The following is a 57,671-nucleotide window of genomic DNA, read 5'->3' as shown; positions in this document are numbered from 1 at the left end:
ACCGGTTATCCCTTCTATCCGTTTCACCCTGTAAAAAATTAGAGCTTAAACTCAGATACTAAATCATTCAATTCTTCTGCAAGCTGCGCAAGTTCTCCAGAGCTGCCGGCGATTTCTTCCATGGAACTGCTCGATTGCTGAGCTGAAGCACTTGTTTGCTCGACTCCCGCTGCTGCTTCTTCCGATACAGAAGCAATCTCCTCAATCGAAGCACTCATTTGCTGGCTATCCGATGCCATGGTAGAAAGGCTTGCCGTTACAGACTTGATTTTATCGACCATATTTTGAACTGCTGCATTGATTTCTGCGAAAGTCTCGCCAGTGGTTTCAATTTGGCTGGTACCTTTCTCGACTTCCTTGTAGCCGCCTTGCAACGATTCCGTAACCATACTGGACTCTGTCTGGATGTTGGTGACAATACCGGTAATGTCTGTTACCGAATCCCCTACTTGTTCCGCCAATTTCCTGACTTCATCAGCCACAACAGCGAATCCTTTTCCATGCTCACCTGCTCTTGCAGCCTCAATCGCAGCATTTAGTGCCAACAGGTTGGTCTGGTCGGCAATATCTTTTATGACGGATACTAACTTGGAAATTTTCTGTGACTGTTCATCCAATCCTTTTACTTTTAGGACAGCATCCTGAACGATTCGATCGATTGTTTCCATCTGGCTTACAGACTGTTCCATCAGTTTAGCACCATCTTCTGTCTTACCAAGAACTTCTGATGAAGAGTGGAAGATTTCTTCGCCATTGCCGTTTGCTTCCTGCATTTTTGCTGTGAAAGATTCCATTACAGACGACAACTCTCCGGCATTCGTTGCCTGTGATTCGGTGCCTGATGCTAGTTCCTGCATAGTGGATGCAATTTGTTCTGAACCTGTTCGTACTTCACTGGCCGATTGAGTCAACTCTTCACTTTGGCTGCTGACCGTTTCAGAAACAGTGTTGATTTGCAGCAATAGTTGACGCATAAAGTCATTCATCAAGTTAGTGGATGCCACAAGCTGACCTATTTCATCCTTTGAATTGGACTCAAGAGGCGGCTGGCTCAGGTCTCCCTCACTGATCGCATACATCCTGTCTTTGACTGCAATGATCGGGTTGGAAATCTTCCGAGCAGTAACCAATGCGATCACAACACCCAGAACAATGACAAGCAGAGCTACTCCAATTCCTATGAATAAGACAGTGCTTCCTATTTGAAGAATATCTTTCCCTTCTGCCTGGATATTGGCTTCCCTCAGTTCTGAGAACTCTTCGAAACCATCTATGATTTCACGCGATAATGGTTGCACAACGATCTCTAAGTTTTCCATGGCTATTTCCTCATTACCACGGTCATATTCTCCAAATACGTCTTCTACAACAATTTCTCTCCATTGATTGCTTTTTTCGATAAGTTCTTTGACTTTTTCCGAATCGGTCTCTCCCAGCACAAACTCATGATACTCTGCGCTTTCTTCCATATAACTGTCGAAACGTTCTTTGTATTCTTCGTCTCCATATAGCATGTAACCACGGACCAAAGAAACTCCCCGGGCCATGTTGAAAGCAATATTTTCATCGGCTATGAGCATTGGCAATTGCTCATCGACAATCTCGCTACTTCCGGAATTGATCCGATCCACTGCAAAGAAATTAAAAGCGCCTAACAATAGCACCATGAAAACGATCAATCCAAATCCAAACAGGATTCTCGTTTTCAGGGTTTTAAAATTGAACAATGATGATATCTTCTTCATCGTAATACCCCCTGATGTTTGGTTGTCTATAAAACTTTGTTTAGTGATTCTTCTATTCTTTCAGCAGAAAACGGCTTAACGATAAAGTCTTTTGCACCTGCCTGAATTGCTTCCACGACCATATCCTGTTGTCCCATCGCAGAACACATGATGACTTTAGCCGTGTTATCAATTTTTTTGATTTCTTTTAAAGCTTCGACACCGTTCATCTCTGGCATCGTGATATCCATCGTGACCAAATCGGGCTGAAGTTCCTGGTATTTTTCCACAGAAACCTGGCCATTCTCTGCTTCGCCAACAACCTCGTGACCTAAATTAGTTAAAATGTCTTTAAGCTGCATGCGCATGAACAAAGCGTCATCTGTCACCAATACTTTCGCCATCTTTATTCCTCCTACATTTATAATGGGGTTATTCCCTTCCCCTGTTATTACTACTAGCACCAACCGAATGCCGGCCTCCGTTCTCCCCATATTCGGAAGAAGGAACCGGGCAGCACTGTGGTCAGTCTTCGATAACCTCTTGCACTTCATTTATTTCTTCGAGGGTAAGTACTCGTTCCATATCAAGCAAAATCAATAATTTATCCTCTAGTTTTGCTACACCTCGGAGAAAATCGTCGGTTACTCCGCCGATAATTCTAGGCGGCGGATCTATGATCGATGAATCAATATCCACTACATCTGTCGCCGAATCGACGATAAGCCCGACTTGTATGGTGTCGATATTGATGATTAATATCCTGGTTTCATCCGTATATTCTGTTTCTCCGATTTGAAGTCGCTCTTTCAAATCGATGATAGGGGTTATGTCACCTCGAAGGTTGATTACCCCTTTTATGAATGCGGCAGTTCTTGGTACTTCCGTTACATTTTGCAGTCGTTCGATGGAACGTACTTGTTGAATGTCAACGCCATATTTTTCATCCTTTAATTCGAATACGATAACTTTTGACACTTCTTCCATGTTAATCGTCCCCCGTTCACATGATTAGTTCATTTGGATCTATAATTAAAGAAACACGACCATCCCCTAAAATGGTAGCACCGGAAATGGCAAATACATTCGGCAGAAAATCACCCAGTGATTTTAAAACGACTTCTTTCTGGCCAATAAAGGAGTCAACCACAAGTGCTGTCATCTTTTCGCCTTTCCTGACAATTACAACCGAAACATTGGATTGTTCTTCCTCTGTCTGTACTGCCGGCATTTTAAAGATTTCTTCCAGTGAAAGAATCGGTATGACTTTTCCTCTGAAATCCATCACAGGTTGGTTTTTCATATACATGATTTGAGACTTTTTCAACAGAACTGTTTCTTCAATCGAAGATAGTGGAATCGCATATGTTTCATTCGCTACTTTGACAAGCAGCGTCGAAAGGATTGATAATGTCAGCGGTAGTTGGATCGTAAACTTACTGCCTTGCTTAGGAGCAGATTCTACATTGATATGACCGCCAAGTGATTCAATTTTGTTTCTCACCACATCTAAACCAACACCACGACCGGAAATATCCGAAACCTGATCGGCAGTGCTGAAGCCAGGAGCGAAAATCAAATCATAGACTTCCTCGTTAGTCAATTTCTCTGAGCGCTCCTCTGTGATCAACCCGTTGCTGATCGCTTTTTCTACCACTTTCTCCCGATTGATTCCGCCGCCATCATCCCGGATTTCGATGAATACATGATTTCCACTGTGAAAAGCATTAAGCACCAGTGTTCCTGATTCTGATTTCCCGCGTTCTTTCCGCTTGGCAGGAGATTCAACTCCATGATCGATAGAATTTCGAATCAAATGAACTAACGGGTCGCCTATCTCATCGACAACAGTCCGATCTAACTCCGTGTCGGCGCCATAGACTTCCAGGTTTATCTCTTTGCCTAAGTCTTTGGCAAGACTGCGGACCATGCGTGGAAAACGGTTGAAAACCTGTTCTACCGGAACCATTCTCATCGTAAGGAGCATACTTTGCATATCCTGGGTGACCCGTGACATGTGTTCTACTGTTTCTATCAAATCATGGTTGCCAACTTGCTTGGATAAATCCTCCAACCGGCCTCGGTCAATGACCATTTCTTCGAACAAATTCATCAAATAATCAATCCGGTCAATGTTGACCCTGATTGTTTTGGAAGTACCTTGCTTGGCCTGTGGACTTTTTCCTTGTTCAGCCTTCTCCAGGTTTTCCTCCGGCTTATTCGCTTGGTTCTCTTCAGCCGTATCCAGCTTGTCAGGCAGAACACCTGCCTCCACACTTTCCACCTCAGAGACTTTGTTTATTCTGGCTTGTACTGTGTCTATGGTTTCTTTAGTCAACAAGAGTACTGTAAATTCCTGTTCAAATTTCTCTTCTTCCAGTTCCTCAACAGCCGGAACAGAAATTAACACTTCGCCCATCTCTTCCAACCCTTCAAAAACCATAAAAACGCGTGCTGCTTTTAACATACAATCTTCATTAAGACGGACTTTCACCTGCAAAGCCTCAAATCCTTGCTCTTTTGCCTGAAGAATAACGGTCGACTGATATTCATCAAGCTTCATTTCTACAGCTGCTGTTTCTACAGGTATCTCTCCTGCTTCACTTCCAGGAGAAGTCCCCTTTTCAATATGTACTAGCTGATTGACAAGATGGGAAACGTCCTTCTTCCCCATACCGCCTTCTGCAATATCACTGACCATTTCCTCTAGTGATTCTGTCGCTTCAAAGGTTACATCTATCACTTCTGTCGTCACTTCCAACTGGCTGTTCCTTATCAAATCCAGAACATTTTCCATTTGATGTGTCAAAGAAGCAATATCCTCAAACCCCATCGTCGCAGCCATCCCTTTCAGGGTGTGTGCAGACCTGAAAATTTCAGCAACCAATCCCAGCTCTCCGGGTTGTTTTTCCAACTTTAACAAATTGTCATTTACCGCTTGCAAATGATCCCGGCTTTCGTCCAGGAATATATCCGTGTATTCATTTGTATCCATCGAAATCCTCCTATGAATCTAGCAATAAATAAATATTCATCGATCCTGCTTCTTGGAACGTAACTGGCAGGCACAGGGCTTTTCCATAACCCGACAATGTTGTATTTCCTTCTAATATGGTCGGGGACGTAATATCCGTTTTAACACCTTCCGAGTTGATATTAGTGGATAGACCTCCGGCAATCATATTACCCAGCTCACCACTGAAAGAACTTAACATCTCCCCTTCCAACGGCATTCCGAACATCGAGTTGCCAATAAAGCCAAAAACGGACGGATCCCCTGCCAGAACCATCTTTCCTTTGATATCGCCTGTGATACCGATCAGAACTCCGAACTCCAATCTGAGCACCTGACCTGACAACTCTGGTTTATTAAGTGATAACTCCAGTGGAACCACATTTTTAATAGAATTAACTGTACCATTTAGTAAATTGGTGATACTCTGACTGTTTTTCTCTGAAACTTGCAACAATATTATCACTTCTCCCTTTTTTAAAATACGCCACAGATGAAAGACTGGCAGCTTGTTTCTTATAACGTAAACTCGATTTAAAAAGGGTAAAAAAACAGCTATCCACTAAGAAGAAGGGATAGCCAATAAGTTTAAGTTACCTCATAAACCTAGTTTGGTAGTCAGGCGATCATCATCCTGCTAATAGAACAGAACTTTAGACCCGTAACTTTGCGTCCTAACCTTTCGGATAGTTTGCCTTTTCATCCAATTTTATGTAATTCTGCAACCAAATAAGACTTTATACCTATTATTATAACTAATTTTATCGTAAAAAATACCTATTAACAACTAGATTCTACATAATTCTACAAATTTACACATAATTAGCAAATATATGTAAATCTAATTATTTTTATCATCAACTTCGATTTCATAGTTGGGAAGGATGAGTACCTCTACCCTTCTATTTTTGGCCCTGTTCTCTACACTATCATTTGGAGCGATCGGTTGATGTTCACCAAACCCTTTGGCGCTGAAACGTTGGGCCTCCAGTTTTTCGTTATCTAATAACAACCTCATAAAATTCACCGCCCGCATAACACTCAAATCCCAGTTGGAAGCAAATTCCCTGTTATGGATAGGGACATTATCGGTATGTCCGCTAACAACAATCTGGTGAGGTGGATCGGTATAAAGAAATTCAGATATTTCCTTTGCGATTTCCTTTCCGTCCCCTTTTACCGCAGCACTTCCAGGATCAAAAAAAACGTCGTCTTTAATTGACACCAAGAGACCTTCATCTGTCAGCTTTGTGCCAAGTTTTTCCGGAAGATCATTTCCTTCAATGTACTGATCGATATCCTGCTTAAGCTGATCAAGTTGGTGGAGTTCTTCCTCACTCTTATCCTCTGTTTCAGTTTCAGTATTACTTTCCTCTTCAGCTGTTTTCTTTTCTGCAACCTCGACAATGCTGTTACTGTGTTCGAGAACTCCCTCTCCATTACCCAGTTCATTATTGAATACTGTGGCCAGTTCCTGGTACTTTTCTGAATCCACTTCACTCATTGCAAATAAAACAATAAATAAAGCAAGAAGAAGCGTTAATATATCGGCATAAGGAATCAACCAGGATTCGTCTACATGTTCTTCATCCTCGCTTTTTCTTCTTTTACGCATCATCTTCCCCCGCTTGCTGCTTGTTCTCATTTAATTTTACTTGTTCAGAAGGGGACAAATAGGAACTCAGCTTGTCTTTGACAATCATAGGTGATTCACCGTTGGTAACTGACAGAATTCCTTCGATCATAATTTGTTTCACTTGAACTTCATTCTTGGATTTCTCTTTCAGTTTATTGGCAAATGGATGCCATAACACATATCCTGAGAATATCCCAAACATGGTTGCAATAAAAGCAGCCGAAATGGAAGCACCCAATGCATCGGTATCTTCCATGTGGCCCAAAGCGGCGACTAATCCGATCACAGCTCCCAAAACCCCTAATGTAGGTGCATATGTCCCTGCCTGTGTAAATACTCTTGCCCCTTTTTGATGCCTTTGTTCCATCGCTTCAATTTTCTCCTGCAGAACATCTCTGATGTAATCAGAGTCCTGGCCATCTATCGACAGTTCTATCCCGGATTTCAAAAAAGTATCCTCAATGTCATCCAAATGCGCTTCAAGTGACAGGATACCTTCTTTTCGCACGACATCAGCCCATTCAGTAAAACGTTCAATCACTTCATGGGTTTGATCGGTTTCCTCCTCTTTAAACAAAATCCGGAACAAAGCCGGAATTTTCTTTATTGTTTTCATCGGAAAGGCAATCAAGACAGCTGCAGCGGTTCCCAGAAATATGATCAAAATGGCTGCAGGGTTTATGAGGGCTGCTATGCTCACCCCTTTCATGACCATACCGACGCCAATTGCCACGAACCCTAGCAAAAGTCCAATTATTGTTGATTTATCCATTCACTAACACCTCAATTTCTAGTTGCTTTCAAACACAAATCTGTCGACGAATTTACCGCTTTTCTATAAAAGAATTGGTGGATGTTCCTTTTGAATTCGTTCTCCTATGTTTTTTATATCGGTAGAAAAATGAAAAATTATAGCCTATTTTGTAAAATTTATGTTTATTTTGACAGAAATGAGGGTAAGATTTTAAATTTACGGCCCTTTGGCATACTCTGCTGAAGGTCCAAGAAACCGCCAAAGGCCAGTGAATTTTTATGCTCTATAGTTGAGGGAAACTGCGAACTAGTGACAATTCATTTTTATGTGGCTTCTTCTTTTTCTAATTTTAGTTGAATGCTAACCCGGTGCTGCANCCTCGACAATGCTGTTACTGTGTTCGAGAACTCCCTCTCCATTACCCAGTTCATTATTGAATACTGTGGCCAGTTCCTGGTACTTTTCTGAATCCACTTCACTCATTGCAAATAAAACAATAAATAAAGCAAGAAGAAGCGTTAATATATCGGCATAAGGAATCAACCAGGATTCGTCTACATGTTCTTCATCCTCGCTTTTTCTTCTTTTACGCATCATCTTCCCCCGCTTGCTGCTTGTTCTCATTTAATTTTACTTGTTCAGAAGGGGACAAATAGGAACTCAGCTTGTCTTTGACAATCATAGGTGATTCACCGTTGGTAACTGACAGAATTCCTTCGATCATAATTTGTTTCACTTGAACTTCATTCTTGGATTTCTCTTTCAGTTTATTGGCAAATGGATGCCATAACACATATCCTGAGAATATCCCAAACATGGTTGCAATAAAAGCAGCCGAAATGGAAGCACCCAATGCATCGGTATCTTCCATGTGGCCCAAAGCGGCGACTAATCCGATCACAGCTCCCAAAACCCCTAATGTAGGTGCATATGTCCCTGCCTGTGTAAATACTCTTGCCCCTTTTTGATGCCTTTGTTCCATCGCTTCAATTTTCTCCTGCAGAACATCTCTGATGTAATCAGAGTCCTGGCCATCTATCGACAGTTCTATCCCGGATTTCAAAAAAGTATCCTCAATGTCATCCAAATGCGCTTCAAGTGACAGGATACCTTCTTTTCGCACGACATCAGCCCATTCAGTAAAACGTTCAATCACTTCATGGGTTTGATCGGTTTCCTCCTCTTTAAACAAAATCCGGAACAAAGCCGGAATTTTCTTTATTGTTTTCATCGGAAAGGCAATCAAGACAGCTGCAGCGGTTCCCAGAAATATGATCAAAATGGCTGCAGGGTTTATGAGGGCTGCTATGCTCACCCCTTTCATGACCATACCGACGCCAATTGCCACGAACCCTAGCAAAAGTCCAATTATTGTTGATTTATCCATTCACTAACACCTCAATTTCTAGTTGCTTTCAAACACAAATCTGTCGACGAATTTACCGCTTTTCTATAAAAGAATTGGTGGATGTTCCTTTTGAATTCGTTCTCCTATGTTTTTTATATCGGTAGAAAAATGAAAAATTATAGCCTATTTTGTAAAATTTATGTTTATTTTGACAGAAATGAGGGTAAGATTTTAAATTTACGGCCCTTTGGCATACTCTGCTGAAGGTCCAAGAAACCGCCAAAGGCCAGTGAATTTTTATGCTCTATAGTTGAGGGAAACTGCGAACTAGTGACAATTCATTTTTATGTGGCTTCTTCTTTTTCTAATTTTAGTTGAATGCTAACCCGGTGCTGCAGAAAAATACTCCCTTTCCGGGGGCAGCACCTCAGCCTCCTCTTGAGCAAAAAGCGCTCACTGCGGGGTCTTCGGAAGCTGCTCTTCCCCCAGGACTTTGAAAAGACATCCATGCATTTACACCGCACGCAGAAAATCGAACTTTATTTTCAAGGAGTGTCGCATTTTTCCTCCGCTTTGGATAGAATTCTGATTAAGTGAGAATTGGCCATAAAATATGTCTAAAATGGAATATTCCCAGTCAAATTTCAAAGAACTTCTACCAATGTAGGCAGAACACGCAGACTCCTGCAGGAATAGCGAAAGGTCTTCGATGGGACGAGTAATCGCAGTCCTACGAGTCCGAAGACCCCGCAAGAAGCGTTCTTTGCTGATGAGGAGGCTGAGGCCGTGCCCGCGGAAAGCGAAGTGTTCTGCCGTAGCGGTTGTATAGCACTCGACTTATTCAGGATGGGAGAAAACCATATGCCAGTTATGTCGTAGTTTATCTATAATGTGCAAAGGTTGTGGAATTTCATGTCAGTAAGGAGATGGGGATTTGTGGGAATAAAAAAAAGCTATACCAGTAGGTTTGGTATAGCCAAGTGATTCTCATGGATGGCAGTCAGGCGATCCTGGCTCTGGAGGCTTCCAGGCGTTAGACCCTTGACTTTGCGTCCTATTCTTTCAAATAGTTTGCCTTTTCATACATGTATAATTTCTATTTTCAACGTTTTGTAGATTTTGTAATCGAACAATATAATACTATCGGATTAAATCGTAATTGACAACAGTTTTTTTCAAATACCTGTTAAGTATAAAGTTTAATAGATGGCGGAGAAGGTGGGATTCGAACCCACGCGGCGGTAACCCGCCCTAATGCATTTCGAGTGCATCCCCTTCAGCCGGACTTGGGTACTTCTCCCAAAGCAAATCTATTGATTACCCATTAAGTATGGTAGTACATTTCGCAAAAATTTTCAACATACAAAAAACGGGCAGTAACTTGCACCGCCCGTCAACTTTACAATTTTCCCCGAAAGAGGTTTATCCCTGATATCACACTTCGAGAACTGCCACTGTAATTCCGGCTTTTACAGTAAAACTGCTATCCACTGTTCACCCTAAGTACCGGTGATAGAGAGATTTTGCTTCAGCTATATCTTTTGTTCCATGGATCAGCACTCTCCCGTCCCGGAAGACAACCAGTCTATGCGGTTCATGTTTATAAGATAAAAGATAAGGATTAAGCGAAACTTCCCCACCCTGACTGGAAAGTAGTCCTGCTAACTGTTCCAGATCCCTGTCCATCCGCTTCGGGGGACGGATTTGCACGGTGTCTCTTCCACAAAGGACAGCAGACTTCGTTTGATTCATATAACTAAGATTAGGATAAGTGCGTTCGGTACCGCATGATAAGCAGTTATCCTTTTTCAATTTATCTACTTTAATTACCGCCTGCTGGTTTTTCCAAAGATCAAAAGAGACAAGCTTGGTACGGACTGCATCCATATCTTCCACAAGAATCTTCAAAGCTTCGGAGACCTGATAAGCGACAACCATCTGTACTGCCGGACTGATGATTCCCACAGTGTCACAAGTCAATCCTCCGATTGGTACTGTTTTTAACAAACATTGCAAGCAAGGCGTCTTGCCAGGAATGATGGTATAACTTATTCCATAACTTCCGACACACGCTCCATAAATCCAGGGAACTTCATGTTTTTGTGAAATATCGTTAATAATCATCCTGATATCGAAATTATCCGTTGCATCCAGGATAAGATCCACATTGGAAACGAGGGCTTCCATCTCTTCTATCCCTACATCCATTACAAGAGATTCTATCTCTACTTCTGAATTGATTTGTTGCAGCCTTTGTTTTGCGGCCACCGCTTTGGGAAGTCTTTCATCTGCGTCTTGCTCGCTGTACAGTTGCTGGCGCTGCAGGTTGCTCCATTCTACATAATCACGGTCGACAATCGTCAGCCTGCCGACTCCAGCCCTGCACAACCCTTCCGCACTTCCGGTGCCGAGTGCTCCGGCTCCTACAATCAAGACATGCTTTTTGCTTATTTTCTCCTGCCCCACGACACCAACCGGGCTAAAAAGCTGTTGTCGTGAATAACGATCGTTCACCCGATACTCATTCCTTCCGTCGGACTACTCGCTGTCGCGTAGCGTTTTTTTGGAATACGGCCAGCTTTATATCCGAGTCTCCCTGACATAATAGCAAGCTTCATTGCTTCGGCCATCTTGACTGGGTCTTTCGCTGCAGAGACAGCAGTGTTAAGTAAAACACCATCTGCGCCCATTTCCATTGCTATCGTAGCATCAGAAGGGGTACCAATTCCAGCATCAACAATTACCGGCACCTCAGATTGTTCGATGATAAAACTCAGATTCAACGGATTGACAATTCCCTGGCCAGAACCAATCGGGGAGGCACCCGGCATGATCGCATGGCATCCCAGTTCTTCCAGCCGCTTTGCAAGCAAAACGTCATCCGATGTGTATGGTAGAACAATAAAGCCTTCTTTCAACAGCTCTTCAGAGGCTTTCAATGTTTCCACAGGGTCCGGGAGCAATGTTTTTTGGTCGCCGATCACTTCTACTTTGACCATATCGCAGAGGCCGGAAGCTTTGGCCAGTTTGGCCGTTCGAACTGCTTCTTCTGCCGTTTTCGCACCAGCCGTATTTGGCAGCAGTGTATATTTTTCCACATCAAGTTTTTCTAAAAAGTTAGGCTGGCTTTCCTCGAAAATGTTCATTCTTCGAACAGAAAACGTCAAAATCTCCGTTTCTGAAACATCTACTGCCTGCTTCTGTGTTTCAAAATCCGGGTACTTGCCGGTCCCCAGCAAAAGTCTCGATGAAAATTCATATGGTCCTATATTCAACATATCAACCGCCTCCTACAAAATGTACTAATTCCATTTTATCTCCACCCGAAATATGGTTTTCCCGATGGGTTTCTTTTTCCAATATCGTTCCATTCAACTCCACGATGACCACCTTCTGATCGACGTTATAATGCTCCAAGAGTTGACTGACATTTTCAATCGCGTCCGGCACTGTAACTTTGTCTCCGTTAATAATTAATTCCATGTCTGCCTCCATTCTTTAAACTAATGTCGGATTCCTTCTGTTCAACCGAAACGGTCCGAGGTTTATATTTAAGTCCTTTCGCTCTATCAAATCAGCCATCACAATCCCGGTTATCGGGGAAAGTAAAATCCCGTTTCGATAATGTCCGGCTGCCACGAAAAGACCTTTGCAGTTCGGATGCTCCCCGAGATATGGAAGCCCATCCTCTGTTTGCGGCCGGATTCCTGTCCAGGCCATCTCCCACTCAGCCTTCTTAATCGCCGGAAGCAGCTTCTCGGCTTTTTCCATCAATGAAGAGATTCCCCCGACAGTTATTTGTTGGTTAAACGTGCGGGGATGTACGGTGGCACCAACGACCAGCCGTCCTCCTTTTTTAGGTACGAGGTAACACCCATGCGAAAAGATGGTGGCAGTAAGTAGAGGGCGCGGAGAGATAACCGAAAAACATTCTCCTTTAACCGGATAGGTTTCAATGGACAGCTTTGCCTGTTCCAGCAGTTTGCCGCTCCAAGCTCCCGCCGCAACCACTACATTTTCACTCAAATACTTCCCTTCACTAGTCACCACTCCATCAACAGATTCTCTACCTAATAAAAACGATTGGACATCGGCAAACTCTTTCACTTCGACTCCATGGGCAACGGCTGCTTTCCAAAGACCTTCTGTAAGTTGGGGAGCGGAAACCTGTCCGTCTTTTTCTAAATACATGGCACCTAATACAGACTCAGAAAGCATGGGTTCCAAAACCCGCAGATTTTCTCCAGTAAGCCATTCGACATCTGCACCTGCCTTCTTTTGAAAATCCATAACTCGTGTGTATTCCTCCACCTCTTCCTCGGACCTTGCTACCTTGTACATTCCTTTGTTGACCAGTTCGATATCGATTCCAGTATCTTCCTTTATCTCATCTGCAAGTGGAAGAAACAGCTCCCTGCTCTTTCTCGCAAGCTGGAAGAGCGGGCCATCTTCTTCCAATTCTGCCTGTGCCCCCAGCATACCGGCTGCAGCTCTGGATGCCTTACTACCGATCCGGTCCTTTTCCAAAACCAGCACCTTCTGTCCCCTTTTCGCCAACCGGTAAGCAATGGAACAACCGATCACACCACCGCCGACAATAATTGTGTCATACCGCATACGTGCCCTCCTTTTATACAACTTTATTCAAATACTGCCCATAGCTCTGTACAGCTGCGACCGGGTCGGCTGCTTCAAGCACACCAGACATAACTGCCACCCCCTCCACGCCTGTTTCAAGGGTCTCCTTCATGTTTTCCGGTTTAACACCACCTATGGCTATAACAGGTGTTTCAACTGCCGATACTGCTCTTTCAAGCTGGCACAGCCCCTTTGGCGGTAAACCCGGCTTACTGCCGGTTGAAAACACATGTCCGAACAGCAAATAATCTACCCCTTGTCCCTGCGCAAAAAGTGCCTCATCCACCGAATGGACGGAAGCCCCGGCACAAAGGGACGGAAACCGCCGCTTCATCACTGCTGCCGGAAGGGATTGGTGTCCGAGGTGAACCCCGCTTACCTTCGTTGCCAGTGCTATATCAGCTCTGTCATTTATAATTATCTTGGATGAAGGCACTCCCTGATCCGTCAATCGGTTGACTATGTAATAGATTTCTCTTGAAGTTCTCTCCTTTTCCCGAACATGGATTGCATCAATATACGGATGAATGGCACCAAGTATCCGGGACAATTCACCGGCTGATTGTCTTCCCGTTGTAACGATGTGCAGTTTTTTGTCCATAAAAACATCCCCTCTTTTATTGACTGCCATAGCGGACATCACCGACAGGTAAATATGGAAAATTAGCAGTCATTGCATATGACAAGAGAATCAACACTAGAAAATAACAAACAAACCATATATCGTACTTGGAAAAGCCGATTTGATAGTAGAAGGTCCGCTTTTCCCCCGCTGTGAAACGTTTTGCTTCCATTGCGACTGCAATCCTGTGAGCTCTGCGAATACTCTGGGCGAGCAACGGTATTGCATAGGCTTTAAGCTTTTTATAAAAACCGGCCAAACCTTTTTCATTCTCTATCCCTCTGATTTTCAATGCGTATCGAAGTGTCTGCAGCTCACCGATTATAATGGGAACCAACCGGACTGCTGCCATAAAACTGTAAGCATATTTTGGTCTTAGCTTCAATTGCTGCATCAGCGAATAAAACAAGTAAACCGGTCTTGTTGTCAAAGCGAAAATAACGCCAAGCACAGCGAATACGAGCCCCCTGAAGCCTAAATGAATCCCTCTGAAAAAACTTTCCTCGCTAATATGGACAAGCCCCCATTGAAGCCACGTTGTTTCCCCTTTTCCGAAGAACACCATCGAAGTCGACGAAGTGATAAAAATAAGGAGAAACGGAATCCCGATCAATACCAACCGTTTCCCTGGGTGGCCTGTGAAAAACAAATATAAAAGGATTGTCCCCATGAAAAAGTTGATCAAATAGTTGATGTCATGGATGAATAAAATACCAACGAACAACAGGACAACAAGGAAAAATTTCAAGCTTGGATTGATTTTGTGAAGCCAAGTCTCTTGGTAACTAAGATTTAATTGCATTGTATCCTCCCCGATCAAACGGATCCCGCTGCTCGTCCATGGAAAAACTCAACAGTAGAAACATCTTTTGCCAACATTCCATTTTCAATTTCCCACACCCTTGTCGCAAAGTTTTTGACAATGTTCCGGTCATGGGTGACCATCATGATAGTCGTTCCTCTTCGCTGTAGTTCCTCTAATTGCTCCAGGATGGTAAACGTGTTTGCTGCATCCTGCCCGAAAGTGGGTTCATCCAACAGGAGGACCGGCTGCTCCTTAACTACTGCGGAAGCCACGCTAAGCCTGCGTTTCTGTCCCATGGAAAGCTGGTATGGATGATTGTCCCGCTCTGCAGTTAAACGATAACGATCAAGCAGTTCACCTACTTTATGGTCGATTGCTTCTCGGGACCAGTTTTCTCTTTCTAAGCTGTAAGCTACTTCACCCGCAGCTGAATTTGTCACGAACTGCAATTCGGGATTTTGGAATACAAATGAGATGTACTTTGCTATATCGGAAGTTTTCTTGTATTCCTTCTCAAATAAATAATAGTATCCCTTTGTTTTAACTAGTTTCATCAGGGCATGCAGCAGGGTGCTTTTTCCCGCTCCATTTTCTCCAATGATGGTAATCCACTCTCCCGGGAATACATCGGCCTTCTGTATCTTGATTGTTTCGGTACCACCTCTGTAACCGGTGAATCCCGATAAAGATATGAGAGGCTTTGCTTCTGCTAAAGAGGTTATAACGTTTTTCGGCTTGGTTTCCAGGTAGTCCTCCCAAACGGACGGATACCAAATACCTTGCTCCCTCAAGACTTGCTTATTGGCTTCAAACACACTGTTCGCAGAACCGTCTGCCCGGATTTCACCTTTTTCGTCCAAGAGTATTACCCTGTCAACGAATTCAATGATCTGGTCTATTTTGTGCTCCACAATAATACATGTCTTGTCATTCGCAATACCTTTTATGGTCTCCCAGACTTCTTTCGTGCCGGCAGGATCAAGCATAGCTGTCGGTTCGTCCAGAAAAAGGGTATCTGCCTCAAGTGCCAGTACAGAAGCTATTGCGAGCCGTTGTTTCATACCTCCGGATAATGTTTGGATACTTGTATGAAGATTGTCAAAACTCAAACCTACTTGCTCTAAATAATGTGACATGTAATTTCGCATTTCCGATGAAGGAACCCGGAGATTTTCCAGTACGAATGCCAGCTCTTCATCGACATAGGGCATGCAAAACTGACTATCCGGATCCTGGAACAAGTAGCCCCATGACAGCGGAATTTTAAGACCGTCTGCTTTCATCGGAACTTCGACAGAAGCAGGTATCAACCCAGTCATCACTTGCAACAATGTCGATTTTCCCGAGCCTGATGGTCCGATGATCAGCACTTTTTCTCCCTGTTCTATTGATAAGGTGAAATCTTTCATCAAAAGGGAATCTGTCCCCGGGTATTTCAGTCGCAAATTTTCTACTCCAGCTACAACGGTCATAGCATCACCTTGTTTCTAGTCCAAAGCATGGTAATCTTCCTTTGAAAGCGGACGTACCAGGTTGGTTACACCGGTCTTTTCCAAGGCTGTGACAATCAAATGAGCAAATAATCCAGCGATTAGAATCGCTCCCAGAATCCTTGCTCCAACCATCAAACCCAAATTCCAAAGTGCCAAGTCACCGATATAACCGTAATAATAATCAATACCGATAGAAGCTACAGCCGAGGCTACAGCTGCAAAGGATACAACCAAAACAGTAAACCGTTTATAGCCGAATGCTGCAAAAATCAACTCGGCAGCCAAGCCTTGCCCCAAACCAAAAATCAGTGTTGCTACACCCCACTCTCCCCCAAAAATAAACTCACCGTGGGCGGCAGCGACTTCTGCCAGTATGGCAACGCCCGGCTTCCGGATAATCAAGAAAGCCACAGTTGCAGCGATGAACCACATCCCATAAATCAATTGTTCGATATGTAGACCAAAGGTAGAAACCACACCGTATAAAGGCCCCCACAGTTTGTAGATCAGTCCAAAAATCAGGGCAATGATAATGGTTACCAAAATATCCGACAACTTCAGTCCTTTTTGCATAACTTTTCCTCCTTTTTATTTGAATGAGAAGGAACCACTATGGCAACAAAAAAACCACTTTCTTTACCGACGTAAAGAAAGTGGTTGTATTGGAAAAGGAAATATACTTACACATATTCCGCTACGCCACTTCCCTCCGCTGGTATAAACCAGATCAGGTTCCAAGGGTCTTAAAGTTATACTTTAATCTCAGCCTTTTAAAGGCACCCCTAGTGGTTCGAATTTTCATTCAATTTTCATAAACATCATAACACGATGAATGTATTTGTCAAATGCCATTTCAGAGAAGTTCGTGCAGATTACCCATTTCCTAGCGAACTCTGGTCGACGTTGAATTCAATCAGATTATGGTCTGGATCCATACAGAATATTTGGGCGAATCCACTTATGCTGTCAGGTTTCTCCAACACATCCACATTCTGCTTTTTGAGAAAGTTCAGTGTCTGATGATAATCTTTGACACGAATCGCAAAGTGACCGTCTTTCGTTTCCATTTCACCCTTTTCCCTGATTGTTTCAGAACCAGGGTAGGAGATTAAATGTAGCTGCTGGCTTCCAATTTGATACCAGGCACCAGGAAAGTCGAAACCTGGTCGGTCTATTTCTTTTAACCCGAGAATATTTCCATAAAAATCCTTAGCTCTATCAATATCTGTTACCGCCAGGCTGACATGATGAAGACTTTCGAATCCAATCAAACGAACCCCTCCTCTTTTAAGCCTTAAGTTACTTATTCACACTGAATTTGTACCTGGTTTTTGTTTGGTATTGCTCTCCTTGTTTCAGCACAATCGATGGGAAATCATCGTGGTGGACTGCATCAGGTAGTCCTTGTGTTTCCAGACATATACCTAAATGCTTTTTCGCTGTTATTCCGCCAATCTGAAACTCTCCGGTTAACTGGTTGCCCGAATATACGACAACTGATGGTGCATCTGTTTCGATTGCCAATTCTCTTGCGCTTTCGGGATCTGTTAAGACAATTTCCCTGTTATGGTTTTCTTTCAGCAGGAAGGGATGGTCATAACCATTCCCAACCTGGATATTTTGAGGGTGTGATGATGTTGTGCCGTCTTCGATTTTTCTTCCTTCCCGGAAGTCGAACGGAGTACCTTCTACATCCAACATTTCCCCTGTCGGCAGTGACTCTCTATCTAATTCGAGGAACCGGTCACTTTTCATCTGTAACTGATGATTGAGTATATCGTCTTTCAAATTTCCGGTTAAGTTAAAATAAGTATGGTTGGTAAGATTGACAATGGTATCCTGATCAGAACTGGCCGAATAGGAAATAGTCAGTTCGTTTTCATTGTTCAATAGATATTCAACTGTAACATCAAGATTTCCAGGGTAGCCTTGGTCACCGTTAGGACTCCGGTAGGAAAAAGACAAACCTATTTCTCCGTTACCGCTTCTATCGATCTCTTCAGCACTCCAAATGACTGTGTCAAAACCTTTACCGCCATGTAGATGGTTTCTCCCCTCATTTTGGGGCAATTGATAACTTACACCGTTAAGTTCAAACTTTCCTTCTTTAATTCGCCCTGCGACTCTTCCGATTATTGCGCCAAAGAAAGGGGAGTATTTCAGATAGTCATCCAAGTTATCGAAACCTAAGACGACGTTCTCCCGGTTTCCATCCGTATCACCGGCCATGATTCTACTTATGATACATCCATAATCTAAACAAGCTATTTCAAACCCATTCTCATTCCTTAAAATGTATTCATGAACAACTTCGCCATTTAATTCCCCAAATTCCTTCCGGGTTATCTCCATGTTTGCGACCCCATTTCTTGTAAGAATTACTTCTGCAGACTATCATTCTTTCCGTTATGTAGGAACTCAGAAAGCGGCATTTTGTGATTATTAACCGCTTTCATCCTTGTATTATATCAACCAATTTTTTATTAATCCAGTAAACTAACATTCTCCCCTTCGGTTATTCCAAAAGTGCGTTACCCCATGGGAAAACTACCTGTCTTCGACAACGATATAGGTTGCTTTGATCGGGCCGTGGACCCCTACCACCAAATTCATCTCAATATCGGCACTATTACTTGGACCAGTTATAAAATTCACACAAGAGGCCACTTGTTCCCCACTTTCGATTCTTTGATGTATTTCTCGAGTAGCCTGGGACATACGCGGCACCATGGTGCTTTTCGGTATGATAGCAATGTATGTTGCAGGAAGCAAACTCACAGATCTTCCCTTCCCTTTGTCACTGAAAAGGACGACCGTTCCAGACTCAGCCAGCGTGACATCGCTGAAAGTTATTCCTACATCTGCCTGTTCCGCCAAATGAATACTCTCTGAACCATTAGCGGCGTCCCATTTGTGGACGTCAATATGATGTGCGTCCTTCCAATTTTCAAAAGGGCTATTTAGCCCAAAACTTTCAAAACGAGGATCATCCCATGTAATTACTGATTTACCATTAAAGTCTTGAATGACTTTTAATAAGGTATCACTCAAATCAGTCTGGTTGGTGCGGACCAAATCCGTATGAATCAACGTACATTGTCTTTCCAGTACATCCACGAGCTGGTCTTCCGTATGATCAGCAAGCACCTTCCATTGCACTTGCTGATTCCATCTAGGCCGTACGACATCAGCGACTTTCCGTTCACGACCAAGATTGTCGGCTATATTGTTCAAAAATGCTTCCCTGTTTTTAATGTTTCCTTTCGCCATGTCTCTGGTCCCCTTTCTCCCTTTTCCTGAACCAATCTCTGAACCGTTCTTTTTGCGGGACAGGCAGATCACGAATATCCGTCCATGGTTTCAAAGGACCCGGCCCTTTCGGAATCGCTCCGTCTTTTACAAATGGAGTAACGAGAACCGGCGCCATTTTAGTCGCCATATTAAAAAGGGCAGATGATCCTGCCAATTTATTAAATCCCTGCATAGCAAGCCTTTCCGCAAGATCTGCCTTCTTCTCTTCCTGGACGATATGTCGCCGGTGTTCGATCAAATGCTCATGGAGCGGTATTTTGACAGGGCAAACGTCCGTGCATGCTCCGCATAAGGACGAAGCATAAGGGAGTTCTTTATAATCATCATACCCTCCAAGCAGCGGGGTCAGCACTGCACCGATCGGTCCCGGATAAATGGAACCATAAGCATGACCTCCGACATGGCGGTAGACAGGACATACATTGATACAAGCCGCACATCGAATGCAGTGGAGTGCTTCTTGAAATTCAGTGCCTAGGATTTTGGAACGGCCATTGTCCACGATAACTAAATGAAATTCTTCCGGACCATCTGCTTCTTCTATATCTTTCGGTCCAGTCAGAGCCGTGACATAACTGGTCAGCTTCTGTCCGACAGCCGCTCTCGTCAACAGGCTTACAAGAACATCCAGCTCCTCCCATGTCGGGACAATCCGCTCCATGCCCATGACGGTTATTTGCGTTTTTGGCAAGGTCGAAACCATGCGTGCATTCCCTTCGTTGGTAACCAGTGCGAACGAACCCGATTCAGCTATTGCGAAGTTGCAGCCGGTGATCCCGACATCAGCTGCCAAAAACTCTTTCCGTAATTGCTCTCTGGCAAACAGTGTCAATTCTTCCGGTTTCTCGGTATTGGTGTAGCCTAACTTTTCTTTGAACACATCCCTGATCTGCTCTTTATTTTTGTGCAATGCCGGAGCCACGATGTGGGAAGGCGGATCATGATCATCAATTTGCAAAATGTATTCGCCCAAATCTGTTTCTACCACTTCACAACCTTTTTCCTCCAAAATATCGTTCAGGGCAATTTCTTCGGTAACCATGGATTTGGACTTTGCTATTTTCCGGGCCTGCTTCTTTTCGATTACTTCGCTGACATAGTTGTTCGCATCTTCTGCCGTTTCGGCAAAGTAGACATGCCCGCCTCTTTCTGCAACTTTATCGCTCAATTGCTGCAAGTAGTAATCAAGATTTTCCACGGTGTGGTTTCGTATTTCCTGTCCAAGGCTGCGCCAGTCTTCCCAGTCTCCCAGCTCTTCGGCAGCGACAGAACGGTTTGTCTGCAGTCTTCCTTGCGCAGATCTGACCGCACCTCTCATAAAGCCGTCTCCAAGACCTTTTTCCACCCGGTTTGTAAATTTCTTATCCCCGATATGCATCGGCATCAGCGCTCACCCCTGCTGTTTAAGATTTCCGCTATGTGCATCACTTTTATCGGCTTCTTCTGGCGGTTTAGCCTGCCTCCAATATTCATGAGACACCCACCATCAGCACCGATAAGCACTTCTGCATCGGTTTCTTCAACATGCTCCACTTTTTCATCGACCATCTGCTCTGAAATGGCAGGCATCTTCACGGAAAATGTCCCTCCGAAACCGCAGCAGTCATGTCTATTAGGCAAATCTATCATCTCGAGGCCATCTACCTTGCTTAATAGTTTCAAAGGGGCCTCTGTCACACCTAACAGCCGTGTCATGTGGCAGGATGTGTGGTAGGTCGCTTTCGCGTGAAACTCAGAACCTGTATCTTCTATTTTCAATACATCTGTGATGAATTGAGTCAATTCGTATGTTTTTTCTTTTAGTTCCCTTGCTTTCTCCTGCCATTCCGGTTCATCCTTCAATAAAGATTCATATTCATGGAACATATAGGCGCAGGAACCGGATGGACTTACGACATATTCGGAATGGGCGAAGGTTTTGATCATATTTTTCGCAGCTGCTTTTGTCTTGTCATGATAGCCACTATTGTAAGCAGGCTGGCCGCAGCAGGTTTGTGTTTCCGGAAAATCAACCTCGCACCCGAAACGTTCCAGCAGTTCTACTGCCGCTTTCCCCGCATTTACATAAAACACATCCCCGAGACATGTGATAAATAAGGATACTTTCATTTTCTCCCCTCCCGCTCTTCATGTTAACGCATTCAAAAAGTCTTATCAGATTTGCTCTTCCAACTACCTTCACCTGGTTACACAGCCGCCATTACCAATACGGGCAGGCGGCCGCTTTCCATTCTTTTTATACTTTAATCGTTTTTAAAGACCTGTCAGCTAACTGTTGGACGATTGCAGGATCAACCTTACCATCTGTAATAATGTGGTCAATCGCTTCCAAGCCATCGAGCCATGAAAATGCCCGCACACCAAATTTGCTGTGATCAATCATAATGAAAACAGAATCCGCATTATCCATCATCTTTTTCTTGATTCGGGCTTGCTGTTCATCCGACTCACTGATGCCTTTTTCGAGATGAAGTCCTTTACAGGAGATAAATGCTTTATTGACATGGTAAGTTTCCAAAGATGATTCAGCTAGGGGGCCGACGTATGATAACGATTTGGAGAGTAATGTGCCTCCGGTGGAAATGACTGTCACTTCTTTTCTGCTGCTGAGTTCCATGGCCACTTTAATAGAATTTGTAAGCACGGTAATTGGAATATCCGGCAGAGCCTTAGCCATATACCATGCAGTCGTGCTGGCATCCAGCATGATTTTATCTCCTTCGATGACATGTTTTACCGCCTCGAGTGCAATCTCTTTCTTCTCTTTGACATTCGTTATCTCCCTTTCAGAAAAAGAAAGTTCGTTCGACTCGTCCGGAGTTAAACTTACGGCGCCTCCATGGCTTCTTGACAGCTTCTGCTCTGCCTCCAGTTTCTCCAAGTCTCTTCGGATGGTTTCCTCTGTGACCGAAAAAATACGGCTGAGCTCCGATACCCTGATACTTTTTCGTTCATTTACAAGCTCTACTATTTTTTGTTGTCTCTCTGCAACAAGCACACACTTTCCCTACCTTCATTGCCCTCTCTATTAAGACGGTTGATTTAATCCTTGATTTAATCCTTGATTTAATCCTTGATTTAATCCTCATTTTAGTCAGGAATTTACCATTTCGCAACAGGAGTGATGTTTCCCCTCCCGCATGGATTGTAAAATGAAGTTAACTCGCCGGGGACAGCCCAACGAGTTAACCAACCTTTATTACCTTGTGAAGGCAGCAGCGACACCGCCGTCTACTGTCACCATGCATCCAGTTGTCTTAGCCGATTTGGAAGACGCAAGGAAAGCAATCGATTCCGCAATGTCCTCCGGCAGAATATTCACATTCAATATAGTACGTTTGCGGTAGTGTTCTTCTAAGTCGTCTGTTCCGATTCCATAGGAAGATGCTCTTTCTTCTTTCCATTCAGAATCCCAGATTTTCGAACCACGGATAACCGCATCAGGCAGGACGGAATTAACCCGGATGCCATACTGGCCGCCATCTGCAGCCACAGTGCGTGCAAGATGGACTTCTGCAGCTTTGGCCGTGCTGTAGGCTGCAGCATTTTTACCTGCATAAATGGAATTTTTCGAGCCCACGAATACCATGTTTCCGCCGATTGCCTGGTCTTTCATCAGCTTGAACGCTTCTCTGGCAACGAGGAAATAGCCGGTAACCAGGACATTCATGTTAAGATTCCACTTATCCATCGTTGTTTCTTCAAAAGGGCTTGAACTGGCCAATCCAGCGTTATTGACGATGATGTCCAGTCCACCATACGTTAAGACAGAATCTTGAATTGCAGCAGATACTTCTTCTTCCTTGGTAACGTCCATTTTCACTGCTGTGGCACGATTTGAACCGAAACGATCATTGATCTGTCCTGCAAGTTCTTCTGCTCCCTCCAGATTGATGTCCGCTACTACGACATGTGCACCTTGAGAGACAAGTCGGTAACAAGTGGCGCTCCCGATTCCTCCGGCTCCGCCAGTTACAAATGCCACTTGACGGGAAAATTCCGCTTCTGGCGGTGCAAGGCTGAGTTTATAAAGCTCAAGCGGCCAGTATTCAATCGCAAATGACTCTTCTTCATTAAGAGATACGAAATTTCCAAGAATAGTAGATCCTCTCATCACAGAAACCGCACGATGATAAAGGGACTCGCTGACATTGGCTGCGGTCCAGTTCTTTCCGGTATTGATCATACCGAGCCCTGGAATCAATACAACACGAGGGGCTGTCTCTACCATTTGGTCGCCTTCAGATTTATTTCTTTCAAAATATGCTTCATATTCTTCCTGGAAAGACGCAATACCGGCTTTCACACTTTCTATCAAACCGTCAACATCCTTGCTGTTCGGATCCCATTCAATGAACAAAGGCGCACGTTTGGTATGCACAAGATGATCCGGACATGCGGCGCCGACTTGTGACAAGTCTCTTGCGTTTTCACTGTTTACAAAGTTCAAAACATCCTCACTATCGTCGTATGTAACCAGCATCTTTTTATTTCCGCTTACTTGGCCGCGAACAACGGGAAGTACTTTCGCAAAGATTTCTTTTCTTTCTTCAGCTGTCAAAGACTCGTATTTCTGTCCACCGAACAGTGTTTGTGCATTTGCTTTTGCTTCGATGTAGTCTTCCGCTTCCTGGATGACAGAGATTGTTTTGTCATAGCTTTCTTTTGAAGTTTCACCCCATGTCACCAACCCGTGTTTTTCCATGATTACCAATTCAGCGTTAGGATTGTTTTGAACTCCTTCAGCAATCATTTTAGATAACTTGAAACCTGGACGGATATACGGCACCCAGACGAAACGGTCACCATATATTTCTTCCGCGACAGATTTTCCATTGTCAGCACAGGCAATGCTTATTATTGCATCAGGATGTGTATGATCTACGTGTTTAAATGGTAAAAACGCATGTAGTAATGTTTCAATTGAAGATCGAGGATGCTTGGCATCGATCATACAGTGAGCTAAATAGCTGACCATATCCTCATCTGACATGTCGTCTTTTTCCAACAAGGGACGGATATCCTCCATTTTCAAACCAGTGAAGTTTTTCGCGCCCATTGACGCAAGGTCTGAACCGCTTCCCTTTACCCACATAACTTCTATTTCATTTCCCCTAAAGTCTGTTTCTATGGATTTTGTGGAAGTATTCCCGCCACCCCAGTTGGCAACAGAACGGTCTGATCCCAATAAATTGGAGCGATACACCAACTCCTCTAAACCGCTTTCATTGTTCGCTTTACTTTCATCCCATCGATTTTGTACCAAAGTTTTTTCCTCCTCTATTCTGCTTGCTTATTCTTCTGTTTCAAGCTTAACATATATTTGTTTATTTTTGAATATAAAATATATTTTTTGTTTGTTTTTGAATTTAAATAAAACAAAAAGCTCCCATCATTTAAGAGAGAGCTTTTTGTTTTAAATGAAAAAATCTGTCTGGCGGTCTTACATCAAATGCTTTCGCCAACTCGATCAGCTCCCCATCAGTGATGGTCTGTTGGATCCCGCCTTTGTGGGAGCATACCAGCATATAAATTTGCGCTGCTTTCTCTGCTGTCTCAATCAGACCAAATGCGTCATCGATGGAAGAACCTGCACCCAAAATGCCATGGTGTGGCCAAACGACCAGCTTATGTTCCTCCATTTTAGCTGCTGTTTGTTTTCCTATCAAATCAGTCCCTGGAACCATCCACGGCAGGATGGCCACTCCCTCCGGAAAGACTACCACACACTCTGTACACATTTTCCATAATGTTTTGGTAAAGCTGACCTCATCCAGAGCGTGAGTAAAGGTCATCGCAATAAGGTTTGTTGCATGGGTGTGCATGATGACCCGATGTTTGCTATCGGCATTCAAGCGGGCAATATGGCTCATGAAATGAGAAGCCAGCTCGCTTGTCGGCCTTCCGTCGCCGGCTAATCCCCATAATAGTTCTACGCTCTTTCCCTCTTCACTCACTCTTATAATACCTAAACAGTCTTCCGGATATTTACGAACATTTTTGAAATACTTTCCGGATCCAGTAACAATAAAGTATCTATTCGAAAGTTCTTGAACAGGAAATTCCAGCCCAATAGTACGAATGACGCGATCGGGATCCAAGTAAGCCAGGACTTCTTCTTCTTCCAATAATAAACTAATATTACCGCCATTGCGTTCATCCCATCCAAACCGCCACATATCATACGTTGCATCCATCATTTCCTGAACAAACGGAGCATTCAAAACTGAATGATCTCTTACCATATCCTGAAGTATCTTCATCTTATTCAACCCTCTCCCGGCTCCGGAAAGCACATTTGTAGAATTACTTTTTCCAAAAAGCCGAATGGTTTATCTTTATGTTTTGATTATACCACATAAATAATTAAAAACAACATAAACACAGATTATTATTTTTGTTTATTTTTGTTTTTAGTATAAAATTAAGATTTCGCATCATCTTGAATAGAATGCAGCAGTCCTCCCGATGCCTGCAATAAAAAAACGGACCAGCTTCTGCTGATCCGCAAATATATTATCTCTTCAATAAAACGTCTTTCTCATACTGTTTGATCTCTTCCAACCATGTTTCTTTCGCAGGCACTCCCATTTTTTCGCAATAATAATCCCAAATTGCACCGAATGGGTATGTCTTAAATTCTTCCATTAATGCCAAGCGGTCGGTGAAGTTCCCCTCTTCCTGCAACTGTTTTAAATGTTCGTTCGGTTGAAGCATCGCATATAACAACGCTTTAATCATGTTGCGTGTTCCGATGGTCCATGCAGCAACCCGGTTAATACTTGCATCAAAGAAATCTAACCCAATTCTAACTTTATCAAGGGCGCCATTCCGGACAATTTCCAAACCGATTTCTTTTAACTCATCGTCGAATATGACAACATGATCGCTATCCCAGCGTACAGGCCTCGATACATGGAGCGCCAGTTGATCGCTATACAAAAGCATTGCCGAAATTTTATTGGAGACAACTTCTGTTGGATGGTAGTGTCCTGTGTCAAGCAAGCATAATTTGTCATTCTTCAACGCGTATCCTAAGTAAAACTCATGGGAACCGACTACATATGCCTCAGAACCGATGCCGAACAGTTTGCTTTCTACAGCATCGACATTATATTTTTCATCTATTTCTACAGCAAATATCTCATCGAGTGATTCTTTCAGACGTTGTCTCGGAGTTAAACGATCACTAGGAATATCCTTGTAACCATCCGGTATCCAAATGTTTGTCAAAGCTGATGTTCCGAGTTCTTTGCCGAAATACTCCGCAATTTTCCGACTGGCAATGCAATGCCTTATCCAGTAATCACGAATGTCTTTGTCCGGATGGGCCAATGTCAAACCATCGGCCGCTTTTGGGTGAGAGAAAAGGGTCGGGTTGAAATCAAGACCCAGCCCATTCTCCTTCGCCCAGTTCACCCAGTTTTCAAAATGCTTTGGCTCCAGTTGATCTCTCTCAACTGCTTCTCCTTCTGTTTCCCCATAGATAGCATGAAGGTTTACCCGATGTTTTCCCGGTATAAGGGAAAGGGCCTTTTCTAAATCACCACGCAGTTGTTCAGGTGTTGTCGCTTTTCCTGGATAGTCTCCTGTTACGTCGATACCGCCTGATAATTCCTGCTGATCAGCCTCAAATCCGCCGATGTCATCTCCTTGCCAGCAATGAATAGAGATAGGGACGTTTTTCAATTGCTCCAAAACCTCGTCCACATTCACTCCCCATTTTTCATAATCTTGTTTGGCAGTTTCATAACGGTCTTTTATACTCATTTTACTTTTTCCTCCTTGTCAGCGGTATATATTTTCAAATCAAAAGATTGACTTACAATGTTTCTAGCCCTATGAATGTCATCAATTTTGCCTACCGAAATCAATTGAGAAATAAGATTTCCAATTGCTGTTGCCTCCACTGGCCCTGCAAATACTTTTTTATTGGTCTTGTCTGCAATCAACTGATTGAGCATCTCATTTTTGCAGCCGCCGCCAATGACATTGATTTTCGTGAATTGTTTTTCATAGATTTCTTCTATTTGGTTGATAGCATTTTGATAACTGTCTCCTAAACTATCGAAAACACACTTTGCGACTTCTCCCGGAGTTTCCGGAATCGGCTGATCAGTCTCTTGGCAGTAAAGTTGGATTGCTTCGATCATATTTTCCGGGTTCAAAAACCTGCCATCATCCACATTTACCTTGGACTTGAAATCTGAAGCTTTGTCCGCCAATTCAACAAGTTCGGGAAAACTGTATTGGTTATCGTAATTCCTCTTCACTTCCTGAATCATCCAGAGGCCCATAATGTTTTTCAGGAAACGATACCGATAATCGATTCCCCCTTCATTTGTGAAGTTATAATCAAGCGCTTTTGTCACACAGATAGGGAATCTGTTTTCAACACCGATTAACGACCAGGTCCCCGAACTAATATAAATAGTGTCGTCTACTTCGGGCACGGCTGCTACAGCAGAACCGGTATCATGTGTTGCAGGAAGCAACACCTTCATATCAAATCCGAATTCCTCTGCCAAATCTTGTTTAAGGGTGCCCAGCTCTGTGTTTGGCGGTTTTATTTCCAGAAACATATCTTTATTGATACCAAGCTGATCGAGGAGGTCTTTGTCCCATTTTTTGGTGAAAGCATTCACCAATTGTGTCGAAGTAGCATTCGTATATTCATTTACTTTTTCACCAGTCAGCAAATAATTGAAATAATCCGGCAGCATGAGGAAAGATTTTGCTTTTTCCAGTAATTCCGGATTATTCTTTTTAATAGAGTATAGTTGATAGATTGTATTGAATTTCTGGAACTGGATACCGGTTTCCAGATAGAGGCGTTCTTTACTGATAATGTTAAATACCTCTTCCATCATTCCATCGGTTCTTGGGTCCCGGTATGCAACAGCATTTGTGAGGAGTTGGTCATTTTCATCTAGTAATACAAAGTCTACAGCCCAAGTATCGATTCCGATGCTTTCCGGATCCAGCCCTTTTTCCCCGCACTTATGGATACCCATTTTTATTTCTTGAAACAAGGCATCGATATCCCAACAAAAGTGACCGTCTTTCTTGACCATTTTGTTCTCAAAACGGTGTACCTCCTCCAGCTTTAATAAGCCATCCTGCAAATATCCTGCAATCAACCTTCCGCTGGAAGCGCCAATATCTACAGCCAAACTGCATGTGCCCAATAACCCCACCCCTTCACTGAAAGCGTTTTAATAATTATATAATAAAGGAAAATAACAACGAGATAAATAACGCCATTCACCTTTTTATTGTCCTTATTTGCAAGGCCACTACTGCGAATTTACTTCCTTGCTGCCTTACGCCGAGGAACACGACTTCGAAGCTTCACTAGAAGACGCAGGCGCAACGCCCCTTTGAACCCAAACCCTCGTCCCACCGAAAACAAATTACGCCGACCCACTTTAGATGCATTGCTCAAATCCGGGTTCGCACACTATTTCTGTAAGTAAATTCAGCTTTTACGCAAAATCCATAAACTGCGACATTACTTAGTGTGGCTTCCTATCATCCTTTTCAGATTGAGTGGTGAGCCGTCGCTGCGGAAAAATACTCCCTTTCCGAGGGCAGCACCTCAGCCTCCTCTTGAGCAAAAAGCGCCCACTGCGAGGTCTTCGGAAGCTGCTCTTCCCCCAGGACTTTGAAATGACATCCATGCATTTACACCGCACGCAGAAAATCGAACTTTATTTTCAAGGAGTGTCGCATTTCTCCTCCGCTTTGGATAGATATCTGATCAAGTGATAACTAATCCTAAGTTATGTGGGGTAGAAAAATCTCTATAACTTCTCAACTGTTATCTCCTCTTACTATTACAGAATGCCGATACAAGCTGCGGTAAAATGCGAGACTCCTGCGGGAAAGGAACAGTCTGAAGACCCCACAGCTGATGGTTTTCCAGCGAGGAGGCTGAAGCGTTCCCCGCGGAAAGCGAGTATTTTACCGTAGCGCCGGGTTAGCACTCAACCTGTAAAGGATTAGAGAAAGTCTCTCTAAGGTGAATTTTCACTATGTCGCAGTTCCACTCAACTGTAAAAGTGGATGGTGGATGTAAGACCAGTTGGAATATATACTTTTTCATAAAAAAAAAGCCACCCGTATTGGGTGACTTTTATGCATTCATTCTATTTCACTTCAAATCCTTTGTTCAGTACCGCTGGCTCCTTGGCTGTTTTTTCATTATCCAGCAAGGCACCGCCATATCTTTCTGACTCAATTTGCTGCAATGTTTTACCTTGGGTATTCGGCGCAAGGGCAAGGCCGATTACAAGGTGGATTACCAGGAAGGCAATCATGACTATCCCCGCTACAGTGAAGCCAAGAGTATCCATCACAATCGGCAAGGCGAAAGACCAAACAGCTATACCCGAACGGACTATAAAGTACATGAGACCTTGAGCACTGGCGCGATAACGGGTCGGGAACAATTCACTTGTCCACAATGCATAAAATGCCTGGGCACCAATACCTGCTGCTGCCCCCCAAAGAACTACAAAGGTGATCAATGTCGGCCATGTCATTGGCATGAACGTCAAGACGATCCATGCTACAACCCCCATTACTGCACCGATTCCGAAGAGCGACCTTCTACTGACTTTATCCCCTAGTTTCATAAATAGGAAGTATGTTGTCACAACGGTAAGGAACCATAAGAAAGCTTGCAGCATGTTGGCCTGAGCCGTGCTAAGTCCACCTACATTTTCGTATATGTAAGGCATAAAATAACCCATTGCCCCGGCCGTCAAGTTCCAGAACAAGTATATCCCCAGCAACAAGATTAAAGCTTGACGGTTTGCTTTTAACGTGAATAATTCTTTTATTATATTGGGTTTGATTTTTCCTTCCGCGGCATCCTGCTTATCTTGTTGCTGCTGTTCTTCCCAAATTTTGGATTCATCAAGCCCTCTTCTGATATACCATGCAACAAAAGCAATAACCAACAGGTGGAAAAAGATCAACCTAGATCCGAACAGGCCAAGCGGTGCAACAAGAACAGCGAGCATGAAGGTGATTGCTGGACCGATAGACCAGGCTAGTTGCGCTGTTCCCACATGGGCCGCACGTTTGTGTTTTGGAGATTCTTCTGCAATGTATGTCCAGGATACAGGTACGCCGGCCCCGACGGCAAGACCTGTAATGATTGTACCAATCAAAAGCATCGGAAAGTTGACAGATGTGGCAATTAAGGCAACACCAATCATATAAACCAACAAATCATAGCTGAAGATAAATTTCCTTCCAAACTTATCCGTTAACGGACCGCCAATTAAGGCACCGATTGCTGCACCTAATGCATTAGCACTTAACGCACTCAATAAACCCACACCCATGCTGTCAATGTTCAAGTATGCCTGCCAAAGAGTCAGACTGCTTGCAGCTGCGATAATCGATCCGGCTTCGATATAATTGGCCATTGCTACCGCGACAGTTGCCTTCCAACCGGTTACGTTTTTGGCGGCAAATCTTCTTTTACCCATTCCCCTCATCCTTTCTTCTACATTGGTTTTGGTTTCTAATCCATATGAAAAACTTCTGTTAAAGTTTTTGTAACTGGACTGTTGTCTGAATGCGTTTCCATTACAGGACGCATATATTCCCACCACTTCTGGTTAACTTCTGTGGCTGCGACTTTCTCCCAAGTTTCTTCATCTTCAATCTCTACATATCCAAATAATTTACTTGATTCCTTATCTAAGAAGATTGAATAATTACTTGCCCCGTACTGGTGCAACGTCTCCACCATTTCCGGCCATATTTCCTTGTGTCTTTTTTCATACTCTTTGTGTTTATCTGGATATACAGACATGACAAACGCTTTCCTTATCACTCAAGTCCCTCCTTATCAGGCTTGTTTTCACAGTTAGATAACGCTTTCTTAATAATAAGAAAAGCGGTTTAGCGACTTGCTCTATATTGATAATGTTAAGACATTCGGAAAAAGGTTAGTAGGAGACAAACATAAGATAGGGGGGATATTATTAAGGGAATGAAAGGGATTACAAAAATAGCGGTGCCTATCCAGCACCGCCATTCGTTATATATGCTGGTGGCTTTCCCTGTACTGAGAGGGAGACTGTCCCTGCCATTGTTTAAACAAGCGACTGAAATACTTTGTGTCTTGATAGCCCAACTGACTCGCAATATCATATACTTTGTGATCTGTTGATACAAGAAGCTCTCTCGCTTTTCTCAGCCTGCATTTTGTTACATAATCCAGCACCGTTTCTCCTGTCTGTGCTTTAAAAAAGTTACTGAAGTAGGTCGGACTCATGTACACATGATCAGCGATTTTTTTGATCGTAATATTGTCGCCCAGGTGGTTGTTGATCCATTGTTTGGCACGCTGAACAGGGTCTGAATCAAGCTGCTTGAAATTGGCGATCCCCTTCTTCACTTTTAAAACCCAAAGTTTTATCCCATCTTTGAGCTGTGAAAAGTTGCCTGCATGTCTGGTAAGCTGAAGCGCTTCAGTTAGAAGTTTAGGTCCTTCCGTAAATCCTTCGAACTCCATCCAGCGGTCAATGATCCGGATATATAAGAAACTGACCATCTCTTCTATCAATGCCGGAGAATCAGCTATTTCGAGTTCATGAAAGAGCTCATTCAAAACCTGTTTCGTTTTCTCATCACTCTCTGTTTCCATAGTGGAAAGAATCTTCTGGACATATTTATAAATTCTGGGATGGATACTTTTAGTTTGAGAAACAGGGTAGTTATTTTCCTTGTCAGCGTAAAATACGTGATTGCCGCCTTGGATAATACGATGTTGTAAAACGGACATCAATCGATCTCTTATTTCTGGTATTCGCTCCACCTTATCGAATTCGGGACCAACTGCCAGTGACGCTGTGAACGGTGTTTTACGCTGAATCGTATCTTTTAATGCGGAAGCAAACACCTCCAGACCATTACCTGTGGTGATATAGTCATTGTTCTGCTTATATAAAAGCAGCCAGAAGTTTAATTTTCCGGTTCTCCACCACCAGATCTTCTCATAATTATCCACCAGCATACCTTCATACAACTGTCTGCTGTAGGTTTCCATCTTACGTTGCCAGTGTCCCCATTCCTCTGTCGGGAAATCGTTTGTCATCGTCAAAAATTGATCTATCCCTATACAAATCAATGAATAGTAGCCGTCCGGGAAATGAGCATCCCAGTCTATTGCGGGTACATCGACTTCCATGCTCCAAGTCGCTTCACTCAACAGTTGGATCTGCCTGGTATAAATCAACTGTTCAGATTTATCCTTGAGTTGTTTCTTCTCTGCCTTTTTCGATAAAATTTTCTCCTTTACCTCTTCCAGTTGTCCCCGAAACTGAACTCTGTCGACCGGTTTTAAAATATAATTAAGAGAACCTGCACGCATCGCCGTCTGCAAATAGGAGAAATCGTCATATCCGCTGATGATAATCGAAGAAAAATCGTGTGATTTCTTTAGTTGACTGATCAGGGTCAGTCCGTCCATTTCAGGCATTCGTACATCTGTAACCAGAAGGTCAAACGGCATGTCCTCTTCAGTAATTGCTCGCAGTGCTTCTTTGCCATCTGAAAAAGAACCAATTATCTCCCACTCTTCTCCGCATGCCCGGACCTGTCGTTCGATTGCCCTCCGAATCCGATTTTCATCATCGACGATAATCGTTTTAATCCTTGTCATGCTTATCTCCACGCTCCTCCAAAAAAGTAAGTTTTCTCGCTTGGTCTTTATTTATCTCCGGAATTCGGATAGTCACTTCTGTGCCTTCTCCTTCTTTACTGAAAATGCTGAGGCCATAACCGCTTCCAAACATCATCTCCAATCTGGAATGAACATTTATCAGCCCAAACCCGGAGTCACGCTTCATCATAGGATCTGCTTGTAGTTTCTTTTTAACTTTGTTTAACTCTTCTTGTTTCATTCCGGGACCATTATCCCTGACGGTAAATATTACCTGCTGTTCACCTGATTCGATTATTTGTCTGGTGACATCCACCGAAACGGAAAGGGCCTGCCGTCGCTCCATTCCATACTTGACTGCATTTTCTACCACAGGCTGCAAAATGAATTTAGGCGTAAACAGAGACTGATGTTCGACTTCATTGGTGATCTCGAAGCTAATTCTGTCTTCAAACCGGAACTGTTGCAGGGTCAGGAAGTTTTGGACGTGACGAACTTCTTCTGAAATCATCACCAATTTATCTTTATTACTTAAGGAAAAACGAAGCATTCTGCCAAGAATAGCGATCATATCTACGACTACTTCTTTATCCTCTTCCTCGATTGCTGCTCCGATCGTCTCCAGCGTATTGTACATAAAATGAGGGTTTATTTGAGATTGCAATGCGTATAACTCAGCGTTTTTCTGCCGGAGCTCGACTTGATAATTCTTCCTGATCAATTCTCGTATTTCATCAATCATCGATTGAAAACTATCGGCCAGCTCACCTACTTCATCCTTGGTTTGAATGGGGATATCCACTTCCAATTCTCCTTTCTCCACCTTTTTCATCAACCTGCTTAACAAATTGATTGGTTTGGTTACAGATCCTGCCAGGTAAATGGATATCAATGTAGTCATGAAAACAAGTATGACAAAGATAGCAAGTGTCCAATTCTTTACTACATCTGTCCTTTCCGTTAAAAACTTTAGTGGAATGCTATGGACAGTAACCCAGCCATGCTGCTCGGACTGATTGGTGCTGATCAGAGTCTCTTCCCCATTTACAACTGTCCTGAAGCTGCCATTTAAAATAGGGTATTCCTGAATTTCTTCAAAGCTGGTGCCAATCTTCTCATGGGTAGTGTGATAGATGATTTGGCCGCTTTCATCCATGACCCACATGGATGCATTCTCTTGCTCATCCAGGGTCTTGAGAATATTTTCGATAAAGGTCACCCTTACGGCTAAAATCAACGTCCCTAAACTGTCCCTGTTATCAAGGTCCTGAAGCTCTTTGACGAGTAGCAGATAAGGTGGATTTCCTTCAAACTGTAAGTCTATCTGATCAGGCAAAAACACTTCCATACTGTCGCCGAATTCATGCGCCTCTCCGTATGGAAGGGTCTGGTTGTTCAACTCGAAGCCTTCATAAGGGACCTTTGCGCTGACATATGCCCTGTTCTTCGAAAGCAGGAAAGCTCCCAAGATCGATGTATCATGTTGACCTAAATAAGTATTAGATAAAAAGTTCTCAACCGTAAACCGGTCCTCCAAAAGTTCGGATTGCTCTTTATATGGATTGGATCTTAATACACCGATTACGTCACTTGCGTTGTATATCAAGTTCGGAAGACTCTCGAGGTCGTTGATTTCGCTTTCTATATTTTGATTTGCCTGATTAAGAAGCCGGGGGATATATTCGCCGACCTCTTCCTGGATCGATTTAGTATTTTGATAATAGATAAACAATCCAATCAACGCCATGGGAATAACTGTCAGCATCATATAAGTAATAACCAGTTTCGTTCTTAACCGCAGATTCTTGAATTTCATCCAACCGCGTTTATCAGAAATCATACTCATCGATATTCTCCCTAGTAAAATCGATCGGCCTTCCCATAATGACTGTATCTCCTTCCACACGAATCACACCGATATTGGGAAAATACTGATTATCAGCCGGTTGATTACCTTCCAGCACACTCTTCGCAATACTTACAGTCAAGTACCCGAGCCGCTTAGGGCTCCAAAGTGTGACAATTTCGGTCTGGCCATCTTGAATAAAAGCACGCATAAGATTGGGGGTAGATAGTCCCACCACCTCGATGTCATCCTGCTTATCAGCATCCAGAACAGCTTGTACAGCAGCCGGCGGTCCCACAGATGACGCACCGATGATTCCATCGAGATCTTCCCTTTCATTTAATAATTCGGTGGCAGCATCATACGCTTTAGTCGGACTGTCATCTGTTTCCCTAATATCGACTAATTCCATGGCTGGATAATACTCGGCATGTTGCACTTTCATCCAGTGAATCCATTCATTTGTATTGGCAGCTTGCTTTGAATCTGTCAATATAGCAAATTCCCCTTTTTCCTCCAGCCTTGATGCAAGCGTATCCATAACATGCCTGCCAAGTACCTCGGGATCAACCATATTTATATATAGTGATCGATATACTGGAGATGTATCGGAATCCCATGTCATTACTTTTATACCTTGATTCATTGCCTCTGTTAACACAGAACCCAATTTATCAGGATCATTTGCTGATACGGCAATGGCGTCTACGTCCTTTTCTATGAAACTTTCGATAATTTCACTTTGGTGCCTCCAATCAGCTATCAACGGCCCTTTATATAGGACATTGACCCCTAAATCACTTCCAGCTTCCAGTGCCCCTTCTTCTGCAGCATTGAAATAAGGGATTCCACTCACTTTAGGTATCACGGCGATAGTATAGCTATTGGCTTGGTCCGGCTGCCGGCTCTCCGCCTCTCCTGTTTCTGCATTATAAATCACTTCATATTCAGAACGTGAACAACCTATTAAACTCAATAACAAGAAAGCGCAAACAAAAATTCGATTTCTCAACTTCATCCCCCCGAGAAAAGGCATTCCACTCTATTACTTGGTAAACTGCTCTCTGTATTTCTTCGGTGTCAGTCCATATTTATCTTTAAAAATCCGGTAAAAATAACTGACATTGTCATATCCGACCTGTTCTACAACCGTACCGATCGGAATCAGCGTGTTTTTCAACAATTCCCGAGCTTCCCGCAGGCGCTTTTCCTGTAATAAATCTTTGAACGTCTGGTTGGTCACTTTTTTGATGTTCTTACTGAGCCTGTAATGAGGCTGGTTCAACCTTTCAGCCAGTTCATATAAAGAGGCATCCTTGAAGTTTTCCTCAATATAATTCAACGACTCCACAATCAATTGATGATCGATCAGGTTATCATTCCGCTTGGCTATTTTATCCGAATGCTTGATCAACTCAATCATCAGCAGACCCATATACAGCTTGATCGTAGACTCTGATAACAAGGAAGGCGCCATGATTTCACGGATGATTTTATGGATAAGTTCCTGGATCGACTTGACATCCGCAACCGCAAAATACAAGTATTGCCCACTCTGCGAATGGTTGAACAAGCTGCTTATCAAAAAATCACCGATGTTTTTGTCCATGTTATCAGCAGTCAAATACGAAAAAATATAATCAAAAAATTGTGGCTGGATAATGAAGTTAATAACAATGTCCTCTTGTTGACAGGCTTCTATTTCATGCTCAATGTACTGATTCAGCAGCAACAACTCCCCTTGTTTCAGAGTGATGTTATCGCTTCCAACCTTTTGCGAAAGAAATCCGTTGTACACATAATTGATTTCAATGTAATCATGTTTATGCTTTGGAAAGTCTACGAATCTCGTATGCTTTCTTATATTAATCAGTTTCTCTTTGTCTAGAAACTTTTCGCTTTCAATAATGAAGTCTGCTTTATCGGTATAGATATCTTTTTTTACCTGATAATTTCTTTCCAGAATGGACTTTTCTTCTTCGGTTTCACATAGTAATTGATCAAATAAGTCCTCAGTCATGGATTACTCCCCCCATCATACCAGCAGAATCTTTCTTTTTTATTATATCATGGACATATTTCGACATGGTCTGTTGGAGAAAAATTCCTAAAAAAAGAACCTTCCCTAACAGAAGGTCCTAAACACTCCAAATAATTTCACTACTTGGTGCTCAACTTTTGAAGTTCATTAATATATGAAGCAATTGTCGGTTTTTCCGGCATAAGATCGACTTGGAAACCTTTTGATTCCAAAGTCTTTCTCGTCTTTTCACCTAAACAGGAAGTCCATTTGTCCTCCAGGAACTTTTCTGGATTCACTGTAGAATTTTCCAGTCCCTTGATTAATGTATCGACAGAAGCGCTGCTTGGAAAAAGTACGGTATCAAAAATGGTAGTATCCAAAGTCTGTAAAAAGATGGACGAATAATCTTCATCCATTTGCTTGTAGTTTGTAATAAACACATCGTAATCTTCGGAAATGCTTTTCTCACCTTTGACTACTTCTTTTACAACAAGTAGTCCTCTAACTGGTAACTCCTCTAAGCTGGAAATTGTCGCTTTGATTCCTTTATCCTCAAGAAGTTTTAGAGATTTTTCAGACTGGACGTGTATATTTGCCTGGATGCTGCGAATATCAAGTTCGCTTTGAACCAAAACTCGAAAGAAGCAGGCGGTGCTTTCCGGAGAGGAAAAGAAAACCGAGTCATAAGAGGAAAGCTTATGTAGCAGATCGGAATCGATAGAAGCCGGTGTACTTTTCCACTTTGGATAGGAAATCACCTCAGCCCCGTGCTCGATCAGCTTTTCTGCCAACTTGCTTTCTCCATTGGCGGTCCTGGCCAACAGGATTTGCCTTCCAAACAAAGGTTTCCTCTCAAACCAGTTGATTTTGCTCCGTAAATCAACTATGTCCCCTACCAAAATAATTGCTGGATTTTTAAACTCTTCGGCGGCTGCTCTTTCTGCAATTGTTGACAACGTACCTTGCAGACTTTTCTGCCGGGTATAGGTTCCCCATTGAATTAAGATAACCGGTGTATCAGGGGATTTTCCCTGATCGATTAAATTCTTGCAAATATGGGGCAAATTGGCTATCCCCATGTAAAAAGCAATCGTATCTATCCCTTTCAAACTCTCCCAATCCACAGCCGGTTGATCGCGCCCATTGTTGCCATGAGCGGACACCATCGCAAATGAATTGCCGAATTCCCTATGGGTTACAGGAATGCCAGCATAAGCAGGAGCTGCAATACCAGAAGTGATACCCGGAACAATTTCATAGTCAATACCAGCTGTTTGCAATTTTTCCGCTTCCTCACCGACACGCCCAAACACCCCGGGATCTCCACCTTTCAACCGGACAACAACCTTTCCCTCACAAGCTTTGGCCACAAGTAGGTCATTCAATTGCTCCTGCTTCATTACAGGATGTTTCGGCAGCTTGCCTCCATAAATAATTTCACAATCTTGGCGGGCATACTCCAGAAGTTTCGGATTTACCAGCCTGTCATAAACGATAACATCCGCTTTTTCGATCGCTTCTCTGCCCTTTACTGTTATCAATTTTGCATCGCCCGGACCGCCGCCAACCAAATAAACTATGCCTGTTTGCATTATGTGCCACCTTCCTACCTGTCCGAATAATCATATGATTTATCTTGGCCTTTTGCTTGTACTTTAACATTAAAGTAGAAAGTTTTCATTTCAAATCTCTCTGCCGTATTAAATTAAACCATGCAGCAATCGCCGCATGGTTTAATTCGCCTTAATCAAATCGGTCGGGGTACATCCTGTTCTCTTTTTAAAAATCTGGCTGAAATACTGCGGGTTGTTGCCGAAACCGAGCCTCTCAGCAAGTTCGAAAACTTTGACATCAACTTCCTGCTCAATTATTTCGACTGCTTTATCGATTCTTCTATTTGTGACATAACTGGAGAACTTTGTACCAACTTCTTTTTTAAACAATTTACCGAGATAATCGGTATTCATGTATAAAGCCTCTTTTGCGACCCATTGCAGAGACAAATCGGGATTTTCTAAGTTTTCATGAATGACGTCGATCATCCTGGCAACAACCGCTGAGTATTTTAATTGTTGTGCAGCTGCTTCCAAAGAATTGCCTTTGACTAAAGCTTCTTCTAAAACCGTATGAAAAGAAGATAAAGTCTCCAATCCTTCCAGTTTGCGAATTTCTTTGACATGCTCTTCTCCAATCGAAGGGGAATTCACTTTGGCAATCATTATATATAACTGAATCAAATAAGACTTGGCAAGTGCAGGTTTTAATTGAAGCTTTCTGATTTTCTCGATGGTTTTCTTCAGTTCCTGCCGCGCTTCCGATTGATGGCCTGCTCTCAATTGAAGAATAATGCGCTCCATATCATATTCATACAGCTCACTGTCATTACTTCCCAGATAAGCAAGCTCCCCTGCTGAAATGACACTTCCCTTTCCCTTATAGAAGCGGGCCACCAGGCTGTCTGTCATATTCAAAAAATGGAAGTGCAGCTGCTTCACGTCCACCTTTCCACTAATAACAGCAGTCAACATAGATTGATAGCGTTCTCCAAACGTATCTTGGACCGTATTTATCAAAGCAATCAAGTCATGGTATGTAATATCTTTTACACTTACTAGAATAATCAAGTCTGCACCTAAAATAGTCGACGCCAACACGGTTTTACTGCCTAGTCTGTCGGCCGTCAGATCTTTTGCTAATTCTAGATTCGCCATTTGTTCCTTATTTTCCAGACGGAACAACAACAACCGCAAGGAGCTATTAGCAAAAGAATCACCTGAGATTCTTTCAAAGAAGTATTCCCGTTTCTCCTCTGGAAGAGTGCTGTTTGTCAGCACTTCTTTGAACAACATTTCCTTTTCCCCATCGACCGCCATGCTTGCCCTTGTCTCAATATCTTTCAAATAAAGACTTTCTTCCTGTTGACTGTCAAGGTCATCTACGAGCTCTTTCAGCGCTTCGGTTATGACTTCTTCATTGCAAGGTTTCAATAAGTAGTGTTTCACTCCGTAACGCATTGCCTTTTGAGCGTATTCGAACTCGTTGTAGCCAGACAAAAAAATCCATTTAATCTCCGGAAATTCCTCACTGCTTTTCTCGATCAGCTCCATACCGTCCAGCCCGGGCATGGTTATGTCACTGATAACTATATCGGGCTGATTTTCTTTGATGAAATCCAGTGCTTCAATGCCATTTCTGGCTTTTCCCGACAAAGCGGTGCCTTGTGACTCCCAATCTACTATGGAGGAGATTCCTTCTAAAATCATTCGTTCGTCATCTACCAGCAGCACTTTGTACATAATCCGTACCTCCCTCATTCGGAATAACTATATCCACCTTCGTACCTCTATTTTTCTCGCTTTGTACCTCTACTCCATACGGCGGGCCAAATAATATCTTCAGGCGTTCATCAATGTTCTTCAGTCCGATGCCTGTTCCTTGTGATTCATAATGTCCGCTGGCAATCTTTTCTACTAATTCCCCTTCCATGCCGGGACCATTATCTTCGACGGAAATAACAACATACTGACCAACCGTTTTGGCTTCGATTGTAATTGTGCAAGTACCGACCATTTGTTGTAGTCCATAACGGATAGCGTTCTCTACCAAAGGCTGGAGACTGAATCTCGGCACCCTGCATAACAAAAGGCTGTCAGGGACAGTTTCACGAAACGCCAGCCTCTCTTCAAATCTGTATGATTGGATTGTAATGTAATGATTAATAATCTTCAGCTCTTCTTTAAGGGTGATTAAGGAATTGTTCGTATCAAGCGAGGACCGGAGGATATAACCGAGCGACTCAGCCATCTTGGAAATTTCTTTGTTACCACCCATTTTTGCAGCCCAGTTGATGGATTCCAGCGTATTATACAGGAAGTGAGGATTGATTTGGGCCTGGAGCGTTTTATATTCTGAATCCTTGATCACAATCTGTTTTTTGTAGTTTTCTTCTATCAGATAATTGATCTGATTCATCATTTTATGGAAGTTTTCGTGCATATGACCTGCTTCATCGTTGGAAAGTCTCAAGTCATTCTCTTCACTATAATATTGGTTGATTTCGCCTGTTTGAACTCGCTTCATTTTCCTGTTGAGACTTTCAATCGGACCTGTCACTCCGCCAATAAATTGCATACCAGCAATCATCAAAAGGATAAACAATAACGCATAGGTTGTGAGCACGGCTTTTCTTACAGAAGAGACAGCCTCAAATAAGTTGCTGTACGGAGAAACAATCATATAAGTCCAATTGGAGTAAGCAGCCGGGGTAAATGTAGCGAAAAAGCTGTCCCCTTTATAATCAAGCAGATTATAGCCGTCCCGACCTTCAATATTGTCGACCATATACTGATCAACTGCTGTTGTCTCTTGTGGATAAATGATTTCCTTGTCGGAATTGAAGACAAGTAATTTCGCACCTTTGTCGTTCAGACTGCTGGAAAAGGAAGATATAATTTCGTCCATGTTGAACCGGACCGCAATCATTCCCAACCTTTCAAAGGTAAGATTCAGGTAAGATCTTATCTCCCTTGCCGCTATAAACGAATCATCTGTCTCACCGGGGAAAAACCATTCCACCCCGCCTTGGGCCTCATTTGTTTGCTGCTTTAACATCGCCAGACGTTTATCTTCTATTGTAATGACCCGATTCCCTGCGCCATAGTCTTTATCATGCACATCATAAAGTTGAAGAGAGTCGACATATTTGTTCAATGCCCCTATTTCTAGTAATCTACTTCTTAATTCATCACTGATGATATAAGATTCGTAGTCATTTTCGCTTTTTTTCATGCTGTATAAGTAGGACTGGATGTACTGATCTGTAGAAACTTGATAGGATAGCCTTTCCATTTTTTCCAACTCATTTTCAATGGATGTGGAAGAGACTCTGAGGGATTGGGCTGACTGTTGATGAATTTCTTCATTATATACATGAAAAGCGTATTGCAAGATAGACAGGCCGCCGATACTGAATAGCAATAGGATCAGTGAAATCAACAAAAACATTTTATATTTGATACGAAGATTCGAATAAAACATTTTCATCTTCTTCAAGTTAACCCCTCCAAGGGTGCATTCCTATACCTTTTCAGGAAATCAATTATGTAATGAATAAATTTGAACATCCGCTTTGAAAGCGTTTTATTATGTTGATTATAGTCTTTAGCTGTTTCCTAGTCAAACATCCTTCCTGGTCAACGGAACAGGCAGAACCCCCCTCTTGCCTCAGAGGGGGGGTTCTGCCTGTATGAATTGAGTGTTAGTTGAAGGTAGACTCGTCGATATAGCTTCCAGTTTCCCGCAGGACATTCAGCGCTTTCTCATAGTCTTCTTCTTCTACTTCGAAATGAATCAGATGGGTCAAGGACTTGGGGTCTGCTTCTTTTTTCTTGTTATCCATTTGAGTGGGTGCGACCGGTGGGACGCCTGTCGTGGTGCTCGCTGCCATATCTCCTGAACCCATAAAAGGTACGAGCAGCTTTGTATCTGTTCCGTCCGGTATCTCTTCGATTAGTATTTGATTGGTGTTCAAAGTATTCAGTTTAGCACGCGCAGACTCTGCATCATTTTCGCTTTTGTAATACGCTTCCACATGTTCTGCCATTGCTTCTCAACCTTTCCTTGTTCGTTTACTTATATGTTCCCCCATTCGGAAAAAACAAACAACTTACAGCTTACTTTTTTCCTCCTGCAATACGGTTTGCAATGCTTCCCTCATGCCATTTCTTAGGATGGAATGAAGATGAATCGAGGTTCTTTTCTTTATACCGTTTAAATCAGCAAGATTTCTTCCCCAAATTTCTTTATCCGATAATATGTCTGCGACTAACTGTTCGCTCGCTTCAGCAGTTCCGTCATGATGTTTCCAAGCCTCTTCAAGCCGTTCCATTGTCTGTTCTCTGTCTCTGATTGGATAATGTTTCCCCATACGCTCACCAGCCCCTGTACCGTTTTCTACGTGGACTGGCTGAAAATAGGAAAGGAGCGATGCAAGGGAAAAAGTCATGAACATCGGTGCCCCGTTTCCTTTTTCCTGCCAATCAAGCATAAATGGCAGTACACGGGATTTAAATTTCGAAATTCCATTCAATCCGATATCTGTCAGTTTATGGGCAATAAAAGGGTTGCGAAAGCGATCCATGACTGTTTCTGCAAATTCGTTTTTTTCTGACTCAGGAAATGATAGCAGTGGATTTATTTCCTCATAAATCGCCTTCCGCACGAATTGGCTCAGCTGTTCGTCTTCCATCAATTCACGAACCGTGTCGACACCGGCCAAATAGCCTGTGGAGAAGATCATGGTATGCGGTGCATTCAAGAGACTGACTTTCAGTTTCCTGTAAGTTGCTGGATCAGCCCACTCTACATTTAGACCAGCCTCTTTAAATGGAAGCAGTTCCTTCTTGTCAGTTCCCGGATCGATGACAAACAAATGATATAATTCCCCCACAACAAGCAGTTTATCTTCATATCCCAAGATTTGCTCGTAATCTTTACTCTTATCCGCTGGATAGCCTGGGACGATCCGATCGACCAATGTATTGCAGAATCGATTGGCTTCATCGACCCACTCCTTGAATTCTTCCGGGAGCTTCCAGTCATCGGCTTTTCTAAGGACGAGCTCTTTCAATAAGTCACCGTTATCCTCAACAAGCTCACAAGGGATGATTGTCAGGCCCTTTTTCAAGTCGCCGGCGAAATGCTGAAAACGTTCGTATAAAAATGCTGCCAGTTTTCCTGGAAAAGAAACAGGAGAAACATCACGCTCGTATTCTTCCTTTTCATAAACCAATCCAGCTTCTGTTGTATTGGAAAATACAAATTCCACATCCTGCGCTGTCGCCAGTTCGAGGACCTGTTCCCAGTTTTCATATGGATTGATTCCCCTGCTTATCGAAGAAATCAGCTCATATTTTTCCACTTGTTCTCCTTGGTCAATTCCTTGTTGGATCAAAGTATAAAGTCCGTCCTGTTCATTTAACTTCGGAACTACCTTTCCATGGGGGGTCGGCTGAATCGCAACTACCCGGCCCTGAAAGATGCCCCGCTTATTCATTTCATGGATCATCCAGTCAACAAATCCACGTAAAAAGTTTCCCTCACCAAATTGGACGACTCGTTCAGGGTAAGCTCCCTGATCATAATAGACGACCTTATCGGGAGAAGTTTCGGTTTGCGAAAAAAGTTGCTTGTTTAATGTTTTCATGACATCCTCCCTCCTTTCTGATTAAAGAATGACTCCGTCCTTGAAAATAGCGATTTCTTTAAAGCCGAATTCTTCATTCTTTGTTTCTATTTCACCAGACGCCAGTTTCAATACGTAATCAAAAAGTTCATCTGTCAGTACCTGTTTGTCCTTTCCAGTAACCAGTTCCCCTGCATTGAAGTCAATCCAGTTTTTCTTTTTCTCGTATAACGCTGTATTCGTGGATATTTTCACGGTCGGAACCGGTCCGCCAAACGGTGTTCCCCTGCCTGTAGTGAACAAGACGATATGGGCACCGGAAGCTGCTAATGATGTTACGGAGACTAAATCGTTTCCTGGTCCCTGTAGTAAATTCAGCCCTTGTTCTGTTACCACACCGCCATATGGAAGGACATCGACCACTTCTGCAAATCCGCCTTTCTGCACACAGCCGAGTGATTTTTCTTCGAGCGTGGATATGCCGCCGTCTTTGTTTCCGGGAGAAGGATTTTCATACACTACTTGATCGTGCTTGATAAAATAGTTTTTGAAATCATTGATAAGCTGTTCAATTTTTGTAAAAACTTGAACATCCTTGGCACGCTCCATCAATAGTTGTTCTGCCCCGAACATTTCAGGTACCTCTGTCAGAATAGTCGTTCCTCCACTCGCAATGACTTTGTCAGAAAAAGAACCGACGAGTGGATTCGCCGTTATTCCAGATAAACCGTCAGATCCGCCGCATTTCAAACCGACCTTCAATTTAGACACCGGAACAGGCTGTCGTGTAAAAGTAGTTGCGTAATCAATCAAATCACCAATCAGATCCACACCGGCTTCCAGTTCATCGCTCACCTCCTGTGAGGCCAGGAATTTGATTCTGTCGTCATCGTAATCACCCAATACTTGTTTAAAAGACTTGATATGGTTATTTTCACAACCGAGCCCCAATACAAGCACTCCTCCGGCATTCGGGTGGTTAGCGAGATTGCGGAGAACCTTCTGGGTATTGGCCAGATCGTCGCCAAGCTGTGAACAACCGAATGGGTGTGGATAATGGTGGATACCGTCAATTTCAGCACCAGCATATGTTTTTTCTGCTAACTTCACAATCTGCTCAGCAACTTTGTTTATGCATCCCACTGTATTGATTACCCATATTTCGTTACGGATTCCAACTTCCCCATTTTTCCTGACGTATCCTTGGAAGGTTCTTTGTCGATCTTCAACAGGCAGCGCTTCTTTCTTGGGCTTATAATCGTAAGTCATTGTTCCTTCCAGTTTCGTCCTGACATTATGCGTATGAACCCATTCGCCGACATTAATCTTTCTTCTCGCTTTTCCGATCGGATGTCCGTATTTGACTACGTCTTCTCCATCTTCGATTGTCCGCAAAGCGACCTTGTGCCCTGATGGTATATCCGCTTCCAAAGTGAACTCTACCTCTTCGTGGGAGAGCACCTCCCCTTTTTGGAAGTCTTTCAGTACAACCAATACGTTATCTTTTTGATTGATTTGCATAACATTTCTCGTCTTCAGCATAATACGTCTCTCCCTTTAAACAAATTCCCCTTCGGCAAGACAGCGCTTTCAATTAGTTGCAAAAATAACAACGTTGTTATTTAATATACTATACTATAACTCTAAGCAAAGCAATTATATATCTCGTACTATTTTCACAGAATTGGACGTTTGTCCATGGCCGGGACAGTCGTCCTATTTTATGATACATTTAAAAGAAAAATCAGTGGTGATTGAGATGAATGTAACAATTAAAGATATTGCCGCAGCAGCGGGTGTAAGTTATTCTACCGTTTCCAAAGCACTGAACGACAGCCCGCTTGTTAAGCCGGACACTAAAAATAAAATAGTAAAACTAGCAAAAGAATTAGGTTACAGGCCAAATTTCGCCGCCCAGCGCCTTGTTTCCAAACAGACAAAAACAATCGGTCTTGTCTGGCCATCGATCGACCGTGTTGCTTTATCCATGCTGGTGTCAAAGATCAATGAAAAAATCTCCCATACTACGTACTCTATCTTACTATCAATCAATGATGTTAAGTCTGCGTTGGAAATGTTCCAACGGTTTCAAGTAGACGGGCTTATCGTGTTTGAGGAAGACGATGCATCTTCACAGGAAATTGGAGGCACTCATCTTCCGGTGGTTTCCTACGGCACATCGACTGAATCTTATCCAGTCATAACTCCCGGCTATAAAGAATCCATGGAGCTTGCTGTTAACTACTTGAACAAAATGGGACATAGACAGATTGCTTTAATTGGAGATTTCACTCATGACAACAGGCAAATGCAAAAACGCGAGGGATTCAGAGCAGCAATGGAGAAAGCTGGATTAAAAGTCACCCCTGATCAACTTATCCATACAAACGGCCTCCATTGGTATGATGGATACAGTGCTGCTGTACAGCTGCTTGACTTCCCGGAACGGCCCACTGCATTGATTGGTAGCAGTTATGAAATCAGCAGCGGTGTCGTCAGGGCTGTCCGCGAGAAAAATTTATCTATTCCAAAAGATCTTTCTGTCATAAGCTATGATCATATTCCACAAATGGCCAATCTGGAAGTGCCGTTGACCAGTGTCGGGATTCCTATCGATACGCTTGCAAAAGCGATCGTTGACACTGTGATTGTTCTGATAGAAAAAGGTGAAACAGATACAGTCGAATTTCAACCAGCACCGGAGATTATGGAAAGAGCCTCATGTTCTTATCCCCGGTACTCTATTCCCGAATAATAGTTACATTGCTTTTCAATGATCCAGGAGGAGTTCTTATGACAAGGATTATATTGTATTCCATGCTTATTATTAGTTATTACACGAGCTTGTTCCTGGATTCCAGAGAACTAACTTATTTCAGCGGAATATTAGCTGTTATCGCCCTCTGTTATTCTTTTCCGAAAGCACAGAAAATCTATAAAGTAATGGGGATCTTTTTCAGTTTGACCGGCTTGTTCTTATACATCGGCCAAGGGAAGAGTATCCTGAAACTGCCGGAGTTCACCACCTCCACTGTGACACTCTTATCTGTCATGTTCGTGCTTCCGTTTATCAGCAGCGCAGTGATTGTCGGCAGATATGATCGCAATGTAAACAAGCTCCTTAAAGAAAAAGCTGCCAACCTCGGCCAGTTGTACACCAGAACCTCTGTCGTCAGTTTCTTGTTGGGGTCTTTTTTGAACATCGCCACCTTGCCTCTGGTGCAATCGGTAGCCGCCAAGAATCTTCGAGACAAATCGAAAGACTTGAAAGATAAATTTATCAGCCAATCTTTATTAAGAGGGTATGCGTTCAGTCTTTCTTGCAGTCCTATTGAACTTTTAATCGTGTTAAGTGTCGACATCACAAGTACCAGTTACATATCGATATTGCCATTGCTCCTATTGTTCGTGGGTGTCATGTTTGGGATAAATCTCCTTTTTGCCAGGAATTATCAAACTTTCGAGTTAGACACAGCAGCCGAAACAAATCAATCCCCACTCACAAAACGAGTGGTCTCCAAAATTGTTGCGCTGATTGTCTACCTGATTTTGTTCATCTCTGTCATAGTCACCGTCAATCACTTTGCAGATTTGGGATTTCTGGAAATCGTAACGATCGTCATTGTCCCGTATTCCTTTTTATGGGCATTATCGATCAGAAGAATCAAATCTTTCCTGCTATACAGCGTACCTCGCTGGAAAGCAAACACCATTTCACTGAGTAATTTTATGGCATTGTTCTTGTCGGTAGGATTCTTCCTTAGCGTCATAAACGATTCCTTCTTAATCGAGTATATCCACTATCCGTTTGAAGTCCTGACTTCGAGTCCTTTTCTTTTGTTTGTTTTTATCCAGATCCTTTTCCTGGGGCTTGCTATGGTTGGATTCCATCCACTCGTGACGATCAGCATTCTCGGCGGGGTGCTTACCCCTTTTCTTGGGACCATCAATCCGATTAGCATCGCACTTGTGTTAATTACCTCTGGGTTGTCGACTGTAATGGCCGGCCCCTTTAATATTTCTGTATCGTTAACCGGCAGTCTGCTGGCCAGAAACCCATATCGCATCTCTTACTGGAACCTTTTATTTGCCTTTATATTCAGCAGTGCCGGAACTCTGTTAGCGACGATTGTACAAGTCATTCGGTTATAGTTTTACATTCAGTTTATAAAAGTGGATGGCATTTCCGCTATATAGTGCGGTTTTTTCTACGGAAGTGAGCCTGTCCGCAATCAATTCTTCCACTAGATCGATAACTTCCTGATGAGTCGCAGAACGCAGACAGACCGGCCAATCACTTCCGAACATCACACGCTCTTTTCCAAACACTTCGATCACAACATCTGCAAACGGCTGGATTTCTGGAGCAGACCATGGGGCGTCAGTAACTTCCGGTACCATGCCGGAAAGTTTGCACCTCATATTAGGATATGAGGCGATTATTTTCATTTCAGCTGCCCATGGTTCCAGCAATCCTTCTTTTATCGGCGGCTTTGCGAGGTGGTCAATCACTGCGCGTAAATGCGGAACTTCCTGCAACAGTTGGATTACGAATTTCAGGTGCCGAGGATTTGCCTGCAGATCCAAGGGAAATTGTTTATCTGCTAAAAGCTTCATATTACGGATAACCTTTTCCCCCACAATCCATTCTGAGGGCAGGTCCTGAATCATCGGACGAACCCCTACAAATTTGGGATGCTGACGAAAATACTCCAGTCGTTCCGCAAAATTTTCCGCTGCCATATCAAGCCAGCCGACAACCCCTGCAATCGTATCTTCTTTTTCAGTCAGATTGAGGAGGAACTCGTTGTCCTGCTCGGAAGGAGAAGCTTGTACAGCAATCGTCTTTTCAATCCCTGCTGACTCTAACAATGGTTTTAATTGTTTGGGCAGATATTCTATACTCCTGCTTCCTTTTACCGGTTCTTTACTTTTCTCCGCAGTCCAATAATGCTGATGGGAATCTACTTTCATTCTCTCTACCATCCCTTCTAACTACTTCAGATTTATAGAATTTCATTAGTCAATATTATTATGACATGATAGCGCTTTCCGATTAAATTATAAACTCTTCTTTTTTTATATAGGTCCATCACCCTTTTTACGACACCCAGCCTAATACTATATAATTAGTAATTCGACAAGAAGATAACTGGAATAATTAGTGCATTTTAACCCTTTTCCCGAATATAATTGACAGTTGTCAAAAATCCTTATATTATGAAAACGATTACAATAACAACGTTGTTATTGTAGTAATTCAGCCTCATCAAGACATCACTCTTCTTTTTTCCTTCATCAGGAACAACATTCTTTTTTGAATAAGAACACAAGAAACATTCTCCGTTGTAATTTTATATGCCAATTGTTGAAAAAGCAGTAGAATCAGCTTCTCTGTTTTTTTCATAAAAAATTGTAAAAGGATGGTGATCTTTTTGATAAAACCCTCGATCGCTAAAAAAGGTACAATCGCATTTTTAGCTTTGTCTTTGGTTTTTTCAGGTATGGGAACGACGGCTTATGCTAAAGGCAAAGAACAGGGTAGTCAACACGACATTCAACTTGAATACTTGGACAGAGGATTGATTGCCGCCCCTACCTCTGATGGGAACTTTCTAAGCTGGCGGCTGCTTGCCAGTGAAGTAACTGGTTATTCAGAAACGGGTATGACCGGGGTCGACTTTCATGTCTACAGAGATGGTGAAAAAATCGCGACTGTATCAGACAGCACAAATTATTTGGATACGTTTGGAACTGCCAATTCTACATATCATGTCGGTGTAGTGAAAGACGGTAAGGAAGTTGACCAAAGTTATACCGTGAGTGCCTGGAAGGACGACCATTATGATATTCCCTTGCAAAAACCGGAAGATGGCGTCACACCAGCCGGAGAGTCCTATTCTTACACAGCCAATGATATGAGTGTCGGGGATGTGGATGGCGACGGTGAATATGAATATATCGTCCAATGGGAGCCTACGAATTCCAAAGACGTCTCACAGGTCGGTTATACAGGAAATACGTATATTGATACTTACGAACTTGATGGCACCCTTTTGCATCGAATCGATTTAGGTGTCAATATACGGGCAGGAGCGCATTACACTCAATTTCAAGTCTATGATTTTGATGGTGACGGCAAAGCAGAAATAATGTTCAAAACAGCACCGGGCACGAAAACAATTAAGTATGATGAGAAAGGAAATGTCGTTACAGAAGAGTACATCACCATGCCTAAACAGGACATCAAGGCTGGATACAGTAATGAAGATGACTACCGTATGAGCAGTAAGGATTATTATAACCACCTTGTCGAAATGTTTATGAATTGGCATGAGCATGAAGAGGTTGTTAATGGTGACTGGCCATCTACATTAGAAGAAAGTTTCGGTATCGAACCCCGCTATGACTATCCATTGTCGAGAGAGGATGCCCAAAGCCTCGCTGACTATTTTATCGATGAATACGCTCCAAGTAGAAGCAGCCGAAACGACTTGCGCAATTTTGAAGGATTTATTTTAGAAGGTCCCGAATATCTATCCATCTTTAACGGCGAAACTGGAGAAGAATTGGACACAATTCCCTTTGACCCGGCTCGTCATGATGATGGTTTAATGTGGGGGGATTATGCCATGTCGCGTATCGAACCTGGCAATCGTGTTGATCGTTTTCTTGCCGGTGTTGCATACCTTGACGGTAAAAATCCTTATGCAGTCTTCTCTCGCGGGTATTATACAAGAGCTGTGATTTCGACATACAGCTGGGACGGCGAAAATCTAAAGGAGTATTGGAAAGCGGACAGCGGTTGGACACCGATGGATAATCCTTTCAATGACGGACCTCATGGAACACCAGGGGACAATGAGGAATATGCATCGTTGACGACCCAAGGCGCCCACTCTTTGGCCTCAGCCGATGTGGACGGCGACGGAAAACATGAGATCGTTTACGGTTCCTCCACACTTGACCATGACGGTTCCCTGCTTTATAGTTCTGCTGATGTTATGCCAGAAGAAAGTGCTGCTCCTGGAACAACAGCCGGTCTGGGACACGGGGATGCCATGCATGTTACCGATATCGATCCAAACAGACCTGGTCAGGAAATTTTCATGGTCCATGAAGGCGGCGCTTGGGCACCATATGGCTATGCTCTTCGCGATGCAGCTACAGGAGAAGTCATTTATGGAGATTATACTGGAAGAGATACTGGCCGCGGTATGGTAGGAGACATTGATCCCGACCATGATGGCCTGGAAACATGGGCTACGGGTTTATTTACAGCAGACGGCGAAAAAATCAGTAACGCCCGTCCCGGAACAAATATGAATATAAAGTGGGCAGCCGATATGACTACGCAAATCATCGACGGTTCTGGGAATAATACCCCTGTCATAAACGATTGGCAGGATGGCCGAGTATTAACCGCCGAAGGAACAAGAACAAATAACGGTACCAAAGGTAATCCAAGCCTTGTCGCAGATATCTTCGGTGACTGGAGGGAGGAATTGCTGCTTAGAACTGCCGATAATTCAGCTATCAGAATCTATCTCAGTACCGAGGTCACTGATCGGAAACTTTACACTTTAATGCACGATACCCAGTATCGGACCGGGATAGCCTGGCAGAATACAGCCTATAACCAGCCTGCATACACCAGCTTCTATCTTGGCTCTGATATTGACTGGTCGAATGTGCCGATTCCTGATGTTTCTATGCCAGCCCTTTTACCTGTCCTGCAGGAGAAAGTGAAAGCGTATAATGCAAGTGGTGATTTGACAGGTCCACTGGCCAAACAGTTATCAAACACGATAAAGCAGGCTGTCCATCATGCCAACAAAGAATCCAAAAAACAAACGGATAAGTTCCTGAACAAATTCTTTTCACAACTAAATAAAAACGATAAAAACTCCCATATAAGTACAGAAGCAAAGCAAGATTTGACATACCATGTGGAAATGGTGGCGAATCCATAGAAAAATTGAATATTATTGAGGAGGGTTCCTGCTGGCTTAACGGGCGTTAAACATGATGTTTGGACTTGGCCGGAAGAATGCCGGTTATCGCGAGCAGGAACCCGGCCCCTTACTAAGCATGGAACTGTTGTGGAAAACGGACAGTTCTTTTCTTTTAACTCTTTTCGCACACTTTTTGTGGCACGTACTCTCTTTATAGATGGTTTTGTTGGAACTAATAATAGCGGTCCCAGGTGTTTTCAATTGGACAACTATTGTCCTAACAATCAATTAAAAAGAATCTTTCTATGAAAAAAACACTTTTCTCTGTTTGTATATCTTGAATGTTTCTGAATCTTCCCATAACATAAGAATATATAACATCTATCAAAAGATTGTCATAGCTTCACTACTAGAATCAAAATACCAAAATACAGAGGAGTATAATCATGAAGGAAAAAGTATCCATTGTTTTAATAGGCATTAACGGGTATGGAAAAGTCTACCTCAATGAATTGCTCGCCGGAAATGAAAACGCGTACATAAAAGGAGTTATAGAAATAGCTCCGGAGAAGTCTTCCCATTACGATCAACTAAAAGAATTGGACATTCCCATTTATAAAGATTTAGAGGGCTTTTACCAAGATTACAAAGCAGACTTGGCCATTATTTCGACTCCTATCCATCTGCATAAACAACAAGCAATCTATTCAATGCTGCACGGCAGTCATGTGCTATGCGAAAAACCAGCTACAGGCAACCCAAAAGATGTTCAGGAAATGATGGATGTCCGAGATAAAACCGGAAAATTCCTTGCTGTCGGTTTCAACTGGTCGTTCACTTCCTCTGTACAGGAATTGAAACAGGATATCATAAAAGGGGTGTTCGGCGAACCCAATCGGTTCAAAACGCTTGTATTATGGCCGCGCAATCAGGATTATTATCAGAGATCCGGATGGGCGGGGAAGAGATTCAGCCCGGATGGGGAGATGATTTTCGACAGTGTAGCCAACAATGCCACAGCCCACTTTTTGCATCATCTTTTTTATCTACTCGGAGAAACGGCAGACAAAAGTGCCGGTATCAGCGAAGTCACCGCTGAATTATACCGGATAAATGATATTGAAACATTTGATACTTGCGCTGTTCGCGCGCTCACTGACTCAGGCACAGAAATATTATATTATTCCTCCCATGCAGTCCGGGAGGAAGTTCTGCCGAGATTTGAGCTGGAATTCGATCAAGCAGTCCTCTCTTATCAATCGGGAGGAAATGACGGTGAGGCTGTTGTGGCCCGCTTCAAAGACGGAACAACTAAAAAGTACGGCGATTTGCAACATAATTCACTTGCTAAGCTTAAGGTCTGCATTGAAGCAGCGGCCAGTAACAGCACCGATATATTATGTGGTATAGAAGCGGCATCTACCCACGTTCACTGCATTGGTGCCATGCATCAGTCTGTCCCGGATGCTGTTGCTTTCCCGCAAGAACTTGTCCATTATGAGGAAAAGGAAAAGCTTTATTGGATCGAGGGGCTTAGCGAAAACTTACTAGATTGCTATGACAAAGCAATTTTGCCAAGTGAAAATGACATCGATTGGAGCCGCATAGGAAAAACAATCAAATTATAGAGGACCGCTCCAATGGTCCCACAAACGGAGAAACAAAAAAAACAGACTTCCTGATGAAGTCTGTTTTTTTTGCTGTGATGAATTACTCCTTATTTCCCCATCGGATAGGCCATTGTCGACAATAGAGCTAATTCTGCCTGGGTAGAATCCAGCCGGCTGTACTGAATGATTACGGGCAAGTCGCTTTCTATCTCGACAGCATATGGCACGCCATGGGGGATTTTTTGACCACCGCTTTCCAGGCTGCTTGTCCGGACATGATTGGTGCGCCTGGCTTGAACTGATACCTGGATGTTCTCGATAGGGTCCCTATCTTCAAAATAAACAGTCATAAGCAAATTTACATCTTCTTGGTTACAATTCAATACACAAATGGATTCGTGGCTTGTTAAATCACCTGAACTATCCGGCGGTATGTAACCGTCCGGTATAAACCACTGGACGTGCCCCTTTTCTTTCGCCAATTCAACCACCCTTTCTGTTATTAAAAGCGAAGGATTTTCACATCCAGCGCACCTGCTCGTACGGTATTCTCTATTTGTTCATCAGCTAGTAAGTCCGTATAGACGACACCTTTGTTCAACTTTAATTCCACTTCGTGATCATTATGGTTAACAATAATTAAGTGTTTGTGCTGATCTGTATCCCGCTGTAACACCTCGACATCAGGCGGTGCGTCCAATGGCGAATCAATTTGTTTCTCCTTCAACAATCCGCCAAGTAGATTTTCTAAGAAAGCTGCTTCCGGGTTTGTACCGATATATACCGATTTTCCCGAACCATATCTGTAACAAGTCGCCGCAGGCTTTCCTTTGTACCACTCGTTTTCATAGTAGGCAATCGCTGCCGCTCCTTCCAGCTCGATGATATCTGCCCATGTGGAGTTTTTTACTTTCCGGCCATTGTAGACAATCGTGTTTGCATGTTCGTCGGCATATGGTACAAACTCTTCCACACGCAATCCGAGCACCTTCCTTAACGGTGCTGGATATCCTCCTAAATGAATACGATCGTTTTCATCAGCGATGCCGCTAAAGAACGATATTACCAGGGTGCCGCCATTATCAGTAAACTGTTCGAAGTTTTCTGCATCTCCCGGTTTGATCATGTAAAGCATCGGAGCTATCACCATCTCGTATGGAGACAAGTCATCCTGTGCCCGGACAAAATCGACTGCGATGTTACGATCATAAAAAACTTTATAATAGCGTTTTATTTGTTCCATGTAATCGAGCTTGTTATGTGGTTTTCCCTCCATTTCAACGGCCCACCAGTTTTCCCAGTCAAACACAATCGCCACTTTTGCAGGCGTCCTTGCCCCGACAAGAGAATCAAGTTTTTTCAGCTCTGACCCGAGTTGTTTCACTTCACGGTACGCTCTGCTTTCTTCGCTGTTCGAGTGGGGAATCATGGCACCATGGAATTTTTCTGCACCAGCTCTTGCCTGTCTCCACTGGAAAAACATGATGCCGTCTCCCCCATGGCCAATGGTCGAATAGCTCCACAAGCGCATAATGCCTGGTTTTTTCGTCAGATTGATATCACGCCAATTCACATGCGATGTAACCTGCTCCATCAAGATAAACGGCTGTCCCTGTTTCAAGCTCCTCATCAAATCATGTTGTAGGGCAAATGAATACGGGATTCCATCTCTTGGGTCCGGGTATGCATCCCAAGTCACGACATCCAGCTCTCTTGCCCAATCGAAGTAATCGAGAGGCTTGAATTCATACATGAAGTTGGTAAACACAGGAACGTCCGGTGTTACTTCTCTCAAAATCTCTTTTTCTATTTTGTAAAGATTGAAAAGCGAGTCATTCATGAACCGTTTATAATCAAGCATTTGACCCGGATTATAGAATGTCGCCAGATTGACAGGAAGATCGATTTCTTCCCAATCATTATAGCGCTGGCTCCAAAAGTTCGTTCCCCAGCGGTCGTTCAAATTTCCGATTGTTTCGTATCTGTCTTTCAGCCAGTCTCTGAAGGCAGCTTTGGAATAACTGCTGTAACACTCCGCTACGTGACAGGCGTACTCATTATTAATATGCCACATTTTTAGTGCCGGATGGTCGCGATATCTCTCGGCCAGCTTCCGTACCAATTTTTTTACTGCTTTTTGATATGTAGGGCTGTTCGGGGAATAGTGCTGTCTGGAACCGAACCGATAGGGCTGACCGTTCGGATCGATAGCTGCGACATCCTCGTACTTGGCCGAAAGCCAGGCAGGAGTGGACGCAGTCGCCGTTGCTAGACACACGCCTATCCCATGATCATGTAGAATGTCCAGAACTTTGTCCAGCCAAGAAAAGTCGAAGACGCCTTCTTCTCTCTCGAGGACCCCCCAACTGAAAATAGCTACCGAGACCAGGTTAACACCGGCTTTCTGCATTTTTTCAGCATCATCTATCCACACTTCTTCCGACCACTGTTCCGGATTATAGTCCCCGCCAAAGGCAATAAAAGGGACAGCTTCAGTAACTTGCTTCATTGGAAACATCTCCTTTACACATTTCTTATCAACGGGGAACGAAAAGATGACAAAAGCTGCCTTCTCGTTCCCCTGAACTGGAAAACTATAATTCTGTTAAATGTTCTTCACGAGCATCTATGCCGAAATAATGCGCCGCATTATAAAAACTCACATCTTCCACAATACTTCCCAGCAGGTCGTAATCCTCCGGAAGCTCCCCTTGCTCGACCCAAGAACCGAGCATGTTACATAAGATTCGTCGGAAATACTCATGGCGCGTGAACGAGAGAAAACTTCTTGAGTCTGTCAACATACCGACAAAGCTGCTCAACATCCCGATGTTTCCGAGATCCGTCATTTGGCGGATCATCCCATCTTTTTGATCGTTGTACCACCAACCTGAGCCAAGCTGCAATTTGCCTTTCACACCGGCCGATTGGAAGTTACCGATTGCAGAAGCGATGATTTTGTTGTGAACAGGATTCAGACTGTAAATAATCATTTTCGGCAGTTCATCGTTTTTATCAAGCGCATTCATAAACCGGTTCAAAGGTTTTGCCAATTCGAATTCATGAATCGAGTCAAAACCAGTATCCGGTCCGAGCCTTTCGAACATCCGCTCATTATTGTTCCGTAATGCTCCGACATGTATTTGCATCACCCAATTGAGCGAGGCATACAACCTGCCCAAATATAAAAGTGTAAATGTCTTATATTTCCTTTCTTCTTCCGGTGTAATGGAACCATTCCGAATTGCCTTCTCGAAAATCTCCGAAGCTTCTTCCTTTGTACATTCTTCAAATGGAATTACCTCGATACCATGATCGGAAATTCTGCATCCTTGTTCGTGAAAATAGACAGCCCTTTGATTCAATGCTTCCAAAAGCTGATCATAGCTATCAATTTTAAATCCAGAAGCAGTTCCGAGTCTCCTTATATAGTCAGTAAATTCCGCCCTTGTAAGCTCCAGTGCTTTATCAGGGCGAAATGCAGGAAGCACTTTCGTCTCCATTTCTTTGTCTTCTTTGATCATTTTGTGGTAACGAAGGTCATCTGCCGGATCATCGGTCGTACAAATAACTTTTACATTGGACTGTTTAAGGATACCGCGGACAGATAATTCCTCCTTCTGAAGCTGGCTGTTCACTTCCTTCCAGATTTCTTCACTCGTGTTCTCATTCAGTAATGTATCGATTCCGAAATATCGCTTCAGCTCTAAATGTGTCCAATGGTACAGGGGGTTACCGACAGTATGCGGGACTGTTTTTGCCCAAGCCTCGAATTTGCTCTTATCATCTGCTTCACCGGTAATGTACTCTTCGTCGATTCCTAAAGTCCGCATCATTCTCCATTTATAGTGATCTCCATGCAGCCAGACTTCCGATATGTTGTCGTAGCGTTTATTTTCTGCGATTTCTTTCGGACTCAGGTGGCAGTGAAAATCAAAAATAGGCTGTTGTTCCGCATACTCCTTGTAAAGCTTTTTTGCTACTTCATTAGTCAACATAAAGTCTTCGTTAATAAAAGGTTTTGC

46 protein-coding genes, 1 tRNA gene, 1 pseudogene and 3 riboswitches (1 of these 51 only partly in view) are annotated in these 57,671 nt (G+C 43.1%); of the genes and pseudogenes, 4 read left to right on the top strand and 44 right to left on the bottom strand.

The annotated features are described in order from the left end of the window. Positions 1-38 precede the first annotated feature (38 nt). From CZ434_RS19225 to CZ434_RS19030, 40 genes and pseudogenes are all read right to left on the bottom strand, one after another. Positions 39-1,745: a methyl-accepting chemotaxis protein gene (locus CZ434_RS19225; RefSeq protein WP_077624599.1), complete on the bottom strand. Its 1,707-nt coding sequence runs from the start codon at positions 1,743-1,745 to the stop codon at positions 39-41. Positions 1,746-1,771: 26 nt separating this feature from the next. After that, positions 1,772-2,128 carry a response regulator gene (locus CZ434_RS19220; protein ID WP_077624598.1) on the bottom strand — a complete coding sequence of 119 codons (357 nt, stop codon included), beginning with the start codon at positions 2,126-2,128 and terminating at the stop codon, positions 1,772-1,774. Positions 2,129-2,249: 121 nt separating this feature from the next. Next, a complete protein-coding gene (locus CZ434_RS19215; protein WP_077624597.1) occupies positions 2,250-2,711 on the bottom strand; it encodes a chemotaxis protein CheW in 462 nt (153 codons plus the stop codon). 16 nt (positions 2,712-2,727) lie between these two features. Beyond that, complete coding sequence (locus CZ434_RS19210) at positions 2,728-4,719, bottom strand: chemotaxis protein CheA (RefSeq protein WP_077624596.1); 1,992 nt, start codon at positions 4,717-4,719, stop codon at positions 2,728-2,730. 10 nt (positions 4,720-4,729) lie between these two features. Then, entirely contained in the window at positions 4,730-5,194 is a 465-nt protein-coding gene (locus tag CZ434_RS19205) for a chemotaxis protein CheX (RefSeq protein WP_425442080.1), read from the bottom strand. A 153-nt stretch (positions 5,195-5,347) separates the two neighbouring features. Beyond that, a riboswitch (cyclic di-GMP riboswitch) is annotated at positions 5,348-5,443 on the bottom strand. Positions 5,444-5,578: 135 nt separating this feature from the next. After that, positions 5,579-6,355 (bottom strand): flagellar motor protein MotB, encoded by a 777-nt coding sequence (motB, locus tag CZ434_RS19200; RefSeq protein WP_077624595.1) that lies wholly within the window; start codon positions 6,353-6,355, stop codon positions 5,579-5,581. Continuing rightward, positions 6,345-7,145, bottom strand: a complete 801-nt coding sequence (motA, locus tag CZ434_RS19195; protein WP_077624593.1) for a flagellar motor stator protein MotA — start codon at positions 7,143-7,145, stop codon at positions 6,345-6,347. Before motA (CZ434_RS19195) ends, motB begins: the two co-directional genes overlap by 11 nt. Positions 7,146-7,517: 372 nt before the next feature. Beyond that, positions 7,518-7,724: pseudogene (locus tag CZ434_RS19190) on the bottom strand (flagellar motor protein MotB); the annotation flags it as partial. After that, positions 7,714-8,514, bottom strand: a complete 801-nt coding sequence (gene motA, locus CZ434_RS19185; protein WP_077624593.1) for a flagellar motor stator protein MotA — start codon at positions 8,512-8,514, stop codon at positions 7,714-7,716. The gene motA (CZ434_RS19185) and the pseudogene CZ434_RS19190, both read right to left, overlap by 11 nt. A 953-nt stretch (positions 8,515-9,467) precedes the next feature. Further along, a riboswitch (cyclic di-GMP riboswitch) is annotated at positions 9,468-9,561 on the bottom strand. Positions 9,562-9,682: 121 nt separating this feature from the next. Continuing rightward, a tRNA-Ser gene (locus CZ434_RS19180) sits at positions 9,683-9,775 on the bottom strand. Positions 9,776-9,969: 194 nt separating this feature from the next. Beyond that, positions 9,970-10,989, bottom strand: a complete 1,020-nt coding sequence (locus tag CZ434_RS19175) for a thiazole biosynthesis adenylyltransferase ThiF (RefSeq protein WP_077624592.1) — start codon at positions 10,987-10,989, stop codon at positions 9,970-9,972. Further along, the gene (locus CZ434_RS19170) at positions 10,986-11,753 is read right to left on the bottom strand and encodes a thiazole synthase (RefSeq protein ID WP_077624591.1); all 768 of its coding nucleotides are present in this window, start codon (positions 11,751-11,753) and stop codon (positions 10,986-10,988) included. The genes CZ434_RS19175 and CZ434_RS19170 overlap by 4 nt, the downstream gene beginning before the upstream one ends. A gap of 1 nt (position 11,754) precedes the next feature. After that, the gene (gene thiS / locus CZ434_RS19165; protein WP_077624590.1) at positions 11,755-11,958 is read right to left on the bottom strand and encodes a sulfur carrier protein ThiS; all 204 of its coding nucleotides are present in this window, start codon (positions 11,956-11,958) and stop codon (positions 11,755-11,757) included. Positions 11,959-11,973: 15 nt separating this feature from the next. Then, positions 11,974-13,092, bottom strand: a complete 1,119-nt coding sequence (gene thiO / locus CZ434_RS19160) for a glycine oxidase ThiO (RefSeq protein ID WP_077624589.1) — start codon at positions 13,090-13,092, stop codon at positions 11,974-11,976. Positions 13,093-13,105: 13 nt separating this feature from the next. After that, a complete protein-coding gene (locus CZ434_RS19155; protein WP_077625266.1) occupies positions 13,106-13,714 on the bottom strand; it encodes a thiamine phosphate synthase in 609 nt (202 codons plus the stop codon). Between the two features lie 16 nt (positions 13,715-13,730). After that, positions 13,731-14,537, bottom strand: coding sequence for an energy-coupling factor transporter transmembrane component T family protein (locus tag CZ434_RS19150; protein ID WP_077624588.1), 807 nt, complete (start codon positions 14,535-14,537; stop codon positions 13,731-13,733). 14 nt (positions 14,538-14,551) lie between these two features. Continuing rightward, positions 14,552-16,012 carry an ABC transporter ATP-binding protein gene (locus CZ434_RS19145; RefSeq protein ID WP_077624587.1) on the bottom strand — a complete coding sequence of 487 codons (1,461 nt, stop codon included), beginning with the start codon at positions 16,010-16,012 and terminating at the stop codon, positions 14,552-14,554. 15 nt (positions 16,013-16,027) lie between these two features. Continuing rightward, on the bottom strand, positions 16,028-16,606 hold the full coding sequence (locus tag CZ434_RS19140; RefSeq protein ID WP_077624586.1) for an ECF transporter S component: 579 nt from the start codon (positions 16,604-16,606) through the stop codon (positions 16,028-16,030). Between the two features lie 114 nt (positions 16,607-16,720). After that, positions 16,721-16,827, bottom strand: a riboswitch (TPP riboswitch). A 78-nt stretch (positions 16,828-16,905) separates the two neighbouring features. Continuing rightward, on the bottom strand, positions 16,906-17,304 hold the full coding sequence (locus CZ434_RS19135; protein WP_077624585.1) for a VOC family protein: 399 nt from the start codon (positions 17,302-17,304) through the stop codon (positions 16,906-16,908). Between the two features lie 28 nt (positions 17,305-17,332). Beyond that, positions 17,333-18,385 (bottom strand): aldose epimerase family protein, encoded by a 1,053-nt coding sequence (locus tag CZ434_RS19130; protein ID WP_077624584.1) that lies wholly within the window; start codon positions 18,383-18,385, stop codon positions 17,333-17,335. A 195-nt stretch (positions 18,386-18,580) separates the two neighbouring features. After that, positions 18,581-19,303 (bottom strand): LutC/YkgG family protein, encoded by a 723-nt coding sequence (locus tag CZ434_RS19125; protein WP_077624583.1) that lies wholly within the window; start codon positions 19,301-19,303, stop codon positions 18,581-18,583. Further along, complete coding sequence (locus tag CZ434_RS19120) at positions 19,284-20,729, bottom strand: LutB/LldF family L-lactate oxidation iron-sulfur protein (protein ID WP_077624582.1); 1,446 nt, start codon at positions 20,727-20,729, stop codon at positions 19,284-19,286. Before CZ434_RS19120 ends, CZ434_RS19125 begins: the two co-directional genes overlap by 20 nt. Further along, the gene (locus tag CZ434_RS19115) at positions 20,729-21,454 is read right to left on the bottom strand and encodes a (Fe-S)-binding protein (protein ID WP_077624581.1); all 726 of its coding nucleotides are present in this window, start codon (positions 21,452-21,454) and stop codon (positions 20,729-20,731) included. The genes CZ434_RS19120 and CZ434_RS19115 overlap by 1 nt, the downstream gene beginning before the upstream one ends. A 127-nt stretch (positions 21,455-21,581) precedes the next feature. Continuing rightward, complete coding sequence (locus tag CZ434_RS19110) at positions 21,582-22,343, bottom strand: DeoR/GlpR family DNA-binding transcription regulator (protein ID WP_077624580.1); 762 nt, start codon at positions 22,341-22,343, stop codon at positions 21,582-21,584. Between the two features lie 201 nt (positions 22,344-22,544). Further along, a complete protein-coding gene (locus CZ434_RS19105) occupies positions 22,545-24,611 on the bottom strand; it encodes a bifunctional aldolase/short-chain dehydrogenase (RefSeq protein ID WP_077624579.1) in 2,067 nt (688 codons plus the stop codon). A 130-nt stretch (positions 24,612-24,741) separates the two neighbouring features. After that, positions 24,742-25,608 carry a rhamnulose-1-phosphate aldolase gene (gene rhaD, locus CZ434_RS19100; protein WP_218668315.1) on the bottom strand — a complete coding sequence of 289 codons (867 nt, stop codon included), beginning with the start codon at positions 25,606-25,608 and terminating at the stop codon, positions 24,742-24,744. A gap of 253 nt (positions 25,609-25,861) precedes the next feature. After that, positions 25,862-27,115 (bottom strand): L-rhamnose isomerase, encoded by a 1,254-nt coding sequence (rhaA, locus tag CZ434_RS19095; RefSeq protein ID WP_077624578.1) that lies wholly within the window; start codon positions 27,113-27,115, stop codon positions 25,862-25,864. Next, positions 27,112-28,533, bottom strand: coding sequence for a rhamnulokinase (rhaB, locus tag CZ434_RS19090; RefSeq protein ID WP_077624577.1), 1,422 nt, complete (start codon positions 28,531-28,533; stop codon positions 27,112-27,114). The genes rhaA and rhaB overlap by 4 nt, the downstream gene beginning before the upstream one ends. A gap of 960 nt (positions 28,534-29,493) precedes the next feature. Beyond that, positions 29,494-30,846 (bottom strand): MFS transporter, encoded by a 1,353-nt coding sequence (locus tag CZ434_RS19085; RefSeq protein ID WP_077624576.1) that lies wholly within the window; start codon positions 30,844-30,846, stop codon positions 29,494-29,496. Between the two features lie 35 nt (positions 30,847-30,881). Continuing rightward, a complete protein-coding gene (rhaM, locus tag CZ434_RS19080; protein ID WP_077624575.1) occupies positions 30,882-31,196 on the bottom strand; it encodes an L-rhamnose mutarotase in 315 nt (104 codons plus the stop codon). Positions 31,197-31,403: 207 nt separating this feature from the next. Beyond that, positions 31,404-33,029: a helix-turn-helix domain-containing protein gene (locus CZ434_RS19075; RefSeq protein WP_077624574.1), complete on the bottom strand. Its 1,626-nt coding sequence runs from the start codon at positions 33,027-33,029 to the stop codon at positions 31,404-31,406. Next, a complete protein-coding gene (locus CZ434_RS19070) occupies positions 33,016-34,875 on the bottom strand; it encodes a cache domain-containing sensor histidine kinase (protein WP_077624573.1) in 1,860 nt (619 codons plus the stop codon). The genes CZ434_RS19075 and CZ434_RS19070 overlap by 14 nt, the downstream gene beginning before the upstream one ends. After that, a complete protein-coding gene (locus tag CZ434_RS19065; RefSeq protein ID WP_077624572.1) occupies positions 34,859-35,893 on the bottom strand; it encodes an autoinducer 2 ABC transporter substrate-binding protein in 1,035 nt (344 codons plus the stop codon). Before CZ434_RS19065 ends, CZ434_RS19070 begins: the two co-directional genes overlap by 17 nt. Before the next feature lie 27 nt (positions 35,894-35,920). After that, complete coding sequence (locus CZ434_RS19060) at positions 35,921-36,895, bottom strand: AraC family transcriptional regulator (RefSeq protein ID WP_077624571.1); 975 nt, start codon at positions 36,893-36,895, stop codon at positions 35,921-35,923. A gap of 140 nt (positions 36,896-37,035) precedes the next feature. Beyond that, the gene (gene cobA, locus CZ434_RS19055; protein WP_077624570.1) at positions 37,036-38,490 is read right to left on the bottom strand and encodes a uroporphyrinogen-III C-methyltransferase; all 1,455 of its coding nucleotides are present in this window, start codon (positions 38,488-38,490) and stop codon (positions 37,036-37,038) included. A gap of 141 nt (positions 38,491-38,631) precedes the next feature. Next, complete coding sequence (locus CZ434_RS19050) at positions 38,632-40,194, bottom strand: response regulator transcription factor (RefSeq protein WP_179107319.1); 1,563 nt, start codon at positions 40,192-40,194, stop codon at positions 38,632-38,634. After that, the gene (locus CZ434_RS19045; RefSeq protein WP_077625264.1) at positions 40,169-41,941 is read right to left on the bottom strand and encodes a cache domain-containing sensor histidine kinase; all 1,773 of its coding nucleotides are present in this window, start codon (positions 41,939-41,941) and stop codon (positions 40,169-40,171) included. Before CZ434_RS19045 ends, CZ434_RS19050 begins: the two co-directional genes overlap by 26 nt. Positions 41,942-42,155: 214 nt before the next feature. After that, entirely contained in the window at positions 42,156-42,500 is a 345-nt protein-coding gene (locus tag CZ434_RS19040; protein ID WP_077624568.1) for a hypothetical protein, read from the bottom strand. Between the two features lie 63 nt (positions 42,501-42,563). Next, positions 42,564-44,102, bottom strand: coding sequence for a tagaturonate reductase (locus tag CZ434_RS19035; RefSeq protein WP_077624567.1), 1,539 nt, complete (start codon positions 44,100-44,102; stop codon positions 42,564-42,566). 21 nt (positions 44,103-44,123) lie between these two features. Beyond that, positions 44,124-45,623 carry a UxaA family hydrolase gene (locus CZ434_RS19030; RefSeq protein WP_077624566.1) on the bottom strand — a complete coding sequence of 500 codons (1,500 nt, stop codon included), beginning with the start codon at positions 45,621-45,623 and terminating at the stop codon, positions 44,124-44,126. 217 nt (positions 45,624-45,840) lie between these two features. Here CZ434_RS19030 and CZ434_RS19025 point away from each other — a divergent pair, with 217 nt between their 5' ends. Both CZ434_RS19025 and CZ434_RS19020 read left to right on the top strand, forming a co-directional pair. Next, complete coding sequence (locus tag CZ434_RS19025) at positions 45,841-46,836, top strand: LacI family DNA-binding transcriptional regulator (protein WP_077624565.1); 996 nt, start codon at positions 45,841-45,843, stop codon at positions 46,834-46,836. A gap of 38 nt (positions 46,837-46,874) precedes the next feature. Further along, a complete protein-coding gene (locus tag CZ434_RS19020; RefSeq protein ID WP_077624564.1) occupies positions 46,875-48,233 on the top strand; it encodes a hypothetical protein in 1,359 nt (452 codons plus the stop codon). On the opposite strand, the gene CZ434_RS19015 is transcribed toward CZ434_RS19020, so the two are convergent. Then, a complete protein-coding gene (locus tag CZ434_RS19015) occupies positions 48,228-49,055 on the bottom strand; it encodes an amidohydrolase family protein (protein ID WP_179107318.1) in 828 nt (275 codons plus the stop codon). The genes CZ434_RS19020 and CZ434_RS19015 overlap by 6 nt on opposite strands. A gap of 449 nt (positions 49,056-49,504) precedes the next feature. Here CZ434_RS19015 and CZ434_RS19010 point away from each other — a divergent pair, with 449 nt between their 5' ends. Together CZ434_RS19010 and CZ434_RS19005 are read left to right on the top strand one after the other, a co-directional pair. Beyond that, positions 49,505-52,054, top strand: a complete 2,550-nt coding sequence (locus tag CZ434_RS19010) for a rhamnogalacturonan lyase (protein WP_077624562.1) — start codon at positions 49,505-49,507, stop codon at positions 52,052-52,054. A gap of 428 nt (positions 52,055-52,482) precedes the next feature. Beyond that, positions 52,483-53,664, top strand: a complete 1,182-nt coding sequence (locus CZ434_RS19005) for a Gfo/Idh/MocA family protein (RefSeq protein ID WP_077624561.1) — start codon at positions 52,483-52,485, stop codon at positions 53,662-53,664. An 89-nt stretch (positions 53,665-53,753) separates the two neighbouring features. Here the strand turns inward: CZ434_RS19005 and CZ434_RS19000 are convergent, their stop codons facing one another. From CZ434_RS19000 to uxaC, 3 genes are all read right to left on the bottom strand, one after another. Continuing rightward, a complete protein-coding gene (locus CZ434_RS19000) occupies positions 53,754-54,128 on the bottom strand; it encodes a sensory rhodopsin transducer (RefSeq protein ID WP_077624560.1) in 375 nt (124 codons plus the stop codon). A gap of 20 nt (positions 54,129-54,148) precedes the next feature. Beyond that, positions 54,149-56,155 carry a beta-galactosidase gene (locus tag CZ434_RS18995; protein ID WP_077624559.1) on the bottom strand — a complete coding sequence of 669 codons (2,007 nt, stop codon included), beginning with the start codon at positions 56,153-56,155 and terminating at the stop codon, positions 54,149-54,151. A gap of 85 nt (positions 56,156-56,240) precedes the next feature. Beyond that, positions 56,241-57,671, bottom strand: partial view of a glucuronate isomerase gene (uxaC, locus tag CZ434_RS18990; RefSeq protein WP_077624558.1) — the 3' portion only. The gene runs 3 nt beyond the window's last position; 1,431 of the gene's 1,434 nt are visible here — the last part of the coding sequence; its start codon lies beyond the right edge, outside the window; it ends in the stop codon at positions 56,241-56,243.

Origin of the sequence: Sediminibacillus massiliensis, from assembly GCF_900156915.1 — a bacterium.
GTDB lineage: Bacteria > Bacillota > Bacilli > Bacillales > Amphibacillaceae > Sediminibacillus_A > Sediminibacillus_A massiliensis.
The sequence above is the reverse complement of the archived record's forward strand: the minus strand, read 5'-3'. Positions and strand labels throughout refer to the sequence as shown.

Coding starts and splice junctions, on each gene's coding strand:
- CZ434_RS19225 (WP_077624599.1), bottom strand. CDS start 1,745: ATGAAGAAGATATCATCATTGTTCAATTTTAAAACCCTGAAAACGAGA.
- CZ434_RS19220 (WP_077624598.1), bottom strand. CDS start 2,128: ATGGCGAAAGTATTGGTGACAGATGACGCTTTGTTCATGCGCATGCAG.
- CZ434_RS19215 (WP_077624597.1), bottom strand. CDS start 2,711: ATGGAAGAAGTGTCAAAAGTTATCGTATTCGAATTAAAGGATGAAAAA.
- CZ434_RS19210 (WP_077624596.1), bottom strand. CDS start 4,719: ATGGATACAAATGAATACACGGATATATTCCTGGACGAAAGCCGGGAT.
- motB (WP_077624595.1), bottom strand. CDS start 6,355: ATGATGCGTAAAAGAAGAAAAAGCGAGGATGAAGAACATGTAGACGAA.
- motA (WP_077624593.1), bottom strand. CDS start 7,145: ATGGATAAATCAACAATAATTGGACTTTTGCTAGGGTTCGTGGCAATT.
- motA (WP_077624593.1), bottom strand. CDS start 8,514: ATGGATAAATCAACAATAATTGGACTTTTGCTAGGGTTCGTGGCAATT.
- CZ434_RS19170 (WP_077624591.1), bottom strand. CDS start 11,753: ATGTTGAATATAGGACCATATGAATTTTCATCGAGACTTTTGCTGGGG.
- thiS (WP_077624590.1), bottom strand. CDS start 11,958: ATGGAATTAATTATTAACGGAGACAAAGTTACAGTGCCGGACGCGATT.
- thiO (WP_077624589.1), bottom strand. CDS start 13,092: ATGCGGTATGACACAATTATTGTCGGCGGTGGTGTGATCGGTTGTTCC.
- CZ434_RS19155 (WP_077625266.1), bottom strand. CDS start 13,714: ATGGACAAAAAACTGCACATCGTTACAACGGGAAGACAATCAGCCGGT.
- CZ434_RS19150 (WP_077624588.1), bottom strand. CDS start 14,537: ATGCAATTAAATCTTAGTTACCAAGAGACTTGGCTTCACAAAATCAAT.
- CZ434_RS19145 (WP_077624587.1), bottom strand. CDS start 16,012: ATGACCGTTGTAGCTGGAGTAGAAAATTTGCGACTGAAATACCCGGGG.
- CZ434_RS19140 (WP_077624586.1), bottom strand. CDS start 16,606: ATGCAAAAAGGACTGAAGTTGTCGGATATTTTGGTAACCATTATCATT.
- CZ434_RS19130 (WP_077624584.1), bottom strand. CDS start 18,385: ATGGAGATAACCCGGAAGGAATTTGGGGAATTAAATGGCGAAGTTGTT.
- CZ434_RS19125 (WP_077624583.1), bottom strand. CDS start 19,303: ATGGCGAAAGGAAACATTAAAAACAGGGAAGCATTTTTGAACAATATA.
- CZ434_RS19120 (WP_077624582.1), bottom strand. CDS start 20,729: ATGCCGATGCATATCGGGGATAAGAAATTTACAAACCGGGTGGAAAAA.
- CZ434_RS19115 (WP_077624581.1), bottom strand. CDS start 21,454: ATGAAAGTATCCTTATTTATCACATGTCTCGGGGATGTGTTTTATGTA.
- rhaD (WP_218668315.1), bottom strand. CDS start 25,608: ATGAAGATACTTCAGGATATGGTAAGAGATCATTCAGTTTTGAATGCT.
- rhaA (WP_077624578.1), bottom strand. CDS start 27,115: ATGAGTATAAAAGACCGTTATGAAACTGCCAAACAAGATTATGAAAAA.
- CZ434_RS19085 (WP_077624576.1), bottom strand. CDS start 30,846: ATGGGTAAAAGAAGATTTGCCGCCAAAAACGTAACCGGTTGGAAGGCA.
- CZ434_RS19075 (WP_077624574.1), bottom strand. CDS start 33,029: ATGACAAGGATTAAAACGATTATCGTCGATGATGAAAATCGGATTCGG.
- CZ434_RS19070 (WP_077624573.1), bottom strand. CDS start 34,875: ATGAGTATGATTTCTGATAAACGCGGTTGGATGAAATTCAAGAATCTG.
- CZ434_RS19065 (WP_077624572.1), bottom strand. CDS start 35,893: ATGAAGTTGAGAAATCGAATTTTTGTTTGCGCTTTCTTGTTATTGAGT.
- CZ434_RS19060 (WP_077624571.1), bottom strand. CDS start 36,895: ATGACTGAGGACTTATTTGATCAATTACTATGTGAAACCGAAGAAGAA.
- cobA (WP_077624570.1), bottom strand. CDS start 38,490: ATGCAAACAGGCATAGTTTATTTGGTTGGCGGCGGTCCGGGCGATGCA.
- CZ434_RS19050 (WP_179107319.1), bottom strand. CDS start 40,194: ATGTACAAAGTGCTGCTGGTAGATGACGAACGAATGATTTTAGAAGGA.
- CZ434_RS19045 (WP_077625264.1), bottom strand. CDS start 41,941: ATGAAAATGTTTTATTCGAATCTTCGTATCAAATATAAAATGTTTTTG.
- CZ434_RS19040 (WP_077624568.1), bottom strand. CDS start 42,500: ATGGCAGAACATGTGGAAGCGTATTACAAAAGCGAAAATGATGCAGAG.
- CZ434_RS19035 (WP_077624567.1), bottom strand. CDS start 44,102: ATGAAAACATTAAACAAGCAACTTTTTTCGCAAACCGAAACTTCTCCC.
- CZ434_RS19030 (WP_077624566.1), bottom strand. CDS start 45,623: ATGCTGAAGACGAGAAATGTTATGCAAATCAATCAAAAAGATAACGTA.
- CZ434_RS19025 (WP_077624565.1), top strand. CDS start 45,841: ATGAATGTAACAATTAAAGATATTGCCGCAGCAGCGGGTGTAAGTTAT.
- CZ434_RS19020 (WP_077624564.1), top strand. CDS start 46,875: ATGACAAGGATTATATTGTATTCCATGCTTATTATTAGTTATTACACG.
- CZ434_RS19015 (WP_179107318.1), bottom strand. CDS start 49,055: ATGAAAGTAGATTCCCATCAGCATTATTGGACTGCGGAGAAAAGTAAA.
- CZ434_RS19010 (WP_077624562.1), top strand. CDS start 49,505: ATGGTGATCTTTTTGATAAAACCCTCGATCGCTAAAAAAGGTACAATC.
- CZ434_RS19005 (WP_077624561.1), top strand. CDS start 52,483: ATGAAGGAAAAAGTATCCATTGTTTTAATAGGCATTAACGGGTATGGA.
- CZ434_RS18995 (WP_077624559.1), bottom strand. CDS start 56,155: ATGAAGCAAGTTACTGAAGCTGTCCCTTTTATTGCCTTTGGCGGGGAC.